Annotated in this window: 53 protein-coding genes, 1 pseudogene and 1 riboswitch (2 of these 55 running past the window's edge); of the genes and pseudogenes, 30 read left to right on the forward strand and 24 right to left on the reverse strand. The window is 71.5% G+C overall.

Features of this window, described 5'->3' with window-relative positions; translation table 11 throughout:
* The 4 genes from ACIGA3_RS27175 to ACIGA3_RS27190 form a co-directional block, all read left to right on the forward strand.
* Positions 1-771 carry the 3' portion of a tetratricopeptide repeat protein gene (locus ACIGA3_RS27175; RefSeq protein ID WP_399720636.1) on the forward strand. It extends 210 nt beyond the left edge of the window, so 771 of the gene's 981 nt are visible here — the last part of the coding sequence; its start codon lies beyond the left edge, outside the window; its stop codon occupies positions 769-771.
* Between the two features lie 152 nt (positions 772-923).
* The gene (gene def / locus ACIGA3_RS27180) at positions 924-1,574 is read left to right on the forward strand and encodes a peptide deformylase (RefSeq protein ID WP_399720639.1); all 651 of its coding nucleotides are present in this window, start codon (positions 924-926) and stop codon (positions 1,572-1,574) included.
* A gap of 256 nt (positions 1,575-1,830) precedes the next feature.
* The gene (gene cyc1 / locus ACIGA3_RS27185; RefSeq protein WP_399720642.1) at positions 1,831-2,913 is read left to right on the forward strand and encodes an epi-isozizaene synthase; all 1,083 of its coding nucleotides are present in this window, start codon (positions 1,831-1,833) and stop codon (positions 2,911-2,913) included.
* A complete protein-coding gene (locus ACIGA3_RS27190) occupies positions 2,910-4,280 on the forward strand; it encodes a cytochrome P450 (protein WP_399720645.1) in 1,371 nt (456 codons plus the stop codon). The genes cyc1 and ACIGA3_RS27190 overlap by 4 nt, the downstream gene beginning before the upstream one ends.
* A gap of 28 nt (positions 4,281-4,308) precedes the next feature.
* Here ACIGA3_RS27190 and ACIGA3_RS27195 read toward each other — a convergent pair whose 3' ends face one another.
* Positions 4,309-5,271, reverse strand: coding sequence for a GlxA family transcriptional regulator (locus ACIGA3_RS27195; protein WP_399720648.1), 963 nt, complete (start codon positions 5,269-5,271; stop codon positions 4,309-4,311).
* 92 nt (positions 5,272-5,363) lie between these two features.
* On the opposite strand from ACIGA3_RS27195, the gene ACIGA3_RS27200 reads away from it, so the two are divergent.
* Complete coding sequence (locus ACIGA3_RS27200) at positions 5,364-5,603, forward strand: hypothetical protein (protein WP_399720651.1); 240 nt, start codon at positions 5,364-5,366, stop codon at positions 5,601-5,603.
* Here ACIGA3_RS27200 and ACIGA3_RS27205 read toward each other — a convergent pair.
* The 5 genes from ACIGA3_RS27205 to ACIGA3_RS27225 all read right to left on the reverse strand — a co-directional run bounded on the left by ACIGA3_RS27205 (position 5,516) and on the right by ACIGA3_RS27225 (position 12,131).
* Complete coding sequence (locus ACIGA3_RS27205) at positions 5,516-6,523, reverse strand: ribonucleotide-diphosphate reductase subunit beta (protein ID WP_399720654.1); 1,008 nt, start codon at positions 6,521-6,523, stop codon at positions 5,516-5,518. The two genes, ACIGA3_RS27200 and ACIGA3_RS27205, sit on opposite strands and share 88 nt — an antisense overlap.
* Positions 6,523-8,907, reverse strand: coding sequence for a ribonucleoside-diphosphate reductase subunit alpha (locus tag ACIGA3_RS27210; protein ID WP_399720657.1), 2,385 nt, complete (start codon positions 8,905-8,907; stop codon positions 6,523-6,525). The genes ACIGA3_RS27205 and ACIGA3_RS27210 overlap by 1 nt, the downstream gene beginning before the upstream one ends.
* 127 nt (positions 8,908-9,034) lie before the next feature.
* A riboswitch (cobalamin riboswitch) is annotated at positions 9,035-9,184 on the reverse strand.
* A gap of 177 nt (positions 9,185-9,361) precedes the next feature.
* Entirely contained in the window at positions 9,362-10,972 is a 1,611-nt protein-coding gene (mctP, locus tag ACIGA3_RS27215) for a monocarboxylate uptake permease MctP (protein WP_399720660.1), read from the reverse strand.
* Positions 10,969-11,232 (reverse strand): DUF3311 domain-containing protein, encoded by a 264-nt coding sequence (locus ACIGA3_RS27220; RefSeq protein ID WP_399720662.1) that lies wholly within the window; start codon positions 11,230-11,232, stop codon positions 10,969-10,971. The genes mctP and ACIGA3_RS27220 overlap by 4 nt, the downstream gene beginning before the upstream one ends.
* 134 nt (positions 11,233-11,366) lie before the next feature.
* Positions 11,367-12,131: a GntR family transcriptional regulator gene (locus tag ACIGA3_RS27225; protein ID WP_399720665.1), complete on the reverse strand. Its 765-nt coding sequence runs from the start codon at positions 12,129-12,131 to the stop codon at positions 11,367-11,369.
* A 409-nt stretch (positions 12,132-12,540) separates the two neighbouring features.
* Between ACIGA3_RS27225 and ACIGA3_RS27230 the strand changes: the two genes are divergently transcribed.
* The 4 genes from ACIGA3_RS27230 to ACIGA3_RS27245 all read left to right on the forward strand — a co-directional run bounded on the left by ACIGA3_RS27230 (position 12,541) and on the right by ACIGA3_RS27245 (position 17,214).
* The gene (locus ACIGA3_RS27230) at positions 12,541-13,809 is read left to right on the forward strand and encodes an extracellular solute-binding protein (protein WP_399720668.1); all 1,269 of its coding nucleotides are present in this window, start codon (positions 12,541-12,543) and stop codon (positions 13,807-13,809) included.
* 85 nt (positions 13,810-13,894) lie between these two features.
* A complete protein-coding gene (locus ACIGA3_RS27235; protein ID WP_399720671.1) occupies positions 13,895-14,884 on the forward strand; it encodes a carbohydrate ABC transporter permease in 990 nt (329 codons plus the stop codon).
* A complete protein-coding gene (locus ACIGA3_RS27240) occupies positions 14,881-15,723 on the forward strand; it encodes a carbohydrate ABC transporter permease (protein ID WP_399720674.1) in 843 nt (280 codons plus the stop codon). Before ACIGA3_RS27235 ends, ACIGA3_RS27240 begins: the two co-directional genes overlap by 4 nt.
* 9 nt (positions 15,724-15,732) lie before the next feature.
* Complete coding sequence (locus ACIGA3_RS27245) at positions 15,733-17,214, forward strand: glycoside hydrolase family 3 protein (RefSeq protein WP_399720677.1); 1,482 nt, start codon at positions 15,733-15,735, stop codon at positions 17,212-17,214.
* 46 nt (positions 17,215-17,260) lie between these two features.
* On the opposite strand, the gene nagB is transcribed toward ACIGA3_RS27245, so the two are convergent.
* Positions 17,261-18,046: a glucosamine-6-phosphate deaminase gene (gene nagB, locus ACIGA3_RS27250; protein WP_399720679.1), complete on the reverse strand. Its 786-nt coding sequence runs from the start codon at positions 18,044-18,046 to the stop codon at positions 17,261-17,263.
* A 495-nt stretch (positions 18,047-18,541) separates the two neighbouring features.
* On the opposite strand from nagB, the gene ACIGA3_RS27255 reads away from it, so the two are divergent.
* Positions 18,542-20,008 (forward strand): sensor histidine kinase, encoded by a 1,467-nt coding sequence (locus ACIGA3_RS27255; protein WP_399720946.1) that lies wholly within the window; start codon positions 18,542-18,544, stop codon positions 20,006-20,008.
* 251 nt (positions 20,009-20,259) lie between these two features.
* Here ACIGA3_RS27255 and ACIGA3_RS27260 read toward each other — a convergent pair whose 3' ends face one another.
* A complete protein-coding gene (locus tag ACIGA3_RS27260; RefSeq protein WP_003992873.1) occupies positions 20,260-20,517 on the reverse strand; it encodes a WhiB family transcriptional regulator in 258 nt (85 codons plus the stop codon).
* A 318-nt stretch (positions 20,518-20,835) separates the two neighbouring features.
* On the reverse strand, positions 20,836-21,804 hold the full coding sequence (locus ACIGA3_RS27265) for a diacylglycerol/lipid kinase family protein (RefSeq protein WP_399720682.1): 969 nt from the start codon (positions 21,802-21,804) through the stop codon (positions 20,836-20,838).
* Positions 21,805-21,929: 125 nt separating this feature from the next.
* On the opposite strand from ACIGA3_RS27265, the gene ACIGA3_RS27270 reads away from it, so the two are divergent.
* Complete coding sequence (locus tag ACIGA3_RS27270; RefSeq protein WP_399720685.1) at positions 21,930-22,376, forward strand: hypothetical protein; 447 nt, start codon at positions 21,930-21,932, stop codon at positions 22,374-22,376.
* A 36-nt stretch (positions 22,377-22,412) separates the two neighbouring features.
* On the opposite strand, the gene ACIGA3_RS27275 is transcribed toward ACIGA3_RS27270, so the two are convergent.
* The 3 genes from ACIGA3_RS27275 to ACIGA3_RS27285 form a co-directional block, all read right to left on the reverse strand.
* Positions 22,413-23,501, reverse strand: coding sequence for an RNA polymerase sigma factor SigF (locus ACIGA3_RS27275; RefSeq protein ID WP_399720688.1), 1,089 nt, complete (start codon positions 23,499-23,501; stop codon positions 22,413-22,415).
* Positions 23,502-23,518: 17 nt separating this feature from the next.
* On the reverse strand, positions 23,519-23,935 hold the full coding sequence (locus tag ACIGA3_RS27280; protein WP_018544439.1) for an anti-sigma regulatory factor: 417 nt from the start codon (positions 23,933-23,935) through the stop codon (positions 23,519-23,521).
* A gap of 278 nt (positions 23,936-24,213) precedes the next feature.
* Complete coding sequence (locus ACIGA3_RS27285) at positions 24,214-24,474, reverse strand: UBP-type zinc finger domain-containing protein (RefSeq protein WP_399720692.1); 261 nt, start codon at positions 24,472-24,474, stop codon at positions 24,214-24,216.
* A 60-nt stretch (positions 24,475-24,534) separates the two neighbouring features.
* Here ACIGA3_RS27285 and ACIGA3_RS27290 point away from each other — a divergent pair, with 60 nt between their 5' ends.
* Positions 24,535-26,130, forward strand: a complete 1,596-nt coding sequence (locus ACIGA3_RS27290; RefSeq protein ID WP_399720695.1) for a Na+/H+ antiporter — start codon at positions 24,535-24,537, stop codon at positions 26,128-26,130.
* Here the strand turns inward: ACIGA3_RS27290 and ACIGA3_RS27295 are convergent.
* Both ACIGA3_RS27295 and ACIGA3_RS27300 read right to left on the reverse strand, forming a co-directional pair.
* A complete protein-coding gene (locus ACIGA3_RS27295) occupies positions 26,127-27,032 on the reverse strand; it encodes a 1-aminocyclopropane-1-carboxylate deaminase/D-cysteine desulfhydrase (protein WP_399720698.1) in 906 nt (301 codons plus the stop codon). The two genes, ACIGA3_RS27290 and ACIGA3_RS27295, sit on opposite strands and share 4 nt — an antisense overlap.
* Positions 27,033-27,128: 96 nt before the next feature.
* Positions 27,129-27,722, reverse strand: a complete 594-nt coding sequence (locus ACIGA3_RS27300) for an N-acetylmuramoyl-L-alanine amidase (protein ID WP_399720701.1) — start codon at positions 27,720-27,722, stop codon at positions 27,129-27,131.
* A 352-nt stretch (positions 27,723-28,074) separates the two neighbouring features.
* Between ACIGA3_RS27300 and ACIGA3_RS27305 the strand changes: the two genes are divergently transcribed.
* From ACIGA3_RS27305 to ACIGA3_RS27315, 3 genes are all read left to right on the forward strand, one after another.
* Positions 28,075-29,481 (forward strand): family 2B encapsulin nanocompartment shell protein, encoded by a 1,407-nt coding sequence (locus tag ACIGA3_RS27305; RefSeq protein WP_399720703.1) that lies wholly within the window; start codon positions 28,075-28,077, stop codon positions 29,479-29,481.
* Positions 29,482-29,572: 91 nt separating this feature from the next.
* The gene (locus ACIGA3_RS27310; RefSeq protein ID WP_399720706.1) at positions 29,573-30,736 is read left to right on the forward strand and encodes a family 2 encapsulin nanocompartment cargo protein polyprenyl transferase; all 1,164 of its coding nucleotides are present in this window, start codon (positions 29,573-29,575) and stop codon (positions 30,734-30,736) included.
* A 209-nt stretch (positions 30,737-30,945) separates the two neighbouring features.
* Positions 30,946-31,296 (forward strand): DUF952 domain-containing protein, encoded by a 351-nt coding sequence (locus tag ACIGA3_RS27315; RefSeq protein WP_399720708.1) that lies wholly within the window; start codon positions 30,946-30,948, stop codon positions 31,294-31,296.
* Here the strand turns inward: ACIGA3_RS27315 and ACIGA3_RS27320 are convergent.
* Both ACIGA3_RS27320 and ACIGA3_RS27325 read right to left on the reverse strand, forming a co-directional pair.
* Positions 31,281-31,514 carry a hypothetical protein gene (locus ACIGA3_RS27320; protein ID WP_399720711.1) on the reverse strand — a complete coding sequence of 78 codons (234 nt, stop codon included), beginning with the start codon at positions 31,512-31,514 and terminating at the stop codon, positions 31,281-31,283. The two genes, ACIGA3_RS27315 and ACIGA3_RS27320, sit on opposite strands and share 16 nt — an antisense overlap.
* Positions 31,515-31,838: 324 nt before the next feature.
* Complete coding sequence (locus ACIGA3_RS27325) at positions 31,839-32,054, reverse strand: DUF6243 family protein (RefSeq protein ID WP_399720714.1); 216 nt, start codon at positions 32,052-32,054, stop codon at positions 31,839-31,841.
* 389 nt (positions 32,055-32,443) lie between these two features.
* Between ACIGA3_RS27325 and ACIGA3_RS27330 the strand changes: the two are divergent.
* A pseudogene (locus ACIGA3_RS27330) lies at positions 32,444-32,725 on the forward strand (hypothetical protein); the annotation flags it as partial.
* Between the two features lie 21 nt (positions 32,726-32,746).
* Here ACIGA3_RS27330 and sodN read toward each other — a convergent pair.
* Positions 32,747-33,142 (reverse strand): superoxide dismutase, Ni, encoded by a 396-nt coding sequence (sodN, locus tag ACIGA3_RS27335; protein WP_399720717.1) that lies wholly within the window; start codon positions 33,140-33,142, stop codon positions 32,747-32,749.
* Positions 33,143-33,286: 144 nt separating this feature from the next.
* On the opposite strand from sodN, the gene sodX reads away from it, so the two are divergent.
* On the forward strand, positions 33,287-33,718 hold the full coding sequence (gene sodX / locus ACIGA3_RS27340; protein ID WP_399720719.1) for a nickel-type superoxide dismutase maturation protease: 432 nt from the start codon (positions 33,287-33,289) through the stop codon (positions 33,716-33,718).
* Here sodX and ACIGA3_RS27345 read toward each other — a convergent pair.
* The gene (locus tag ACIGA3_RS27345; RefSeq protein ID WP_399720722.1) at positions 33,604-34,251 is read right to left on the reverse strand and encodes a CGNR zinc finger domain-containing protein; all 648 of its coding nucleotides are present in this window, start codon (positions 34,249-34,251) and stop codon (positions 33,604-33,606) included. The two genes, sodX and ACIGA3_RS27345, sit on opposite strands and share 115 nt — an antisense overlap.
* Before the next feature lie 101 nt (positions 34,252-34,352).
* On the opposite strand from ACIGA3_RS27345, the gene ACIGA3_RS27350 reads away from it, so the two are divergent.
* Entirely contained in the window at positions 34,353-35,114 is a 762-nt protein-coding gene (locus ACIGA3_RS27350) for a class I SAM-dependent methyltransferase (protein WP_399720725.1), read from the forward strand.
* Between the two features lie 70 nt (positions 35,115-35,184).
* Here ACIGA3_RS27350 and ACIGA3_RS27355 read toward each other — a convergent pair whose 3' ends face one another.
* The 3 genes from ACIGA3_RS27355 to ACIGA3_RS27365 are packed head-to-tail and all read right to left on the reverse strand — an operon-like array spanning position 35,185 to position 37,908.
* Positions 35,185-35,937, reverse strand: a complete 753-nt coding sequence (locus ACIGA3_RS27355; protein ID WP_399720947.1) for an amino acid ABC transporter ATP-binding protein — start codon at positions 35,935-35,937, stop codon at positions 35,185-35,187.
* A 47-nt stretch (positions 35,938-35,984) separates the two neighbouring features.
* Positions 35,985-36,920 (reverse strand): amino acid ABC transporter permease, encoded by a 936-nt coding sequence (locus tag ACIGA3_RS27360; protein ID WP_399720728.1) that lies wholly within the window; start codon positions 36,918-36,920, stop codon positions 35,985-35,987.
* Between the two features lie 37 nt (positions 36,921-36,957).
* Positions 36,958-37,908: an ABC transporter substrate-binding protein gene (locus ACIGA3_RS27365; protein ID WP_399720731.1), complete on the reverse strand. Its 951-nt coding sequence runs from the start codon at positions 37,906-37,908 to the stop codon at positions 36,958-36,960.
* A gap of 597 nt (positions 37,909-38,505) precedes the next feature.
* On the opposite strand from ACIGA3_RS27365, the gene ACIGA3_RS27370 reads away from it, so the two are divergent.
* From ACIGA3_RS27370 to ACIGA3_RS27385, 4 genes are all read left to right on the forward strand, one after another.
* Positions 38,506-39,729 carry an NADP-dependent malic enzyme gene (locus ACIGA3_RS27370; RefSeq protein ID WP_399720734.1) on the forward strand — a complete coding sequence of 408 codons (1,224 nt, stop codon included), beginning with the start codon at positions 38,506-38,508 and terminating at the stop codon, positions 39,727-39,729.
* A 264-nt stretch (positions 39,730-39,993) separates the two neighbouring features.
* Positions 39,994-40,959 (forward strand): zinc-binding dehydrogenase, encoded by a 966-nt coding sequence (locus ACIGA3_RS27375; protein WP_399720737.1) that lies wholly within the window; start codon positions 39,994-39,996, stop codon positions 40,957-40,959.
* Between the two features lie 117 nt (positions 40,960-41,076).
* Positions 41,077-41,286: a helix-turn-helix domain-containing protein gene (locus ACIGA3_RS27380; RefSeq protein WP_030807538.1), complete on the forward strand. Its 210-nt coding sequence runs from the start codon at positions 41,077-41,079 to the stop codon at positions 41,284-41,286.
* Positions 41,286-41,849, forward strand: coding sequence for a Clp protease N-terminal domain-containing protein (locus tag ACIGA3_RS27385; RefSeq protein ID WP_399720740.1), 564 nt, complete (start codon positions 41,286-41,288; stop codon positions 41,847-41,849). The genes ACIGA3_RS27380 and ACIGA3_RS27385 overlap by 1 nt, the downstream gene beginning before the upstream one ends.
* Before the next feature lie 30 nt (positions 41,850-41,879).
* On the opposite strand, the gene ACIGA3_RS27390 is transcribed toward ACIGA3_RS27385, so the two are convergent.
* The 3 genes from ACIGA3_RS27390 to ACIGA3_RS27400 form a co-directional block, all read right to left on the reverse strand.
* Positions 41,880-42,923, reverse strand: coding sequence for a helix-turn-helix transcriptional regulator (locus tag ACIGA3_RS27390; protein ID WP_399720743.1), 1,044 nt, complete (start codon positions 42,921-42,923; stop codon positions 41,880-41,882).
* Between the two features lies 1 nt (position 42,924).
* Complete coding sequence (locus tag ACIGA3_RS27395; protein WP_399720746.1) at positions 42,925-43,815, reverse strand: DUF4097 family beta strand repeat-containing protein; 891 nt, start codon at positions 43,813-43,815, stop codon at positions 42,925-42,927.
* Positions 43,816-44,053: 238 nt separating this feature from the next.
* Positions 44,054-44,233: a DUF6104 family protein gene (locus tag ACIGA3_RS27400; RefSeq protein WP_046418474.1), complete on the reverse strand. Its 180-nt coding sequence runs from the start codon at positions 44,231-44,233 to the stop codon at positions 44,054-44,056.
* Between the two features lie 241 nt (positions 44,234-44,474).
* On the opposite strand from ACIGA3_RS27400, the gene ACIGA3_RS27405 reads away from it, so the two are divergent.
* The 8 genes from ACIGA3_RS27405 to fxsT all read left to right on the forward strand — a co-directional run.
* Entirely contained in the window at positions 44,475-45,104 is a 630-nt protein-coding gene (locus ACIGA3_RS27405) for a CU044_2847 family protein (protein WP_399720750.1), read from the forward strand.
* Complete coding sequence (locus ACIGA3_RS27410; protein ID WP_399720753.1) at positions 45,101-47,227, forward strand: trypsin-like peptidase domain-containing protein; 2,127 nt, start codon at positions 45,101-45,103, stop codon at positions 47,225-47,227. The genes ACIGA3_RS27405 and ACIGA3_RS27410 overlap by 4 nt, the downstream gene beginning before the upstream one ends.
* A 115-nt stretch (positions 47,228-47,342) precedes the next feature.
* On the forward strand, positions 47,343-48,383 hold the full coding sequence (locus tag ACIGA3_RS27415; RefSeq protein WP_399720756.1) for an AAA family ATPase: 1,041 nt from the start codon (positions 47,343-47,345) through the stop codon (positions 48,381-48,383).
* Positions 48,384-48,390: 7 nt separating this feature from the next.
* Positions 48,391-51,705: an SAV_2336 N-terminal domain-related protein gene (locus tag ACIGA3_RS27420; protein WP_399720759.1), complete on the forward strand. Its 3,315-nt coding sequence runs from the start codon at positions 48,391-48,393 to the stop codon at positions 51,703-51,705.
* Between the two features lie 36 nt (positions 51,706-51,741).
* Complete coding sequence (fxsA, locus tag ACIGA3_RS27425) at positions 51,742-51,927, forward strand: FxSxx-COOH cyclophane-containing RiPP peptide (RefSeq protein ID WP_399720763.1); 186 nt, start codon at positions 51,742-51,744, stop codon at positions 51,925-51,927.
* A gap of 139 nt (positions 51,928-52,066) precedes the next feature.
* Positions 52,067-53,242 carry an FxsB family cyclophane-forming radical SAM/SPASM peptide maturase gene (locus tag ACIGA3_RS27430; RefSeq protein ID WP_399720766.1) on the forward strand — a complete coding sequence of 392 codons (1,176 nt, stop codon included), beginning with the start codon at positions 52,067-52,069 and terminating at the stop codon, positions 53,240-53,242.
* The gene (locus tag ACIGA3_RS27435; protein WP_399720769.1) at positions 53,239-54,648 is read left to right on the forward strand and encodes an aKG-HExxH-type peptide beta-hydroxylase; all 1,410 of its coding nucleotides are present in this window, start codon (positions 53,239-53,241) and stop codon (positions 54,646-54,648) included. The genes ACIGA3_RS27430 and ACIGA3_RS27435 overlap by 4 nt, the downstream gene beginning before the upstream one ends.
* 130 nt (positions 54,649-54,778) lie before the next feature.
* Positions 54,779-55,699: the start of an FxSxx-COOH system tetratricopeptide repeat protein gene (gene fxsT / locus ACIGA3_RS27440; protein WP_399720772.1), read on the forward strand. 2,097 nt of this gene lie beyond the right edge of the window; 921 of the gene's 3,018 nt are visible here — the first part of the coding sequence; its start codon is at positions 54,779-54,781; its stop codon lies off the right edge, out of view.

Consider the following 55,699-nt stretch of genomic DNA (forward strand, 5'->3'; position numbering starts at 1 on the left):
GCCGGACTGCGCGCGGTGGCCCTGCTGGACCGGGAGACCGGCGCGCCCGACTGGTGGAACGTCGGCATCGCCGCCACCGCTCTCCAGGACTGGCCGCTGGCCCGCCGCGCCTGGCAGGCGTACGGGCTGAAGGTGCCCGGCGGCGCCACCGCGCTCGGTGAGCCGCTCGGCATGGAGCTGGGCAGCGCGGCCGTACGGCTCTCCCCCGAGGGCGAGGCCGAGGTGGTCTGGGGACGCAGGCTGGACCCGGCGCGGATCGAGGTGCTGTCCATCCCGCTGCCCTCCTCCGGGCGGCGCTGGGGCGAGGTCGTGCTGCACGACGGCGTCCCGCACGGCGAGCGCACCACCGCCACCGGGCACTCCTACCCGGTCTTCGACGAGATCGAGCTGTGGGCGCCCTCGCCCGTGCCGACCTGGGTCGTGCTGCTGGAGGCGGCCACCGAGGCGGACCGGGACGCGCTGGAGCAGCTGGCCGCGGACGCTGGTTTCGCGGCCGAGGACTGGTCCTCTTCGGTGCGGTTGCTGTGCCGGATGTGTTCGGAGTCGCGGATGCCGTCCGACGAGGGGGAGGGTGTGCATCTCGATCCCCACGATCACAGTGAGCCCGGTCATCCCGGTCCGCTGGGGCACCGGACCGATGGGCAGCTCTGGGTGCCTGAGCGGGAGTGCGGGATCGCCGCGCCGGCTTCGCTGGTCCGGGGGCTGCTGGACGGGTGGGTCGCCGACAGCCCTGACTCCCGGGCCTGGCGGGATCTCGAAGAGGTGTGCTGATCGGCGCTGCCCGGTGCTGGTCCGTTGTGGCTGGTCGCGCCCACGCGGCCAAGCCGCACAAAGGACACAGACCCGCGCCCCTTCGAGGCGCGTCCACGTACCCTGTATCCGCTAGTCCCCCATGTTTGTTTTGAGGAAGGCGTCACTCGGTCATGGCTCAGCAGGACACCGATCAGCAGCACGCGGGCGTGCTCCCCGTCGACGACGAGGGTTATGTCGTCGACACGGAGGGCTGCGAGGAGCGCGAGGCCGCCTGGCGCGAGCGCGGGACCTCGCGGCCGATCACGGTCGTCGGCAACCCGGTGCTGCACAAGGAGTGCGCGGACGTCACCGAGTTCGGCCCCGAGCTGGAGCAGCTGGTCGCGGACATGTTCGCCAGCCAGCGCACCGCCGAGGGCGTGGGTCTGGCCGCCAACCAGATCGGTGTGGGCCAGAAGGTCTTCGTCTACGACTGCCCGGACGACGACGGTGTGCGCCACACCGGTGTGATCTGCAACCCCAAGCTGGCCGAACTGCCCGCCGCCGCCCGCCGCCTGGACGACAGCAACGAGGGCTGCCTGTCCGTGCCCACGGCGTACGCGCCGCTCGCGCGCCCCGATTACGCCGAGGTGACCGGGCAGGACGAGAAGGGCAACCCCGTCAAGGTGCGCGGCACCGGCTACTTCGCCCGCTGCCTCCAGCACGAGACCGACCATCTGTACGGCTACCTGTACATCGACCGCCTCTCCAAGCGTGACCGCAAGGACGCGCTCCGGCAGATGGCCGAGAACGAACCACGCTACGACGTGGTCGCCAACGACTGACGGGAGCGCGCGGAACCAGCGCCACCGCACCGAACAGCCACGACGCCCGGCCGGGACCATCCCGGCCGGGCGTCGTGCGTCTGCTCGTTCATCTGTTCGCCGAAAGAATCCCGGCGACTTGGGGTAGTGAATGGAGCAAATCCGTTCCCCTAACGGTCAGTTGTAGTGCTGAATGGGGGTGCGGGGATACGCAACGGCGCACGCCCGGCACGGCAGGGAGGGGCGTGTGCTCCTGGCGGTCGAGAGGGGACAGTTCGTGCATGCTTTCTCACGCGGCACCACATCGGCGACAGCGGTCGCGGTACCACCGTCCCTCGCACTCCCGGTGATCGAGGACGCCTTTCCCCGGCAGCTGCACCCGTATTGGCCGAAGCTTCAGGAGAACACCCGGCAGTGGCTGCTGGAAAAACGGCTCATGTCCCCGGACAAGGTCCGTGAGTACGCCGACGACCTGTGCTACACGGACCTGATGGCCGGCTACTACCTGGGCGCCCCCGACGACGTCCTCCAGGCCATAGCCGACTACAGCGCGTGGTTCTTCGTCTGGGACGACCGGCACGACCGTGACATCGTCCACGGCCGGCCGGAGGACTGGCGGCGGCTGCGGCAGCGTCTCCATACGGCGCTCGACGCACCCGAGGACCATCTGCACCACCAGGACGCGCTGGTGGCCGCCTTCGCGGACAGCGTGCTGCGGCTCTACGCGTTCCTGCCGCCCACCTGGAACCAGCGGTTCGCCCGGCACTTCCACGAGGTGATCGAGGCGTACGACCGCGAGTTCCGCAACCGCGTCGAGGGCCGCGTACCCGGCGTCGAGGAGTACCTCGCGCTCAGGCGGCTCACCTTCGCGCACTGGATATGGACCGACCTCCTGGAACCGAGCGCCGGATGCCAACTCCCGGACCCGGTACGGAAGAACCCGGCCTTCCGGCGCGCGGCCCTGCTGAGCCAGGAATTCGCCGCCTGGTACAACGACCTGTGCTCGCTGCCGAAGGAGATAGCGGGCGACGAGGTGCACAATCTCGGAATAAGCCTCATCACCCATTCCGGGCTCACCCTCGAAGAAGCCGTCGCAGAACTGAGGCGGCGTATCGAGAAATGCATCGCTGAATTCATCGAAGCCGAGCGCGAGGCAATGGGGTTCGCCGACGAACTCGACGACGGCACCGTGCGCGGAAAGGAACTGAGCGCCGCCGTGCGGACCTGTGTCGGCAATATGCGGAACTGGTTCAGCACCGTCTACTGGTTCCACCACGAGTCCGGCCGCTACATGGTCGACAGCTGGGAGGACCGGTCCACACCCCCGTACGTCAACAACGAAGCGGCAGGTGAGAAATGACCGTCGACTCTGTCAATCCCGAGACGCGGGAAGTGGCCGAGCTGAAGGAGCCGCCCCTCGCGGGAGGCGCCGTCCCGGTGCTCGGACACGGCCTGAAACTGGCCAGTGACCCGCTCGCGTTCATGTCCCAACTGCGCGACCACGGCGAGGTGGTGCGCCTCAAGCTCGGTCCCAAGACGGTGTACGCCGTCACCGCGCCGGCGCTCACCGGCGCACTCGCGCTGAGCCCCGATTACAAGATCGACGGACCGGTGTGGGAGTCCCTGGAGGGGCTGCTCGGCAAGCAGGGCGTGGCCACCGCCAACGGCCCGCTGCACCGGCGGCAGCGGCGCACCATCCAGCCCGCGTTCCGGCTCGCCGCGATCCCCGCCTACGGGCCGATCATGGAGGAGGAGGCACACGCCCTCACCGAGCGCTGGCGGCCCGGCGTGCCCGTCGACGCCACCTCCGAGTCCTTCCGGGTCGCCGTGCGCATCGCGGCCCGCTGCCTGCTGCGCGGCCAGTACATGGACGAGCGCGCCGAACGGCTCAGCACCGACCTCGCCACCGTCTTCCGGGGCATGTACCGGCGCATGGTGCTGCCGCTCGGTCCGCTGTACCGGCTGCCGTTCCCGTCCAACCGCGAATTCAACCGGGCACTGGCCGATCTGCATCTGCTGGTGGACGAGATCGTCACCGAGCGGAGGGCGTCCGGTCAAAAGCCGGACGATTTGCTGACGGCTTTGCTGGAGGCGAAGGACGACAATGGCGATCCCATCAGCGAACAGGAGATCCACGACCAGGTCGTCGCCATACTCACCCCCGGAAGCGAGACAATCGCTTCCACGATCATGTGGCTCCTGGAGATCCTCGCGGACCATCCGGAGCACGCTGAGAAGGTGCGTGCGGAAGTTGAATCGGTAACCGGCGGTGCGCCGGTCGGATTCGAGCACGTACGCAAGCTCGGTCACACCAACAATGTCGTCGTCGAGGCCCTCCGACTGCGGCCCGCCGTATGGATATTGACGCGTCGCGCGCTCACCGACACCGCACTCGGTGCCTATCGCATTCCGGCCGGGGCGGACATCATCTACAGCCCCTACGCGATTGGCCGTGACAGCCGCTCCTACGCCCGCCACCTCGACTTCGACCCCGACCGGTGGCTGCCGGAACGGGCCGAGGAGGTGCCGAAGTACGCCATGAGCCCCTTCAGCGTCGGCAACCGCAAGTGCCCGAGCGACCACTTCTCCATGGCCCAGCTGAGCCTGATCGTCGCCGCGATCTCGGCGAAGTACCGGTTCCGTCAGGTCGAGGACTCGGACGCCACCACCCGCGTGGGCATCACCCTGCGCCCGCACCGGCTGCTGGTCGAGCCCGTGGAGTGGTGAGGAGTCACGCCGCCCGGCCGGCGCGCGTTCAGGCGGCCTCCGGGCCCCGGAACGCGCGCCGGTAGGCGTTCGGGGTGGTGCCGAGTGCCCGCACGAACTGGTGGCGCAGGGCGGCCGCGTTGCCGAACCCGGCCCGCCAGGCGATCGAGTCCACCGTCTCGTCGGTCCCCTCCAGCAACCGCTGGGCCAGCAGCACCCGTTGGCGCAGAATCCAGCGGTACGGGGTGGTGCCGGTCTCCTGCTGGAAGCGGCGGGCGAAAGTGCGCGGGGACATGTGGGCGCGGGCGGCGAGCTGCTCGACGGTGACCTCGTCGTCGAGGTGCTCCTCCATCCACACCAGCACCTCGCCCACGGTGTCGCAGGGGCCCTTGGGCAGCGGGCGCTCGATGTACTGGGCCTGGCCGCCGTCCCGGTGCGGGGGCACCACCATCCGGCGGGCGATCTTGTTGGCGACCTCCGGGCCCTGCTCCTTGCGGACCAGGTGCAGACAGGCGTCGATGCCGGCGGCGGTACCGGCGGAGGTGATCACCGGGTCCTCGTCCACGTAGAGGACGTCCGGTTCGACGGTGACGCGGGGGTGGCGCCGGCCCAGCTCGTCGGCGTGGTACCAGTGGGCCGCGCACCGGCGCCCGTCCAGCAGTCCGGCCTCGGCCAGCACGAACACCCCCGAGCACACGCTGAGCACCCGCGTACCGCGGGCCACGGCCCGGCGCAGGGCGTCCAGCAGTTCGGGGGGATAGCTGCGGGAGGTGTAGGTCTCGCCGGCCGGGACGGCGATCAGATCGGCCTCCTCCAGCCGCTCCAGACCGTGCGGGGTGGAGACGGTGAAGCCGCAGGGGGTGCCCAGAGTGGGGCCCTCCGCCGAGGCCACCGCGAAGTCGTAGACCGGCAGTCCGTCATCGCTGCGGTCGATGCCGAACACCTCGCACACCACCCCCAGCTCGAAGGGGTGCACCCCGTCCAGCAGGACCGCGACCACGTTCTTCAGCATGCTGCCAGTGTGCCTCGGCGCTGGCAGGAATTCGAGGGCCCACGGCAGTCCTGCCAGTGTTGGACAGGAGCGTTCAGCGCGAGGCTGATGACATGAACGGAAACCAGATCGAAGGTCTCATCGGAATGGTCGCCACCCTCGGCATCCTGGTCCTCCTGGTCCTGCCCTCGGTGTACGGCATCGTGCGCGACCGGCGCATCGACCGACAGCTCGGGCAGGCCCAGAAGGACCACGGAGAGGAGGCTCAGAAGTCTTCGTCGAGGTCCACGGTGCCCTCCACCGCGACCTGGTACGCCGACGGACGGCGCTCGAAGAAGTTCGTCAGCTCCTGAACACCCTGCAGCTCCATGAAGGAGAACGGGTTCTCCGAGCCGTACACCGGGGCGAAGCCGAGGCGCGTGAGGCGCTGGTCGGCGACGCACTCCAGGTACTGCCGCATCGACTCGGTGTTCATGCCGGGCAGGCCGTCACCGCACAGGTCGCGCGCGAACTGCAGCTCGGACTCGACGGCCTCCCGGAGCATGTCCTTGACCTGCTGCTCCAGCTGGTCGTCGAACAGCTCCGGCTCCTCCTTGCGGACGGTGTCGACCACGTCGAAGGCGAACGACATGTGCATCGTCTCGTCGCGGAACACCCAGTTGGTGCCGGTGGCCAGGCCGTGCAGCAGACCCCGGCTCCGGAACCAGTAGACGTACGCGAAGGCGCCGTAGAAGAACAGGCCCTCGATGCACGCGGCGAAGCAGATCAGGTTCAGCAGGAACTTGCGGCGGTCGGCCTGGGTCTCCAGCTGGTCCAGCCGGTCGACCGAGTCCATCCACTTGAAGCAGAACTCGGCCTTCTCCCGGATGGAGGGGATGTTCTCCACCGCCGCGAACGCGGCCGTGCGGTCCTCCGGGTCGGGCAGGTAGGTGTCGAGCAGCGTCAGATAGAACTGGACGTGCACGGCCTCCTCGAAGAGCTGACGGCTCAGGTAGAGCCGCGCCTCGGGGGAGTTGATGTGCTTGTACAGCGTCAGCACCAGGTTGTTCGCCACGATCGAGTCACCCGTGGCGAAGAACGCCACCAGGCGGCCGATCAGGTGCTGCTCCTCCGGCGACAGCTTCGCGAGGTCGGCGACGTCCGAGTGGAGGTCGACCTCCTCGACGGTCCAGGTGTTCTTGATGGCGTCCCGGTAGCGCTCGTAGAAGTCCGGGTAGCGCATCGGACGGAGGGTCAGCTCGAAGCCGGGGTCCAGAAGGTTCTTGTCGGTCATTACTGGCAGGCCTCGCAGGACTCGGGGTTTTCCAGGGAGCAGGCGACGGCGTCGGGGTCGGCCGCCTGCTGGACGGGGATGGTCTTGGCCTCCGGGGCGCGGCCCTGGGCGGCACGGGCGATCCGGGTCGCCGGGCGCGAACGCAGGTAGTACGTGGTCTTCAGACCCGACTTCCAGGCGTAGGAGTACATCGAGGAGAGCTTGCCGATGGTCGGCGTCTCCAGGAACAGGTTCAGCGACTGCGCCTGGTCGAGGAACGGGGTACGGGCGGCGGCCATGTCGATCAGACCGCGCTGCGGGATCTCCCACGCCGTGCGGTACAGCCGGCGCACGTCCTCGGGAATCCACGCGAAGCTCTGCACCGAGCCGTTGGCCTCGCGCAGCTCCTCACGGGTGCGCGCGTCCCACACGCCGAGGTCCTTCAGCTCCTGCACCAGGTACGCGTTGACCTGGAGGAACTCACCCGACAGCGTCTCGCGCTTGAACAGGTTGGACACCTGCGGCTCGATGCACTCGTACACGCCCGCGATGGAGGCGATGGTGGCCGTCGGCGCGATGGCCAGCAGCAGCGAGTTGCGCATGCCGACCTCGGCGATGCGGGCGCGCAGCGCGGCCCAGCGCTCGGGCCAGTTCAGCTCGACGCCGTAGTGGTCGGGGTGCAGCACGCCCCGCGCGGTACGGGTCTGCTCCCAGGCGGGGAGCGGGCCATTGCGCTTGGCGAGGTCGGCGGACGCCTCGTAGGAGGCCAGCATGATCCGCTCGGCGATCTTCGTCGACAGCGCCTTCGCCTCGGGGGAGTCGAAGGGGACGCGCAGCTTGAAGAAGACGTCCTGGAGACCCATCGCGCCGAGGCCCACCGGGCGCCACTTGGCGTTGGAACGGCCCGCCTGCTCGGTCGGGTAGAAGTTGATGTCCACGACCCGGTCGAGGAAGGTCACGGCCGTACGGACGGTCTCGTCCAGCCGCGCCCAGTCGATGTCACCGTCCACCACGAAGGCGCCCAGGTTCACCGAGCCGAGGTTGCAGACCGCGGTCTCCCCGTCGTCGGTGACCTCGAGGATCTCCGTGCACAGGTTGGAGGAGTGGACCACGTTGCCCGGCAGCGCCGTCTGGTTGGCGGTGCGGTTGGCGGCGTCCTTGAAGGTCATCCAGCCGTTGCCGGTCTGCGCGAGGGTGCGCATCATGCGGCCGTACAGCTCGCGGGCCGGCATGGACTTCTTCGCCAGGCCCGACGCCTCGGCCTTGCGGTAGGCGGCGTCGAACTCCTCGCCCCACAGGTCGACCAGCTCGGGCACGTCCGCCGGGGAGAACAGCGACCACTGCTCATCCGCGTTGACCCGGCGCATGAACTCGTCCGGAATCCAGTGCGCGAGGTTCAGATTGTGCGTACGGCGCGCGTCCTCACCGGTGTTGTCGCGCAGCTCCAGGAACTCCTCGATGTCGGAGTGCCAGGTCTCCAGGTACACCGCGGCCGCGCCCTTGCGCCGTCCGCCCTGGTTGACTGCGGCCACCGAGGCGTCCAGCGTCTTCAGGAACGGCACGATGCCGTTGGAGTGCCCGTTGGTGCCCCGGATCAGCGAACCCCGGCTGCGGATGCGGGAGTAGGACAGGCCGATACCGCCGGCGTGCTTGGAGAGGCGGGCGACCTGGTGGTAGCGGTCGTAGATCGAGTCCAGCTCGTCCAGCGGGGAGTCCAGCAGGTAGCAGGACGACATCTGGGGGTGCCGCGTACCGGAGTTGAACAGGGTGGGGGAGGACGGCAGGTAGTCCAGGCGGCTCATCAGGCCGTAGAGCGCGGCGACCTCGTCCACGGCGGGGGCGCTGTCGTTCTCCGCGAGACCGCTCGCCACGCGCAGCATGAAGTGCTGGGGCGTCTCGATCACCTTGCGGGTGATGGGGTGGCGCAGCAGGTAGCGGCTGTGCAGGGTGCGCAGGCCGAAGTAGCCGAAGCGGTCGTCGGCGCCGGTGTCGATCAGGGCGTCAAGACGGGCGGCGTGCAGCGTCACGAAGTCGGCGGTGCGGTCGGCGACCAGGCCCTCGCGGTGGCCCACGGTCACCGACTCGGTGAAGCACGTCACGCCCTGCGAGGCGGCCTCGGCGCGGATGGAGAGAGTGAGCAGCCGGGCGGCCAGCCGGGAGTACGCGGGGTCCTCCGAGATCAGACCGGCGGCGGACTCGGTGGCCAGCTCGCGCAGCTCCGCCTCGTCGGCGCGCGCCGACCGGCCGCGCAGCGCGGCGGCCGCGACCCGTCCGGGGTCCGCGTCGGGGAGGTCGGCGGTCAGCTCGGTCAGGGTCCGCAGCAGCGCGGCGCCGGGGCCGTCGTTCTCCACAGGGGCCTCGGTCGCCGGGGTGGCTGAAGCCGGATCGGCAGGCGCGATGGTCACGTGGGGCTCTCCCTCGCTGGGCACGGGGGCCTGGCGGAGGGCTTGGGGGAGGCACGAGCGCGCACGGCGTCGCGTCCACCGGCCCACTCCACGAGGCCCGGACGTCTTCGAGCACCCGGGCCGGACGGCCGGGCGCGCCGCTGTCGACAGGTCCTCGGACTGACTCTGGCGTGCACGAAGCACGCAAGTACACCGTTGCGGGACAGTTCCGGATTCGCACCGGATTCCCCTGCGACGACAGCGAGCACGAGCATACATCTAGTGCCGGGCTGTCGTGTCACCCCCAGATGTTGTGTCTGTTGTGTGTCGCGGTGGCTTCAGAGGGTCAACTCGTAAGCGAGCAGAGTGATGTCGGGCAGGGCCGGCAAGGGCTCCATGACCGCGAGTGTGTACGACGACGGGCCGCCGTAGCTCTCGCATTACGGCGGCCCGTGGCCGGGTGGAACCGGGACCCTTAGTGGGTGCTGCCCGCCGTCGCCGGGGGCAGTTCGGCCTCGACGCCGGGGTCGCCCGCGTCGGCCGTGTAGTCCCCGGGGCTGGTCTCGTCGATGCCGTCGGGGGCCTTCACGGCCTTCAGGACGAAGGTCCCGACCACCGTGACCACGACGTTCAGCACGAACGCCGTGAGGCCGATGTAGCCGATCTCACCGATGCCGGGGATCTCCTTGGCCGAGCCGCCGAAGTGCTTCTGGGTCGGCGAGGCGACCCCGTAGGCGGCGAGCGTGCCGTAGAGCATGCCGACCGCCCAGCCCGCCAGCAGCGCCCAGCGGTGGAACCAGCGGGTGAACAGGCCGCCGACCAGGGCCGGGAAGGTCTGGAGAATCCAGATGCCGCCCAGCAGCTGGAAGTTGATCGCCACCGTCTTGTCCATGGTGAGGACGAAGACCAGCGCGCCCACCTTCACCAGCAGCGAGACCAGCTTGGAGACCTTGGTCTCCTGCTCGGGCGTCGCGTCGGGCTTGATGAAGTCCTTGTAGATGTTGCGGGTGAACAGGTTCGCGGCCGCGATCGACATGATCGCCGCCGGGACCAGCGCGCCGATGCCGATCGCCGCGAAGGCCACGCCCGCGAACCAGTCCGGGAACATGTTCTCGAACAGCTGCGGGATCGCCAGCTGGCCGTTGGTGACCTTCACCCCGGCCGCGATCGCCATGAAGCCCAGCAGGGCCAGCAGGCCGAGCATCAGGGAGTACAGCGGCAGGATCGTGGTGTTGCGCCTGATCACGTCACGGCTCTTGGAGGAGAGGGTCGCGGTGATCGAGTGCGGGTACATGAACAGCGCGAGCGCCGAACCGAGGGCCAGCGTGGCGTACGTCCACTGGCCCGCCGGGGCCGGGACGATCCCGCCCGCGCCGGCGGCGGCGTACTTCTCGCCCGCCTTGGCGAAGATCTCGTCGAAGCCGCCCAGCTTGATCGGGATGTAGATGATCGCCACCGCGATGACGATGTAGATCAGCGTGTCCTTCACGAACGCGATCATCGCCGGGGCGCGCAGACCCGAGGAGTAGGTGTAGGCCGCCAGCACACCGAAGGCGATCAGCAGCGGCAGGTCCTTCACGAACCAGTTGGTGTCCTCACCGCCGCCCACGCCCATCACGTCCAGCACCGCCTGGATGCCGACGAGCTGGAGCGCGATGTACGGCATGGTCGCCAGGATGCCGGTGACCGCCACCGCCAGCGACAGCCCCTTGGAGCCGAACCGGCCGCGCACGAAGTCGGAGGTGGTGACATAGCCGTGCCGGTGCGAGACCGACCACAGCCGGGGCAGGAACGTGAAGATCAGCGGGTACACCAGGATCGTGTACGGCACCGCGAAGAACCCGGCCGCGCCGGCCGCGTAGATCGCCGCGGGCACCGCGACGAAGGTGTACGCGGTGTACAGGTCGCCGCCGAGCAGGAACCAGGTGATCCAGGTACCGAACGACCGGCCGCCCAGGCCCCATTCGTCCAGCGAGTGCTCGTTCTCGGCCTTGCGCCAGCGCGAGGCCAGGAAGCCCAGGACCGTGACGGCCAGGAAGAAGAAGACGAAGACGCCGAGCGCCACGCCGTTGACGCCGTCCTTCACTTCGACGCACCCCCGCTCCGGGTCTTGCGGGAGCGCTGGTCACGCTGCCACAGCTGGTAGGCGGTCACGGTGAGCGAGGTGGAGACCAGCACCCACAGCATCTGGTACCAGTAGAAGAACGGGATACCGATGAACGTCGGGTCCACCTTGGCGAACGAACCCACCCACAGCATCGCCACGAACGGCGCCACGAGGCACAGGCCGATGACCACACGGACCGGTGTCACCACCGGTGGCCTCACTTCGGAATCTTCGGGCATGCTGCGGCTCCGTCCCCTCGTTGATCACTGCGTAATGCGCACGCAATCTAGGTGACGGCACGGCGGAGCGGAAGCCCTCGTCCGGGTATCGATATGACGATGTGAGCTGGTGGGGGCGCCAGAGGCGGAGCCGGTCAGTCCTGCGGACGCCTGAGCCGCGCCACGAACTTGTAGCGGTCGCCCCGGTAGACCGAGCGCACCCACTCCACCGGCCGGCCCTCACGGTCCACGGAATGCCGGGACAGCAGCAGCATCGGCAGACCCACGTCGGTGCCGAGCAGGCTCGCCTCGCGCGGGGTGGCGAGCGAGGTCTCGATGGTCTCCTCGGCCTCGGCCAGATGCACGTCGTAGACCTCGGCGAGCGCGGTGTAGAGCGAGGTGTACTTCACCAGCGAACGGCGCAGCGCGGGAAAGCGCTTGGCGGAGAGGTGGGTGGTCTCTATGGCCATCGGCTCGCCGTTGGCCATGCGCAGCCGCTCGATACGCAGCACCCGGCCCCCGGCGCTTATGTCCAGCAGCCCGGCCAGCCGGTCGTCGGCCGTGATGTAGCCGATGTCCAGCAGCTGCGAGGTGGGTTCGAGACCCTGGGCGCGCATGTCCTCGGTGTAGGAGGTGAGTTGGAGCGTCTGGGCGACCTTGGGCTTGGCGACGAAGGTGCCCTTGCCCTGGATGCGTTCGAGCCGCCCTTCGACCACCAGCTCCTGGAGCGCCTGGCGGACCGTGGTGCGGGAGGTGTCGAACTCCGCGGCCAGCGTGCGCTCGGGCGGGACCGGCGTGCCCGGCGGAAGCGTCTCCGTCATCTCCTGGAGGTGCTTCTTCAGACGGTAGTACTTGGGCACGCGCGCGGTACGGACGGTCGCGCCGGCCTCGTTCTCCGCCCTGCTGACGTCGGTGCTCATGGCTGCCTTCCCGGCTCCGGATGCCGATGGCGACCGACATCGCCATCGGTCACGGCTCACATCGTGGCACGGCCGCGCGCGGCCGGGTCCGCCCGCACGCTCCGTGATCTCCCTGTATACCGCCGCACCCCCGGTTGGTCTAGTCCACCCGTCCGGAGCGGGCCAGTGGTCCACCGGAACTGGTCCGTCCGATCTGTCGGTTGCGCAATGAAAGGTCCCTGCATATCTCGGTCGCGTCACGGACGCCCGGACCCCACCTGAACACCCTTGACAGCCCTTTTGGTCTGGGCCAAGCTCCCCCTGCTGGTCTACACCATTGGTCCAGTCCCGGCTCCGAGGGCGGTTCGACGCGTAAGTGTGACACCGCGGGGAGGCAGGGGGGTTGTGGGCATCCCTTAAGGAGGATGGCGTGAAGCGCAGACTGATAGCCGCGATCGGTGTCGCGGGCATGGTCGTCTCCATCGCCGCGTGCGGCAGCGACGACGGCAAGGGGGGCGACAGCGACCAGTTGACCGTCTGGCTCACCGTCGACGCGCAGAACAACTGGCCCGACCTGGTCAAGGCCGCCGACGCCGCCGTGCAGAAGAAGCACCCGGACCTCAAGATCAAGCACGAGTACTACGGCTGGCCGGACAAGAACGCCAAGCTGGACGCCGTCCTCGCCACCGACAAGGCCCCCGACGTGGTCGAGATGGGCAACAGCGAGATGCTCGGCTACATGGTCAAGGGCGCCTTCGCCCCGGTCGACCCCGCCAAGTTCGCCGCCTCCGACGCCTGGCTCGACGGTCTGAAGACCTCGGTCACCTATGACGGCAAGACCTACGGCGTGCCGTACTACGCCGGTGGCCGTGTCGCCAACTGGCGCAAGGACGTGGCCGCTTCGGTCGGTGTCAAGACCCCGCCGAAGACCTACCCCGAGCTGACCGCCGCGCTGGACAAGATCCAGAAGAAGGAGGGGGACAAGTTCAACGCCTGGTACCAGCCCACCCGTGACTGGTACGCGGCCATGTCCTTCGTCTACGACGCGGGCGGCGCCATCGCCAAGGAGGAGGGCGGGCAGTGGAAGGGCACGCTGTCCTCGCCGGAGTCGGTCAAGGGCCTGACCGCGTTCAAGCAGGTCGTCGACAAGTACATGCACGGCGACAAGACCAAGGACGAGTCCGACCGTTACCTCGTCTACGGCCAGGGCAAGTCCGCCATGATCTTCGGCGCGGCCTGGGAGGGCGCGACCTCCGCCGACCCGAAGAACGACAAGACGGGCAAGCTCAAGGACAACCTCGAGAACTTCGTGATGCCCGGCCCGTCCGGCAAGAACATGCCGGTGTTCCTGGGCGGTTCCGACCTCGCCGTCCCGGTGAAGTCCCGCAACCAGGCCGTCGCCGCCGAGTGGATCAACGCCTTCACCGGTCCCGCGGGCCAGAAGGGCCTGATCGCCAAGGGCAACCTGCCCAACAACAAGACCGACCTCGCCACCCTGAAGAACGACCCGGCGACCGTCGTGCCGGCCACCGCGGCCGAGTCCAACTGGTTCGTGCCGATGGCCCCCGGCTGGGGACAGGTGGAGAAGGCGCAGGTCCTGCAGACCATGCTCCAGCAGATCGGCACCGGCAAGAAGTCGGTCCAGGACGCCGCCAAGGAGGCGGACGCCGCGATCGACAAGGTCATCAACACCAAGTGACCCGGATTCGCCGCGCGGGCTTCCCGGCTCGCGCGGCGACCGCCGTACCGCCTGCACAGAACTTCAGGGATCGCCGAGGAGCGCGATGAGTGCCGCAGACACGACCACGCCTGCCAAGGTGCCGCCGCCGCGGCAGGCGCCGCCGCCCGGCCCTCCGCCCCGGCGGCCCCGCCCGGCCTCCGCCAGGGGCGGCGCCGCCACCCCCTGGCTACTGCTCGCGCCCTGTCTGCTGATCCTCGCCGGTGTCATGGGCTACCCCCTGGTCCGGCTGGTCACCCTGTCGTTCCAGGAGTTCGGCCAGTCCCAGCTCTGGGGCTTCAAGGAGCCGGAGTCCGTCGGGTTCGGCAACTTCACCAAGGTGCTCGGCGACGGCGACTTCTGGCAGGTCGTGCTGCGCACCATCGTCTTCGCCGCCGGCGCGGTCGTCGTCACGATGGTCCTCGGCATGCTGATCGCCCTGCTGCTCCAGCGGGTCTCGGGCTGGGTGAAGACCCTCATCAACATCGCGCTGGTGGCGAGCTGGGGGATGCCCGTCATCGTCGCCACCACCGTCTTCAAGTGGCTCTTCGACGCCGACTACGGCATCCTCAACGCCCTGATCAGCAAGCTGCCCGGCGTCGACCTGATCGGCCACAACTGGTTCGCCAGCGGGCCCGAGGGCCTCGCGGTGATCATGCTGCTGGTGGTCTGGGGCGCGGTGCCCTTCGTGGTCATCACCCTCAGCGCCGGACTCACCCAGGTCCCCGCCGAGCTGGAGGAGGCCGCCCGGCTGGACGGCGCGGGCTCCTGGGGCGTCTTCCGGTACGTCACCCTGCCCGTGCTCAAGCCGGTGGTCGTCATGCTGACGACCCTCTCCGTCATCTGGGACATGGGCGTCTTCCCGCAGGTCTTCGTGATGCGCAACGGCCACCCCGAGGACGAGTTCCAGCTGCTGACCACCTACTCCTACGACCGCGCCTTCGTGGTCAACGACTACGCCCAGGGCTCCGCCATCGCCCTCATCACCGTGGTGCTGCTGCTCGGCGTCGTCGCCGTCTACATGCGCCAGATGCTCAAGATCGGAGAGGTCGAGTGACCAGCACGGCTTCCCCCGCCCGCCGGACCTCCAAGGCCGGCTGGAACCTCCTCGGCCTCCTCGTCTTCGCCACCGCGGGCTTCCCCGTCTACTGGATGCTCGACACCGCGATCAAGCCGGCCAAGGACGCCATCGACCCCGACCCCAGCCTGCTGCCCACCGGGTTCACCCTGGACAACTTCAGCCGGGCCTTCGACATCGCCGACTTCTGGGGGCCGGTCGGCCGCAGCCTGATCGTCTCGCTGTCCGTCGTCGCCATCGGTGTCGTCGTCGGCATGCTCGCCGCGCTCGCCATCTCCCGGTTCGCCTTCCGGGGCCGGAAGATCGTGATCGTCGGCATCCTCGCGGTCCAGATGATCCCGCTGGTCGCCATGATCATCCCGGTCTTCCTGCTGCTGAACGACCTGCATCAGTACGACAAGCTCACCGGGCTGATCATCACCTACCTGACCTTCATCCTGCCGTTCACGGTGTGGACCCTGCGCGGCTTCATCGTCAACATCCCGCGCGAGCTGGAGGAGGCGGCCATGGTCGACGGCTGCTCCCGCACCGGCGCCTTCGTCCGTGTCGTCTTCCCGCTGCTCGCCCCCGGCATGGTCGCCACCTCCGTCTACGCCTTCATCCAGGCGTGGAACGAGTACCTCTACGCCCTGATGCTGCTCAGCCAGGAGAACCAGACGGCCACCGTCTGGCTCGGCAACTTCACCACCAAGCACGGCACCGAATACGCCCCGATGATGGCCGGAGCCACCATGATGGCCGTGCCGATCGTCGTGCTGTTCCTCCTCGTCCAGCGCAAGATGGCCGCGGGGCTGACCGCGGGCGCCGTGAAGGGATAACGCCACCCGATGACGACAATCGCCCGCGGTACCGACACCCTGACGCGCGACGCGCTCACCGTCCTCCAGCCAGGCTTCACCGGCACCACCGCCCCCGACTGGCTGCTGCGCCGGCTCGGCGAGGGCCTCGCCTCGGTCGGCCTGTTCGGCCGCAACATCGTCTCGCCGGAACAACTGGCCGCGCTCACCGCACAGTTGCGTGCCGAACGCCCCGATGTGCTGGTGGCGATAGACGAGGAGGGCGGCGACGTCACCCGCCTGGAGGCCCGTACCGGCTCCTCCTTCCCCGGCAACCACGCCCTCGGCGCGGTGGACGACCTGGAGCTGACCCACGCCGTCGCCCGCGAACTCGGCCGCCGCCTCGCCGCCTGCGGGGTCCACCTCAACTGGGCGCCCTCCGCCGACGTCAACTCCAACCCCGACAACCCGGTCATCGGCGTCCGCTCCTTCGGCGCCGACACCGCCCTGGTCGCCCGGCACACCGCCGCCTATGTCACCGGCCTCCAGTCCGCCGGGGTCGCGGCCTGCACCAAGCACTTCCCCGGCCACGGCGACACCGCCGTCGACTCCCACCACGCGCTGCCCCGCATCGACGTACCCGCCGACGTGCTGCAGGCCCGCGAACTCGCCCCCTTCCGCGCCGCCCTCGCGGCGGGCACCCGCGCGGTGATGAGTGCCCACATCCTGGTCCCCGCCCTGGACCCGGACCGCCCCGCGACCCTCTCCCGGCCGGTCCTCACCGACCTGCTGCGCGGCGAACTCGGCTACCAGGGCCTCATCGTCACCGACGGCATGGAGATGCGCGCCGTCTCCGGCACCTACGGCATCGAGCACGGCAGCGTCCTCGCCGTCGCGGCCGGCGCCGACGCGATCTGCGTGGGCGGCGGCCTCGCCGACGACGAGACGGTACGGCGGCTGCGTGACGCCCTGGTGGCCGCCGTGCGCTCCGGCGAACTGCCCGAGGAACGCCTCGCGGACGCGGCCCGCCGGGTGCGCGAACTCGCCGCCTGGACCGTGAGCGGTACCACCGGGGACACCACCCCCGACCCCGAGGCCGGCCAGCGCGCGGCCCGCCGTGCCCTGACGGTGACCGGCGGCGAGTCCTTCACCCCGCTCACCGAGGCGCCCTACGTCGCCGCCTTCACCCCGGCCGCCAACATCGCGGTCGGCGACGACACCCCCTGGGGCGTGGCCGCCGAGCTGACGAAGCTGCTCCCGGGCACGTCGACCGGCAGCTTCACCGGCGACTCGGCCGGCTCCGACGCCCTCGCGGCGGCGGGGGAGCGCCGGGTGGTCGCGGTGGTCCGGGACGAACACCGGCACCCCTGGATGGCGAAGGCCCTGACCACGCTCATCGCGGCCCGCCCGGACACCGTGGTCGTCGAGATGGGCGTCCCGCAGTCCCCGCCCCGCGGGCAGCTCCACCTGGCGACCCACGGCGCGGCCCGCGTCTGCGGCCGGGCCGCGGCGGAGGTCATCGCGGGGGCGTGAGCCCGCGCTCGGTCCCCGTGGTGCGCCCACGGGGACCGAAGTGTTTCTACAGCCCCTGCCAGTCCGGCTTGTGGGCGTAGGTGTGGCGGAAGTAGTCCGCCAGCTTCAGCTTGGAGGCGGCGGCCTCGTCGGCGACCACCGTGGCGTGCGGGTGGAGCTGGAGGGCGGAGGCGGGGCAGACCGCCGCCACTGGGCCCTCGACCGTGGCCGCGAGCGCGTCCGCCTTGCCCTCGCCGGTGGCGAGCAGCACCAGGTGGCGGGCCTCCAGGATGGTGCCGATGCCCTGGGTGATCACGTGGTGCGGGACCTGGTCGATGTCGCCGTCGAAGAAGCGGGCGTTGTCGATCCGGGTCTGCTCGGTCAGCGTCTTGATCCGGGTCCGCGAGGCGAGCGAGGAGCACGGTTCGTTGAACCCGATGTGCCCGTCCGTGCCGATGCCGAGGAGCTGGAGATCCACGCCCCCGGCCGAGGCGAGCGCCCGGTCGTACTCCTCGCACGCCGCCTGGACGTCGGCGGCCGTGCCGTCCGGGCCCATGAACGCGTCCATGCCGATGCCGAGCGGCTCCAGCACCTCGCGGCGCAGCACCGAGCGGTAGGACTCGGGGTGGTCGGCGGGCAGCCCCACGTACTCGTCGAGCTGGGCGATCCTGGCCCGATGGGTGTCCGCGGCGCCGGAGCGCACCTTGGCCGCCAGGGCCTGGTAGACGGGCAGCGGGGTGGAGCCGGTGGCCACCCCGAGCAGGGCGTCGGGCTTGCGCAGCAGCAGCCGGGCCATGGCCTCGGCCACCAGCTCGCCGCCCGCCGCGGCGTCCGGGACGATGACAACTTCCACGCTGGGCCTGCCGATCTGGAAGAGGGCGGACGGTCGCTGGGGACCGGGGGAGCGTCGGTATGTGGTTTAGACCAATCTAGCAGAGCGGCCCCGGCCGTACGGGGCGGAAATCGCCAGGCCGACGGGGCCCCACGGTCGCCCCGGCCCGACTAGGCTTGCCAGTACGGTGCGGCCTCGCCGCCCCCGAGTTCGGGTCTCCTCCGACCATGGACATGCCCTCGTGGTCTAGTCCAGAATGCGGGGGAGGCAAACGCAGGACGACAAGCTGACAAGCCTCCGCCTTCCCCGCACAGGAGGGCGGATCGAGGAACCGGTGCTCTCTGCCCTGACTGCTCCGGCTCCTCGGCCTTCGGCCGACCGGGACCGCACACCCCACGGCCGATGATGCTCCGGGCTGCGGCGCGGGGAGGGCTGAGGGTCCCTCTCAGGCGCCGCGGCCCGCGGGTGTCTTTTCGGCCAGTGACGCGCCCCCGGTACGCTCGCAGCGTGCCCTCCATGAACGAACTCGTCCGCCAGCACACCGCCCTCGGCGACACCGACCTCGAGTGGCTCCATCTGCTGGTCTCGGAGTGGCAGCTGCTCTCCGACCTTTCCTTCGCCGACCTCGTCCTGTGGGTCCCCACCAGCGACGGCACCCGGTACGTCTCGGTCGCCCAGATGCGCCCGAACACCGGCCCGACCTCCTACCAGGACGACATGGTCGGCCACCTCGTCCCGCGCGGGCGCCGCCCCATGCTGGACGCGGCGCTGGACGAGGGCCGCATCGTGCGCGAGGGCGACCCGGAATGGCGCGAAGAGGTCCCCGTACGGGTCGAGTCCATCCCGGTACGGCGTGAGGGCCGCGTCCTCGGAGTGATCGCCCGCAACACCAACCTGCTGACCGTGCGCACCCCGAGCCGGCTGGAACTCACCTATCTCCAGAGCGCCTCGGACCTCGCGCAGATGATCGCGGCCGGTTCCTTCCCCTTCCCCGACCAGCAGGTCGACATGGACGCCTCCCCGCGCGCGGGCGACGGCCTGATCCGGCTGGACGCGGACGGCATCGTCCAGTACGCCTCCCCGAACGCGCTCTCCGCCTACCATCGCCTCGGCCTCGCCGCCGACCTGGTCGGCCATCACCTGGGCCGCACCACCGCCGAACTCGCCCCGACACGCGGTCCGGTGGACGAGGCGCTCGCCAAGGCGGCCAGCGGCTGGGCGCCCCGCGAGTTCGAGATCGAGGCCAAGGACGGGGTGATCCAGTTCCGCTCCATCCCGCTCAAACCCAAGGGCACCCGCATCGGTTCCCTGGTGCTCTGCCGGGACGTCACCGAACTCCGGCGCCGCGAACGTGAGTTGATCACCAAGGATGCCACCATCCGGGAGATCCACCACCGGGTGAAGAACAACCTCCAGACCGTGGCCGCCCTGCTCAGGCTCCAGGCCCGCCGCATCGACTCCGAGCGCGGCCGGGAGGCGCTGGAGGAGGCCGTGCGCCGGGTCGGCTCGATCGCCATCGTGCACGAGACGCTGTCTCAGAACCTGGACGAGCGGGTGGAGTTCGACGACATCGCCGACCGGGTGCTGGCGATGGTCGCGGAGATCTCGCCGGGCAAGGTGACCGGCCGGCGCAGCGGCCGCTTCGGCTGGCTGGACGCCGAGGTCGCCACCCCGCTGTCGATGGTGCTGACCGAAGTGCTCCAGAACGCCCTGGAGCACGGCTTCCGTGAGGGCGACACCGGCACGGTCGAGGTCTCGGCGGTCCGGGGCGGCACCACCAAGGAGGGCCGTCTGCTCGTCACCGTCCAGGACGACGGGGTCGGTCTGCCCGAGGGCTTCGACCCGCACACCGCGGGCAACCTCGGCCTCCAGATCGTCCGGACCCTGGTCGAGGGGGAATTGGGCGGCACCTTCGACATGGTCCCGGCGCCGGAGCGCGGCACCCGGGTCATCCTCGACATCCCGGTGCGCCCGCAGAAGTGAGGGCGGCCGGGCGGTGACGCTCGGCCCGGCCGGCGCGGGCAAGCGAAAAGCCTCGGACCGATAGCGGTCCGAGGCTGGTGCTCGTTGCTGAGCTGCTCCGCTGAGGCGGAGCCCCCCGGGCCCGGCGGGGCCGAGACCTGGGGAAAGCATCGGGGGTACTGCGCGCTGCGGCTCGGGGGCGGGAGAAGCGTGGTGCCCGGTACTTCGGGCCAACGCGCCGCCAAGCTCAGGCTGTCAGCAGGGGTGACTCATCAGGCAGAAGCCTGGCGAGCACGGTTGCGGGCGGCGCGGCGCTTCATTGCGCGACGCTCGTCCTCGCTCAGACCACCCCAGACGCCGGAGTCCTGACCGGACTCGAGCGCCCACTGCAGACACTGCTCGATCACCGGGCAGCGACGGCAGACGGCCTTGGCTTCCTCGATCTGCAGCAGCGCGGGACCGGTGTTGCCAATGGGGAAGAACAGCTCGGGGTCTTCCTCGCGGCAAACGGCGTTGTGACGCCAGTCCATGGCTGCTACCTCTCCTTGGTATTACATGCAGATTGCTTGTGAATGTGAACGCTTTCACGAGTCCTCAACAAGTGAAGGGCCGATCACCGGGTCTCCCCGGCGTGGTCCTGTGTTTTGAAGAGGGTTCTGGCGATCAATGGAAGCCGGTGTTGCGGGCCGTCCCGATCGCCATGTAGAGACTCGCAAACCTCGGCGACGGATACAACCCCTTCCGGAAGATTTTTTTTGATTCCTCGGTGTCGACTAGGTCACAGCCGTACTTCCATGGGGTGGACAGTGGCCTAAACGTTCGAGTGAAAGGACTTTGGCCCGTTCCGCTCACACAATCACACGCAGTGCACGGCGAACGCCTGTGAACGTCACGCTCGTCCGCAGCCCCAGGTGGTCACCGTCCATCTGAAGGGGTAGAGGGACCTTCGAATGCAAGGTGAACCGGTCCAGGTCGTGCAGCGAAATCGCGTGTCTCCCATGGGGTCCGCGCTCGGGGGACGAAGTGAGCAACTGGGTCGCATACCGGGCAACCGCAGCCGTGGAGAGCCGCTTCAGACCGAGCACGTCGATGCCGTTATCGAACGACGCCTTAGGCGATGTGTACATCGGGCGATTGCCGAGATACGTCCAGGGCGACGTGTTCGAGACTATGGCGACGGCGAGATCGGTCACCGGCTCCGCGTCCGGCCGTTCCAGGGTGATCGTGCCGTGTCTGCGATTCGGTTCACCCATGAACTGCCTTGCTACTTGGCGGACATAGAGCGCGTGCGTCGACTTCTTGCCGCGCTCCCGTTCCCTTTCCACCCTGCCCACAACGCCCGCGTCAAAGCCCAGTCCGGCATTGAAAGTGAACCAGCGCTCCGGCACCGCCTCGTCCGCCGTGCCCGGCGTACCCGAGGTCAGACCGAGGCCGACCACGCGTTCCCGGCGCTCGCGCAGCGCGTCCAGCAGGGCGCCGGTGGCCTCGACGGGATCGTTGGGCAGACCCAGCGCGCGGGCGAAGACATTGGTCGAACCACCGGGGACCACGGCGAGCCCGGGCAGCCGCTCCGGGTCGGGGCCGGCGTACAGCAGGCCGTTGACCACCTCGTTCACGGTGCCGTCACCGCCCAGGGCCACCACCATGTCGACGTCGTCACTCTCCGCAGCCGACCGCCCCAGATCGCGCGCGTGACCGCGGTACTCGGTGTGGACGACTTCCAGCTTCATCTCGCTGGCCAGCGCGTGGATCAGAACGTCGCGTCTGCGGGCGCTTGTGGTGGTTGCCGCCGGATTGACCACGAGAAGTGCACGCATGCATGGCAGCGTACCTACTGGGGGGTATCGAACCCAGGGCGAGTCGAGGATCGGGCGAGACCGAGGGGCGTGAGCCTCGCCACGCACCCTCCGGGCCGCGTCGGGCGCGGGGCTACCCTTCTCGGGTGAGCAGTGAGCAGACCCCCGCCCCGGAGACCGGCCCCGCCCCGGCCGGTGAGCGCCCGCGCCGCCTGACGTACGCCGCCGCGCTGGCCGCGCTGGAGGGGACCGCCCTCGTCGTGGCGGGCGTGTGCGTTCTCGCGCTCGGTCTCACCGGCGCCGGTGACGACCGGCAGCAGGCTGTCACCGGCGGGATCACCCTGCTGGTGCTCGCGCTGCTGCCACTGCTCGCCGCGCGCGGACTGTGGCTGACGCGCCGCTGGAGCCGGGGCCCCGCCGTGATCACCCAGATCCTCGCCCTGCCGGTCGCCTACAACCTGCTCCAGGCCGACAGCATCGCCATCCCGGCGGGCATCGGCCTCGCGGTGGTCGCCGTGGCCGCGCTGGTGCTGCTGGTCAGTCCGGCCACGACCCGCGCCCTCGGGATCACCGGGCCGGGTCGCGCCGAATAACGCGGGTCCTGTTACGGGGGTCCTGCTCCGGGCGGCCTACTCCTCCACCAGGAGCTTCTCCCGCAGCTGGGCCAGCGTGCGGGCCAGCAGCCGGGAGACGTGCATCTGCGAGATGCCGACCTCCTGCGCGATCTGCGACTGGGTCATGTTCCCGAAGAACCGCAGCAGCAGGATGCGCTTCTCGCGCGGCGGGAGGTCCTCCAGCAGCGGCTTGAGCGACTCCCGGTACTCCACCCCCTCCAGCGCCTCGTCCTCCGAGCCGAGGGTGTCGGCGACCGCCGGGGACTCGTCGTCGGTGTCGGGGACGTCCAGCGACAGCGTGGAGTACGCGTTCGCCGACTCCAGCCCCTCCAGCACCTCCTCCTCGGAGATGGCCAGCTTCTCCGCCAGCTCGTGCACCGTGGGGGAGCGGCCGTGCAGCTGGGACAGCTCGGCCGTCGCCGTGGTCAGCGCGAGCCGCAGCTCCTGGAGCCGGCGCGGCACCCGGACCGCCCAGCCCTTGTCACGGAAGTGCCGCTTGATCTCGCCGACGACCGTGGGAGTGGCGTACGTGGAGAACTCCACACCCCGCTCCGGGTCGAACCGGTCCACGGACTTGATCAGTCCGATCGTGGCGACCTGGGTGAGGTCGTCCAGCGGTTCGCCGCGGTTGCGGAAGCGGCGCGCCAGATGCTCGACGAGCGGCAGATGCATGCGGACCAGCCGGTTGCGCAGCTCCGCGTACTCCGGGCTGCCGTCCTGCAGGCCGCGCAGCTCCACGAAGAGCGCCCGCGCCCCGCTGCGGTCATGAGGGTCGTGCCGTTCCGCCCGCACGGCCTCCGCGCCCGGCGCGGTGCCCTCGGCGTATCGCTCGTGCTCGCTCATCGTCCCGCCCGTAGCCCTTCCCCGAGCCCTCGCCCCCGCGCGGTCGGCGGTCGCGTCCCCGCCGCGCTCCCCCTGGGGCGCGCTCCGTACGGCACCCTCGCCGCCGACCTGTGCGGAGTCGTCCTCCGGGTGGGGTCTGGCCTGCTCGGGGATGCCGTCGACGCCGTCGGCCATGTGCCGGGAGCCGTCCTGGGGGGCCGCCCGCAGGCTCTCGGCCTTCCCGGTCGGCAGTTCTCGCGCGCCGCGCTCTTCGTCCCGCACCGGACCGTCCCCGTTCCTCACGCCGGGCCGGGGCCCGCGCCGCGCTGTTTGTAGAGGCTGATCGACACGGTCCGGTCCTCGTCGACGGCGGACGACACCTTGCCCGCCAGGGCCGACAGCACGGTCCAGGCGAACGTGTCGCGCGACGGGGCGTGGCCGTCGGTGGTCGGAGCCGACACCGTGACCTCCAGCGAGTCGTCGACGAGCCGGAAGACGCAGCTGAGCACGGAGCCCGGCACGGCCTGCTGGAGCAGGATCGCGCAGGCTTCGTCGACCGCGATGCGCAGATCCTCGATCTCGTCCAAGGTGAAGTCCAAGCGGGCCGCCAGACCGGCCGTGGCCGTCCGCAGCACCGACAGGTAGGCACCCGCGGCCGGAAGCCGGACTTCCACGAAGTCCTGGTTCGCCGTGGGCTCGCCTGCGATCTGGGACACCCTCACCTCCATGGTGGTACAAGCTTCACGGGGCCGAGGGTCGCCCCCGGCGTAACGCGTACGTGGTTCCGCGGTGACGCTATCGCGCTCGGAACGTTCCTGTCCCCGCACCCCCGGCCCCCTGGCGTTACTCACAGTAAAGCTCCGTATACGCTCCGTGTCTAGGGGGTTGGGCGGATTCAAATGGGAAGAGCGCGCGCCGGGTTGACGTACCCAGGCATCGGGCGGTCGAACCACCGGAATCGCCGCCGCGCCGCCCGCCGCTGTGCCGTCCACTCTCACACGAGTACGTGGTCCACGAAACACCATCGCCAGTCGTCTCCGGGTTCGAACGTCCGCATCACCGGGTGACCCGAGTCCGCGTGGTGCTTCGTCGCGTGCCGGTTCGGCGAGGAGTCGCAGCACGCGACATGGCCGCAGGTGAGGCAGAGCCGCAGTTGCACCGGGTCCGTCCCGTCCGCGAGACACTCCAGGCACGTCTCGCTCAGCGGGCCGGGTTCCGGGAGCGGCAGCGCGTCGAGGTGCGTGCACTGTTTCATGATTGCCAGATTACGTCGGGTGCGCGGAGAGTCGCGCGGAGAACGAGGGTGGGCGAGGACATGGACGTGATGCCGCTCCTGCTGCTGATCGCGGGGAGCGCCGCCGTCGCGGGCGTGGCCCGGCGCGGGCCCGTACCCGCGCCGCTGCTGCTGGTCGCCGTCGGCCTCGCCGCGTCCTACCTGCCAGGGGTGCCCGACTACACCCTCGACCCCGAGGTCGTCCTCCCGCTGCTGCTGCCCCCGCTGCTGTACACCTCGGCCAGCGACAGCTCCTACCTCGACCTGCGCGCCCAGGTACGGCCGGTGGCACTGCTGTCGGTCGGCTACGTCCTCTTCGCCACCGTCGCGGTCGGCTGGGTCGCGCATCTGATCGTGCCCGGCCTGCCGCTGACCGCCGCGCTGGTGCTGGGCGCGGTGGTGGCACCGCCCGACGCGGTCGCCGCCACCGCGGTCGCCCGCCGGCTCGGACTGCCGTCCCGGATCACCACGATCCTCCAGGGCGAGTCCCTGCTGAACGACGCCACCGCCATCACCGCGTACAAGGTCGCCCTCGCCGCCGCCATCGGGGAGGGCGCCACCTGGGCGGGCGGCCTGCTCGAGTTCCTGATCGCCGCGGTCGGCGGTGTCGGTGTCGGCCTCGTCCTGATGGCGCCCCTGCACTGGCTGCGCACCCATCTGCGCGAGCCCCTGCTCCAGAACACCCTGTCCCTGCTCATCCCGTTCGTCGCCTACAGCGTCGCCGAGCAGTTCCACGCCTCCGGGGTGCTCGCGGTCGTGGTCGTCGCTCTCTATCTCGGGCACCGCGCGTGGGAGGTCGATTTCGCCACCCGGCTCCAGGAGGAGGCGGTGTGGAAGATGGTCGCCTTCGTACTGGAGTCCGCCGTCTTCGCCCTGATCGGCCTCCAGCTGCGCGTCGTCGTCGAGGGGCTCGGCGCGAACGAGGGCACCCGGGCCGTCGGATACGCCGCGATCCTCTTCGTGGTCGTCGTCCTGGCCCGGCTCGCCTGGGTCTACCCGGCCGCGTTCCTGCCCCGCCTGCTCTCCGCCCGCGTCCGGGAGCGGGAGGAGAACCCCACCTGGAGAGGCGTGCTGGTCACCGGCTGGGCCGGGATGCGCGGCGTGGTCTCCCTCGCCATCGCCTTCTCCATCCCGCTGACCGTGCACGGCGGCCACCCCTTCCCGCAGCGCAACCTGATCCTCTTCCTGACCTTCACCACCGTCATCGGCACCCTGGTCATCCAGGGCCTGAGCCTGCCCCCGCTGATCCGCGCCCTCCGCTTCCCGGAGCGCGACCCGCGCGCGGACACCCTCGCCGAGGCCAACGCGCAGGCCCAGGCGTCCCGCGCGGCCGAGGCGCGGCTGAACGAACTCCTCGCCGACGAGCGCAACGCCCTGCCCGCGCCGCTCGCCGACCGGCTGCGCGCGGTGATGGAGCGCCGCCGCGACTCCGTCTGGGAACGCCTCGGCCAGGCCAACCCGGTCACCGGCGAGTCCGTGGACGACACCTACCGCCGGCTGTCCCGCCAGATGATCAGCGCCGAACGCGATGTCTTCGTCCGCCTGCGCGACCACCGCTACATCGACGACGAGATGCTCCGCGACCTGCTGCGCCGGCTCGACCTGGAGGAGGCGGCCGCGTACCGGGAAGTGGCCTAAAACGTGCTGTCCGGGAAGGGGCGTCCCGTGACCACCGCGGCCACCGCGGTCCCGCGCGGGAAGGCGCCCTCCTCGGCCAGCGCGGCGAGCGCGTACAGCAACTTGGCGACATACAGCCGCTCCACGGGCACCCCGTGCCGGTCCTCGAAGTCCGCCGCGAAGGCGTCCAGCTCCGAAGTCGTACGGGCGTAGCCGCCGAAGTGGAACCGGTCCTCCAGTGACCAGTCGCCGGTGCGCGTGCCGAAGGCCCGCTCCTGAAGAGTGCGCACCTCGGCCTCCAGGAAGCCGCCCTTGAGCACGGACACGCCGAGCGCGCGCTGCCCGGGCGCCAGTCCGGCGGCCAGTCCGGCGAGCGTGCCACCGGTGCCGCAGGCCACCGCGACGACCTCCGCGCGGTCCCGCAGCTCCTCGCCCAGTGCCACGCAGCCGCGCACCGCCTCGGCGTTGCTGCCACCCTCCGGGACGACGTACGCGCCCTCCGCGCGGGCCGCGCGCAGGATCGCGGCCAGGGTCTTCGGCTCGCCCTTGCGCCGGTACGCCGCCCGGTCCGTGAAGTGCAGCCGCATGCCGTCGGCCGCACATCTGGCCAGCGAGGGGTTCAGCGGGCGGCCGACCAGTTCGTCACCGCGCACCACGCCGACCGTGGGCAGGCCGAGCAGCCGCCCGGCGGCCGCGGTGGCGCGCAGATGGTTGGAGTACGCGCCGCCGAAGGTGACCAGCGCCCGGCCCCGCGCCGCCTCGATGTTCGGCATGAGCTTGCGCCACTTGTTGCCGATCAGCTCCGGGTGGATCAGATCGTCCCGCTTGAGCAGCAGCCGCACGCCGTGCCGGGAGAAACGGTCGTCCCGCGCTTCCGCGAGGGGCGAGGGGAGTGCCGGGGAGAGGGGGTCGGCGCTGGTCATCCGCCCATTGTCGTCGCCCTGCCCCGGTTGTCGCCCTGCCCCGGTTGTCGGCCGGCCCCTGTCGGCCGGCCCTGTCGGCCCCGCCCTGGCGGGCGGCTATCCCTTCAGCCGCTCCTTGATGCGCGATCGCAGCGAGGCCATGGTGAACCCGCGCGGGTCCACCTTGCCCGGCTGCCATTCGCGGTGGCCGATGACTGAACGTTCCGTCCAGCCGTGGTGGCGGCAGATCGCGGCGGCGGCCCGCACGATCGCCTCCATCTGGGCCTCGGGCCAGGGGTCCTCGCCGTCGCCGAGGTTCTCGCACTCGAAGCCGTAGAAGTACCGGTTGCCGTCGGTGTTGGCCTCGTTGTCGGTCGGCAGCCCCTTCTCCGCGATGACCGCGCGCAGCACCTCGTCATCACCGAGACCGGCGTGGTTGGCGCGGCCGTAGCCGACCAGGTGCACCTTGCCGTCCTTGGTGATCACGCCGTGGCAGAGCGGGCCCGGAAGCTCCTCGTAGCCCTCGCGGCACAGCTCCACGGTGCGGGCGCTGCCGCTGGTCACCGTGTGATGGATCATGACACCGTGGACCGGGCCCCAGGGGCCCTTGTGGTTGCGGTTGTGGACCCGCCAGCCGGCGACCTCCACGACCTTGAGGCCCTCCGCCTTCAGCGCGCTCAGAAAACCGCTCGCGGACATGGGTGGGGACATGGCCGCCTCCTTCGTACCGTTCGGGAAGTTTCCGTACCGTGCGGGCCGGCCGCCCGCGGCGGCCCACCCGTCACGCTGCTTGTACCGAGGCCGGGCGGTCCGGAACACATCGTTCGCATGCTGTGCGAGCCGATCCGGCCATTTCCCGGCGGGAACATGCCGGGCGGCCGTCGACAAGGGGCGACAAGAGTCGACAAGCGGCGACAAGGTCCCCCAGTCTGCCCAGTAGTCCGATGATCCATTCCCCTCCTTTCGGGTAATGGTGCGAGCACGCTCCGTGATGAAAGGCTCAGCCATGAGACCGGTGCCCGGCGAGATTCGGCGCCGGGCATACATGGGAGGGCAATTCCTTATGTCGGTAGGCGAAGAGGTCCGCACGGAACAGGGCAAGCCGCAGCAGTCCCTCGGCACGGCGGCCGCGCGGAACCTGGCCACCACGACCAAGTCCGTACCCCAGATGCAGGAGATCAGCTCCCGCTGGCTGCTGCGCAACCTGCCCTGGGTGGACGTCCAGGGCGGCACGTACCGGGTGAACCGGAGGCTGACGTACGCCGTCGGCGACGGCCGCATCACCTTCGTGAAGACCGGGGACCAGGTCGAGGTCATCCCGGCCGAGCTGGGCGAACTGCCCGCCCTGCGCTCGTACGAGGACGAAGAGGCGCTGACCGAGCTGGCCCGGCGCTGCCGGCAGCGGGACATCGCCGCGGGCGAGGTGATCAGCTCCTTCGGCGCCCGCACCGAGGAGGTCTACCTCCTCGCCCACGGCCGCGTCGAGAAGATCGGCACGGGCCCGTACGGCGACGACGCGGTCCTCGAAGTCCTCGCCGACGGCGCCTACTTCGGCGAGCAGGCACTGCTGGACCCCGACGCCATCTGGGAGTACACCGCCCGCGCCGCCACCGCGTGCACGGTGCTCGTCCTCAGCCGCTCGGACTTCGAGCAGGTCGCCGAGCGCTCCGACTCCCTCGGCGAACACGTGGGCCGGCTGCGCGCGCTCCCGGAACAGCGCACCAACAAGTACGGAGAGCAGGAGGTCGAGCTGGCGGCCGGTCACTCCGGTGAGCCCGACATCCCGCACACCTTCGTCGACTACGAGGCACGTCCGCGCGAGTACGAACTCAGCATCGCCCAGACCGTGCTGCGCATCCACTCCCGCGTGGCCGACCTGTACAACCAGCCGATGAACCAGACCGAGCAGCAGCTGCGGCTCACGGTCGAGGCGCTGAAGGAGCGCCAGGAGCACGAGCTGGTCAACAACCGCGAGTTCGGCCTCCTGCACGCCTGCGAGTACGACCAGCGCCTCCAGCCGCACGACGGCGCCCCCGGCCCGGACGACCTGGACGAGCTGCTCAGCCGTCGCCGGGGCACCAAGTTCCTGCTCGCCCACCCGCGCGCCATCGCGGCGATCGGGCGCGAGCTGAACAAGCGCGGACTGGTCCCCGAGACCATCGACGTGGGCGGCAACCGCATCCCCACCTGGCGCGGGGTGCCGATCTACCCGTGCAACAAGATCCCGGTCAGCGAGGCCCGCACCACCTCGATCATCGCCCTGCGTACCGGCGAGGCCGACCAGGGCGTGATCGGCCTGAGGCAGTCCGGCCTGCCGGACGAGATCGAGCCCAGCCTGTCCGTCCGCTTCATGGGCATCAATGAGCAGGCCGTCATCAACTACCTGGTGACCGCCTACTACTCGGCCGCCGTGCTGGTGCCGGACGCGCTGGGCGTGCTGGAGAACGTGGAGATCGGCCGGTGGCGGTGACACCGTCCCCGCTTACGGCCGTGTTCCGCCCCGGCGGTCCTTGCCGCCGGGGCGGCGGCCCCACCGTTCCCGGAGATCGTGAGGGGGAGCCATGAGCGAGTCCATCGTGGAGACCGGAGGGCGCGCGCCCGTGCCGGCCGCCGCGTCCGACGCCGTACCGAGGCCGCGACAGGCGGCGGACGATGTGCCGGGGGACAGCGCTTCGGGGGGCGACGTCTCGGGGGACGGCCATGAGGCGATCGTCCTGCTGGAGCGCACACGGGGTGTCGTGGACCCCGAACTGCGCGCCGCCGTCGACTCGTTGCCGGGGCAGCTGCGCCGGATCGCGCTCTACCACTTCGGCTGGAGCCACGCGGACGGCACCCCGGCCGCGGGCAACGCGGGCAAGGCGATCCGGCCCGCCCTCGTCCTCGCGGCGGCCTCCGCGCTGGGCGGCACGGAGGCGCGGGCCGCAGCCGTGCGGGCCGCGGCGGCGGTCGAACTGGTCCACAACTTCACGCTGTTGCACGACGACGTGATGGACCGCGACACCACCCGCAGACACCGGCCCACGGCCTGGACCGTGTTCGGCGACCCCGACGCGATCCTCGCCGGGGACGCCCTCCAGGCCCTGGCCCTGCGGCTGCTCGCCGACGACCCGCATCCGGCCTCCGGCCGGGCGGCGGCCCGGCTCGCGGAGTGCGTCATCGAACTGTGCGCCGGACAGCAGACCGACACGGCCCTGGAGCAGCGCCCACCCGACGAGGTCGCCCTCGACGAGGTGCTCGCCATGGCCGAGGCGAAGACCGGCGCCCTGCTCGGCTGCGCCTGCGCCCTGGGCGCGCTGTACGCGGGCGCGGAGGACGAGGTCGTGGCGGCGCTGGACACCTTCGGCCGCCAGGCAGGGCTGGCGTTCCAGCTGATCGACGACGTGATCGGCATATGGGGCGACCCCCGGCGCACGGGCAAGCCGGCCGGCGCCGACCTCGCCGTCCGCAAGAAGTCCCTGCCTGTGGTCGCCGCGCTGACCTCCGGCACCCCGGCGGCAGCGGAACTGGCCACGCTGTACGCCCGCCCGCATACGGAGGGGGACACCGCCGAGATCGCCCGCGCGACGGTCGCCGTGGAGCAGGCGGGCGGCCGGGACTGGGCCCAGGCGGAGGCGGCGGACCGCATGGCGCGGGCGGTCCAGGAACTGGCCCGGGCGGTCCCGGCCCCGGAGGCCGCGGGCGGCCTGCTGGCCCTGGCGGAGTTCGTCACCCGGCGCAGTAGCTGAGGCGGGTGGGCCGGGCCCCGCGCATCCCCACGGTGCGCGGGGCCCGGCCGTTCTACGCTGGGGGTATGGACAGGGAAAGCCACGTCTGCCCCACCTGCGGACAGTCGGTCGACACGGTCGTCGGCCGCCACAAGACGCTGGGCGCGTGGGTCCCGGTATGGAAACCGGGACCATGCCACAACCCGGCCTGCGCCCGTACCGTGACCCCCATGTCTCAGCAGCCCGAGATCCTCCACCTCACCGAACGCGCCCTCTGGGACGCGGCCCGCGAAGACGGCACCTACGAGGTGTCCACCCGCGGCCGCACCCTCCGGGATGTCGGCTACATCCACTTCTCCACCCGCGCCCAACTCCCGCGCGTGGCAGCCTTCCTGTACGGCGACGACCCCGACCGGGACGACCTTGTGGTCCTGGTGGTGGACCCGGCGCTGCTGGACGCACCGGTTCGCTACGAGGCGATGCCACCGGCGGGTGAAGAGTTCCCGCATGTGTACGGGGCGGTGCCGGTGTCCGCGGTGGTGGATGTGGAGCCCTGGGGCGGAGCTCAGGCGCCGAGGTAGGTCGTCGCCCCGGCTACGGCCGTCCCGGCCACCAGTACGAGTACGGGCGGCACGCAGCGCGTGGACCAGCGGACTCCCTTGCCATCGGCGAGCCAGGTCCTGACGAGGGCGTGCGCGGAGAGACCCATGGTCAGAGGGATCAGCACCGTCTTGAACGCGTCCATGTCGAAGCGCGGGGTCCGGTCGGTGGCCCAGGCGCCGATGAGCACGCTGATCACGGGCGCCAGCTTGATCGGGTGTCTCGCGGACTGTGTGCGGACTGCCCGGGGCCAGCAGGACCGAAGCCGTTCCATAGAGCTGCCGGCTCCGTCATGAGCTCGGTGGTTCCACCGAATCAACAACCTCGGCAACGCGGTGCACCCGCCACCCTTCTTCGCAACGCCACATGTACACGTTCTCGGACGAGAAGAAGCTGCCCAGCCAGAGGGCGTGGATGTGGTCCGGTGAGCGGGACCGGTCACGCCCGGTACGGCAGCAGGGCCCGGACCGCGCGTCGCGGTCGGGGCCCTGCCCGTGCGGTGCCGCCCTGCGGCGGCGGTGCGTCAGCTCTGTGCGGGTTCGTCGCCCGCCTGCTCGGCGCCCTCAGCTGCGCCTGTCTTCTCGCGCATCTTGCGCACCAGCTCCGCCTTCTTGTCCGCTGCATTCTGGCGGTCGAGGTTGCGGTGCGGACCGTTGTTCTGCCGTTCGGCGCGGGACAGCTTCTTGCGCTTGCCGCCGCCCTGGCCAACGGGGTTGTTGATGTTCTTGCTGTCGGTCACGGGTTCTCCCGGTAATGATGTGAAAGATCTACGGATTCATCGATGGGGACGCGCGGCGACGTCGAAGAACGTCAGCAGAGGCCCATCACGCTCTCACTCGTGAATCGACGTCTGGAAGAACATGACAAAGACGTTACCCGGTTCCGTCGGCCCCGCACGCCAACTTTTTCGCCGCCCGGCGTCGGCCGGGCCTTCGGTGAGCGCCCGGGGTCAGCCGTTTCCTTCCGGGAATCTCAGCACCCGCCAGCACCCGCCAGCACCCGCCAGTGGTCGCCGCCCGCCCGGGGCAGGTCCAGATGGGCGTTACTGGGCCGCCTCGGACGCTGTCAGCGGTGGCGAGCACACTGACGGCAGGAGCCGGTCATCTCACTTGCGCCCCGCTGTTTCGGTGGCCGGGTGACGCCTCTGTCGCTTGGATCGACGACGACTTCACCGGCCTCGATCACGCCTGGGCCACAGAGCGCGATGCCCGTGGCATCGCCACGCTGCTGATTCAGCCCGACCCATACGTCGGGCTTCAGGATCACCATCTCGCTGTGACGCGAGCATGGGCTGCGCACCTGCGGTCCGGGGTACCCACTGTTGTCGGGGAGTCGGAACGGCCCGACCCTCCTGTCCGACGAAAAACGACCGCACCCAGACCCTCAGAGGGACCGGGTGCGGTCGAATAGCTCGAAGAGCTGACCCAGAGATCAAGCCTTCTTGGTCTCCCAGAAGATCTTGTCGATCTGGGCGATGTAGTCCAGGGCCTTCTGGCCCGTCGCCGGGTCCGTGGACGCCTTGGCGGTGGAGAGGGACTTGACGGCCTCGTTGAGCAGCGTGTGCAGCTCGGGGTAGCTGTCGAAGTGCGGCGGCTTGAAGTAGTCGCTCCAGAGCACGTCCAGGTGGTGCTTGGCGAGCTCGGCGCGCTGCTCCTTGATCACCGTGGCACGGATCTGGAAGTGCAGGTCGTCGTTGGCGGCCATCTTCTCCTGGATGGCCTTCACCGACTCCGCCTCGATGCGGGCCTGAGCCGGGTCGTACACACCGCAGGGCAGGTCGCAGTGGGCGCTGACCTTGACCTTGGGGGCAAACAGGCGGGAAAGCATGGAGCGTTCCTTCCTCGTGATCGTCTTCTCAGGTGGGACATTACTCCCTGAGGGACTGGTTTTCCCGAGTGCCCCCCAGGGCTTAGGACAAAAGTCCGGGGTCAGACTGAGACTGTGGAGGAACGGACCGGGGAGGTACCGGGCATGCCGGAGCTGTCGCAGGAGACCGAGCGGGGCAGAGCGCTGCCGCCCTTCGGTCTTGCCGAGGTCACGGGCCCCTCCATGGTGCCCACGCTGCACCACGGGGACCGCCTGCTGCTGCGGTACGGCAGCCCCGTCCGGCCGGGCGGGATCGTCGTCCTGCGTCATCCCTTCCAGCAGGACCTGCTGGTCGTCAAGCGGGCGGTGGAGCAGCGCGAGGGCGGCTGGTGGGTGCTCGGCGACAACCCGTACGCCGGTGGGGACAGCACGGACTACGGGGTCGTACCCGAGGAGCTGATCCTGGGGCGGGCGTGGCTGCGCTACCGCCCGCTCGCGGGCCGGCGTTCGCCGCTGGCGCTGGTGCGCTGGGCGTTCTCCGCGGCCAGGCCGCTGCTGTCGGACCGGTCGGCGGCCAGGCGTTTCCGGGCGCGGTAGGCGGCGACGTTGGCGCGGGTCGCGCAGCGGTCGGAGCAGTAGCGGCGGGAGCGGTTGGTGGAGGTGTCCAGGTAGGCGTTGCGGCAGGGGGCCGCCTGGCACAGGCCCAGGCGGTCGACGCCGTACTCGGTCAGATGGAACGCCAGGCCCATCGCGGCGATGGCCGCGTAGCCGGCGGTGGCGTTCGACGGGTGGTCGGCCAGGTGCATGTGCCACAGCGGGCGGCCGTCGTCGTCACGGAAGTCGTGGCCGGAGATCTGCGGGCTGACCGGGAACTCCAGCAGCAGGGAGTTCAGCAGGTCCACGGCCAGCGTCTCGTCCCCCTCGTCCGCCGCCTCGAACACTCCGCGCAGCCTGCCGCGGACCGAGCGGAAGCGGGTGACATCGGCGTCGGTGGCGCGGCGGGCCGCCGACGCGTTCGCGCCGAAGAGGTCGCGTACGGCCTCCACCGAGGTCAGGGAGTCCTTGCCCTGGCCCGGCTCCTCGCTGTTGACGAGACGTACGGCGTAATCCGAGTAATGGGCCAGTTCCACTTGTAGTCCTTACGGGGGCGCTCTATGGTCGTGTCTGCGGTCGGGTAACAGCCGGGCGTGGTTCCAGGGTATTACGCGTGCACCGAAGGGGATGGGGAATCGTGACCACCATAGGGACGGGAACGGACTGGGCGGCCTGGCAGGAAAGCTGGGACCGGCAGCAGGAGTGGTACATGCCCGACCGCGAGGAGCGGTTCCGGGTCATGCTCGACATGGTCGAGGCGTTCGTCGGCACCGCCCCGCGCGTGCTCGACCTCGCGTGCGGCACCGGCACGATCACCGCGCGGCTGCTGGCGCGTTTCCCGGAGGCCGTCAGCACCGGGGTGGACCTCGACCCGGCCCTGCTCGCCATCGCGCGCGGCACCTTCGCGGGCGACGACCGGGTCACCTTCGTCGAGGCCGACCTCAAGGACCCTCAGTGGACGACGGCGCTGCCGTACGCCGACTACGACGCCGTCCTCACGGCCACCGCGCTCCACTGGCTGCACACCGAACCCCTCGCGGCGCTCTACGGGCAGCTCGCCGGGCTGGTGCGGGAGGGCGGGGTCTTCATGAACGCGGACCACATGACCGACGAGTCCACGCCCCGGATCAACGCCGCCGAGCGGGCTCAGCGGCATGCCCAGATGGACCGGGCCAAGCGGGACGGCGCCCTCGACTGGGCGCAGTGGTGGCAGGTCGCCGCCCAGGACCCGGTCCTCGCCGGCCCTACCGCCCGCCGCTTCGAGATCTACGGCGAACACGCCGACGGCGACACCCCCTCCGCGGCGTCGCACGCGGCCGCCCTGCGCGAGAAGGGGTTCGCGGAGGCGCGGCCGGTGTGGTGCTCGCCGTCGGACACGCTGCTGCTCGCGCTGAGGTGACGCACGGACGAGGGGCGGTACGGGGTGACCCGTACCGCCCCTCGATCTGTCCGCCTACAGCACCTTCGGCCTACAGCACCTTCGACAGGAACGACTGGGTGCGTTCGTGCTGGGGGTTGGTCAGGACGTCGCGGGGGTGGCCGGACTCGACGACCACTCCGCCGTCCATGAAGACCAGGCTGTCGCCCACCTCGCGGGCGAAGCCCATCTCGTGGGTGACGACGACCATCGTCATGCCGGACTCGGCGAGGTCGCGCATGACGTCGAGGACGTCACCGACCAGCTCCGGGTCGAGCGCCGACGTCGGCTCGTCGAACAGCATCAGCTTGGGCTCCATGGCGAGCGCCCGCGCGATCGCCACGCGCTGCTGCTGGCCGCCGGAGAGCTGGGAGGGGTAGTTGCCCGCCTTGTCGCCGAGGCCCACCCGCTCCAGGAGCTGCATCGCCTGCTCCCGCGCCGCCCGCCGGGAGACGCCCTTGACCTGCACGGGTGCCTCGGCGACGTTCTCCGCGGCCGTCATGTGCGGGAAGAGGTTGAAGCGCTGGAAGACCATGCCGATGTTCCGGCGCTTCAGCGCGACCTCGCTGTCCCGCAGCTCGTACAGCTTGTCGCCCTTCTGGCGGTAGCCGACCAGCTCGCCGTCGACGTACAGACGGCCGGAGTTGACCTGCTCCAGGTGGTTGATGCACCTGAGGAACGTCGACTTGCCGGAACCGGAGGGGCCGATGAGGCAGAACACCTCGCCCGGCTTCACCTCCAGGTCGATGCCCTTGAGGACCTCCACCGAGCCGAAGGACTTGTGCACGCCCTCGGACTTCACCATCGGAACGCTCCCCTGCGGCGGGGTGTCGTTCTTGCTCAGCTTGTCGCTCATGCCGCGCCTCCCTTCGGACGGCCCAGGGAGAACATGTTCGCCCGCACCTTCTGCCATGGAGTGTCAGGCAGTTGACGGCTGGAGCCTCGGGCGTAGTAGCGCTCGATGTAGTACTGACCCACGCTCAGGACCGAGGTCATGATCAGGTACCAGGCGGCGGCGAGGAAGTACATCTCCACCGGTGCGCCGGAGTTCTGACCGATGTCCTGGGCGTAGCGGAACAGTTCGGGATACTGGACGGCCGCCACGAGCGAGGTCGTCTTCAGCATGTTGATCACTTCGTTGCCCGTGGGCGGCACGATCACGCGCATCGCCTGCGGGATGACGACCCGGCGCAGCGTCTTGGCGTGGCTCATGCCCAGCGCGTGGGACGCCTCGGTCTGGCCCTCGTCCACCGCGAGCAGGCCGGCGCGGCAGATCTCCGCCATGTACGCGGCCTCGTTGAGGCCGAGGCCGAGCAGCGCCGTCAGCAGCGGCGTCATGAAGTCCGACCAGTAGTTCTTGTAGATCGGGCCCAGGTTGATGTACTCGAAGACGAGTCCCAGGTTGAACCACAGGAACAGCTGCACCAGCACCGGGGTGCCGCGGAAGAACCAGATGTAGAACCAGGCGATCGACGAGGTCACCGGGTTCTTCGACAGCCGCATCACCGCGAGGACGATGCCGCCGACGATGCCGATCACCATCGACAGGACCGTCAGCAGCAGGGTCTTGCCGACGCCGGTCAGGATGCGGTCGTCGAAGAAGTAGTCGGGGATCGCATGCCAGTTGATCTTGCCCTGGCTGAAGGCGTACACGATCGCCGCGAGCAGGGCGATGGCGATGACGGCGGACACGTAACGTCCGTAGTGCTTGACCGGGATGGCCTTGATGGCCTCCGGCGCGGCCGGGGGAGTGTCCTTGCCCCCGGCCGTCTTCTCGATGTCAGTCACAGGTAGTGCCTCTCGGTGGCCGCTGAGGTTCCGCGGATCACTTGCCGCCGTTGATCACGGCTTCCTTGACGGCGCCGTCCTGCGCGCCCCACGTCTTGAGGATCTTCGCGTACTCGCCGTTCTTGATGATCGCGTTCAGCGCGGCCTTAAGGGCGTCGCGCAGCTGCGTGTCCTTCTTGGCGACGGCGATGCCGTACGGGGCCGCCTCGACCTGGTCACCCACGACCTCGAAGTCCTTGCCGCCGCCGGAGGTCTTCACCGCGTAGGCGGCGACCGGGAAGTCGGAGGAGGCGGCGTCCACACCGCCGGAGCGCAGCCGGGTCTGGGACTGCTGGTCGTCGTCGAACGGCTCGATGCTGATCTTCTTGCCGGCCGGGCACTTCTTGGTCTCCTGCTTGGCCAGGTCCTCCGAGACCGTGCCGCGCTGGACGGCGAGCTTCTTGCCGCACAGGTCCGACCAGCCGGTGATGCCCTTGGTGTCGCCCTTGCGCGTGTAGATGGAGACACCCGCCGTCAGGTAGTCGACGAAGTCGACGCCCTCGCCGACCTTCTTGCCCGTGTCGGCGTCGACGCCCTCCTGACGGTTCTTGTTGTCCGTCATCGCGGACATGGCGATGTTGAAGCGGCCGGAGCGCAGGCCGGTGAGCAGACCGTCGAACGTGCCGTCGTCGAAGGTGAACTTGACGCCGAGCTGGTCGCCGAGGGCGGTGGCGAGGTCCGGGTCGATGCCGACGACCTTGCCCGAGGAGTCCTTGAACTCGACCGGGGCGTAGTGGATGTCGGAGCCGACCTTGATCTCGCCCTTGTCCCGGATCGAGGCGGGAAGCAGGTCGGCGAGGGGGGCGCTGCTGTCGGAGGCGCTGCCGGAGTCCTTGCCCTTGGTCTGGTCACCGCAGCCGGTGAGGAGCAGGGAGCCCGCGACCGCGATCGCACCGATCGCTGCGATCCGGGACCGAGCGGCCGTACGACGGGTGGAGCTTGCGGTCATCGTGGTTCCTCCGGCGGATGGGAAGAGAAGACGTACCGATGGGTCGACGAGAACACACACCTTCGGGTGCCGCGACCTCGTGGGTTTACGGCATCTTGCCATTCGGACTACGCCATTCAGGCCCGTCACAATGTCAAAATCGGATAACGGGTGATCGAGAACCGCACCAGGTCGGTACATCCGCGCTCCATTCACACCGGATGATCTGCGGAAATAGACTTTTCACACCGGAAGATCTTGCGCGGGTCTCATGATGCGGACGGGCGTTGTGCGGGGTTTCGGGGGGTTCGCGGGGCGCTTGAGGTTCCTCTGAGGTGCGCCCGCGGGCCCTCCGTGCGAGGGGAGCGGGGAGGGCCGGGAGGGCCGGGTGGCATTCCGGGGCGACATGTGACCTTGCGCCTAATGGACTCGTGGTCCGCTCGTCCGTCCGGTATGAAGGTTCTTTACACCCCTCATCCGGGGCTCAGGGCGCGTGTGCGGCGCGCCCGTCGCGTATGTGCTCGTACGTATCCCTCAATCGAGCCGTGCGCGGTGCCCGCCCACTCCCCACCCGGAGTGGTCAACCCTCAACCATGCATAGCTAAGGGGTAAGACAAAGTGGCAGCGGAGATCGTCAATCCTCGCAGCGACAGCGGCGCCGGACCGGAGGGCGGGGCCGAGCCCCTGGACTCCTTCGACCCCGCGTTCGCGCTGCACCGCGGCGGCAAGATGGCCGTGCAGGCCACCGTGCCGGTCCGGGACACGGAAGACCTTTCCCTCGCGTACACCCCCGGCGTCGCGCGCGTGTGCACCGCGATCGCGGAACAGCCGGAGCTGGTCAACGACTACACCTGGAAGTCCTCGGTCGTCGCCGTCGTCACCGACGGCACGGCCGTGCTCGGTCTCGGGGACATCGGTCCCGAGGCGTCCCTCCCCGTGATGGAGGGCAAGGCGATCCTGTTCAAGCAGTTCGGCGGCGTCGACGCGGTGCCGATCGCCCTCGCCTGCACCGGAGTCGACGAGATCGTGGAGACCGTCGTCCGGCTCGCCCCGTCCTTCGGCGGTGTGAACCTGGAGGACATCTCCGCGCCGCGCTGCTTCGAGATCGAGCGGCGCCTACAGGAGCGGCTGGACATCCCGGTCTTCCACGACGACCAGCACGGCACCGCCGTCGTCACGCTGGCGGCGCTGCGCAACGCGGCCCGGCTCAGCGGGCGCGAGATCGGGCAGCTGCGCGTCGTCATCTCCGGGGCCGGGGCGGCCGGTGTCGCCATCGCCCGGATGCTGATCGAGGCCGGCATCGGGGACGTGGCGGTCGCCGACCGCAAGGGCGTCGTCTCCGCGGACCGGACCGATCTGACCGACGTCAAGCGGGAGTTGGCCTCCTTCACCAACAAGGCCGGGCTCACCGGCACGCTGGAGGACGCGCTGGCCGGCGCCGACGTGTTCATCGGCGTCTCCGGCGGCACGGTCGCGGAGGAGGCGGTCGCCTCCATGGCGAAGGGCGCCTTCGTCTTCGCCATGGCCAACCCGAACCCCGAGGTGCACCCGGAGGTCGCGCACAAGTACGCGGCCGTCGTCGCCACCGGGCGCTCCGACTTCCCGAACCAGATCAACAACGTGCTCGCCTTCCCCGGCATCTTCGCCGGTGCGCTCCAGGTGCGGGCCTCCCGGATCACCGAGGGCATGAAGATCGCCGCGGCCGAGGCGCTCGCCGCCGTCGTCGGCGACGACCTAGCCGCCGACTACGTGATCCCCTCGCCGTTCGACGAGCGGGTCGCCCCGGCGGTCACGGCCGCCGTCGCGGCCGCCGCCCGTGCGGAGGGTGTCGCCCGGCGCTGACGGTGCGCGCAGGCGCTTGAGCGGAACGGCCTCGCCCGGCAGGGCGGGGCCGTTCGTGCGTCCGGCGGGCCGAGTTGCGCACTGACGGGTCCGGCCGTGGTGCTGGTGCGGCGGGTCGGCGGGTCGGCTGGGTGGGGGTGCGTGCAGGGTGCCGCCGGGTGGTCCGCCGTGTCGCCCGCCGGGCGGGTGCCGTCGCGCAAGAGGGCGTGTGTCACACCGCCTGCCGGTTCCGCCGAGGGCGGGCCGGAACCTATCGTCGAGGCCATGTTCGCCGCCTACGCCGCCCGGATCGACCGCGACCAGCCGCTCTCCGGCCTCGAGTTGGGGGAGCGCCCGGCCCCCGGGGCCCGGCCCGGCTGGAGCACCGTCACCGTCCGCGCCGCCTCCCTCAACCACCATGACCTCTGGTCCCTGCGGGGTGTCGGGCTCCCCGAGGACCGGCTGCCGATGATCCTCGGCTGCGACGCCGCCGGGATCGACGAGGACGGCAACGAGGTCGTCCTGCACTCCGTCATCGGCCAGAGCGGCCACGGTGTCGGCCCCCGTGAGCCCCGCTCCATCCTTACCGAGCGCTACCAGGGCACCTTCGCCGAGCAGGTCGCCGTGCCCACCTGGAACGTGCTGCCCAAGCCCAGGGAACTGTCCTTCGCCGAGGCCGCCTGCCTGCCCACCGCCTGGCTGACGGCGTACCGGATGCTGTTCACCAACGCCGGGGTACGGCCCGGCGACTCGGTCCTCGTACAGGGAGCGGGCGGGGGTGTCGCCACGGCCGCCATCGTGCTCGGCCGGGCGGCCGGGCTGCGGGTCTTCGCCACCAGCCGGGACGAGGCCAAGCGGAAGCGGGCGCTGGAACTGGGCGCCGTCGAGGCCGTGGAGCCGGGGGCGCGGCTGCCGCAGCGGGTGGACGCCGTCATCGAGACCGTGGGCGCCGCGACCTGGTCGCACTCCATCAAGTCGCTGCGGCCCGGCGGCACGGTAGTGATCTCCGGTGCCACCAGCGGTGACCGGCCCTCGCACGCCGAACTGACCCGGATCTTCTTCCTGGAACTCAAGGTCGTCGGCTCCACCATGGGAACCAAGGACGAGCTGGAGGACCTGCTCGCCTTCTGCGCCACGACCGGCGTGCGCCCCGTCATCGACGAGGTGCTCCCGCTGGACCGCGCCCGCGAGGGCTTCGAACGGCTGGAGTCCGGCGAGCACTTCGGGAAGATCGTGTTCAGCAACTCCTGAACTCCCTTACGGAGAGGGCGGGTACGGAGGCGGGTCCGGGGTGTCGGGCCCGCCTTTTCGCGGCCCTCCTTGTCAACATGGGTTGACAAGGAGAGGGTGTCAACCTAGGTTGACATCATGACGGATGCAACGGATCTCGCCCAGCGGGCCGGTGACCGCGATCCGCGGGTCGGGCTGCGGGCCGTGGCCGCGCTGCGCAGGCTGCTGGAGCAGCTGGAGGCGGTACAGGTGCGTGGTGCGCGCAATCAGGGCTGGTCGTGGCAGGAGATCGCCGCCGAGCTGGGTGTCAGCAGGCAGGCCGTGCACAAGAAATACGGGAGGCAGTGATGTTCGAACGCTTCACCAAGGACGCCCGTCAAGTCGTCCAGGGCGCGGTCGCCCACGCGGAACGCGCGGGCGTGCGGTCCATCGGCGCCGAACATCTGCTGCTCGCCCTCCTCGACCGTGAGGGCAGCAGGGCCTCCTTCGCGCTCGCCGCACTCGGCCTCGCCGAACGCAGGGAGTCCCTGCGCCAGGCGCTGACCGAGGCGCGGCGCCGGGCGGGTCTGACCCGAGCGGACGCGGACGCCCTCGCCGGACTCGGGATCGACGTCACGGAGATCGTCTCCAGGGTCGAGGAGGCGCACGGCGCCGGGGCGCTGTCCGGCGACCGCCGCGACACGGACGGCTGGTCCGGCCGCCGGACCTTCGACCAGGACGCCAAGGAGGTGCTGGAGGGGGCGCTGCGCGCCGCCATCGGCCACCGCGACCGGCGCATCGGCGACGAGCACCTCCTGCTCGCCCTGACGGTGCGGCCCGGAGTGCCCGCCGAGGTGCTCGCCGACCATGGAGTGACCGATGAGTCGCTGCGGCGGGTCCTGTACGGCGAGGGAACGGCACAGGCGGGCTGACGCCGGACCCTCGGCGCCCCCTGGGGAGGGTCAGACCTTGGGGCCGTTGAGTATCGCGCCGATGTGGGCCGCCGCCGTCGACAGCCGGTGGCGGACGTCGCGCAGCTGGTCCTCGGTGACGCCGTGGTCGCGGGCCGCGTCCCGGACGTCGTCCCGGAAACGGTCCAGCAGTCGGTCCAGGTCGCGGGCCGGGTCGCCGGTGGGGGGCTCATGGGTCCAGGCGGGCTCGTACTCCATCGGGAAGTCCGGTGGGGTGGTGGAGTACTCCGGGGCGGGCCCGGCCTTGACGCCGCCCGCACCGGTCCCTCCCGCGCCGGTGCGCTTGCCGTGCTCCTTGCCGAAGTCGCCGAACTCCCGCGCGAGTTCGGCCAGGCCCTCGCGCACGCCCGTCGGCCAGTCGCCGCGCGTGAAGTGGTCCTGAACCCGCTCCTGGACCCGGCCGGCGAGGCGGCGCATCTCCTCCTGGGCCTGGGCGTTGGCCCGCGACTGTGCCTCCTGGGCCTGGCGCCGGGCCTGCTGGGCCTCCTCGCGGGCACGGCGGCTCTCGTCCTTGGCGCGCCGGGCCTGCTCCTTCCACTCCTGCTTGGCGCGGCGCATCTCCTCCTTGGCGGTCCGCCACGCCTCGGAGTCACCCTGGCCGGCCGGCTCGTCGGAGGCCCCCGGACGGGCCGCGCCCACCCTGCTGCTGCGGGTCCGGGAGGCCGCCGCGCGCATCTCGCGCCGCAGGTCGCCCGCGGCGCCCCGCACATCGGCCTTGATCTCGGCGGCGAGTTCCGCGACCGACTCGCGGATCTCCAGCTCCAGGTCGACCAGTTCACCGCTGCGGTCGGCCAGCTCGGCGCGGCCCGCGTCGGTGATGGAGTACACCTTGCGGCCGCCCTCGGTGGTGTGGGTGACCAGGCCCTCGGTCTCCAGCTTGGCCAGGCGCGGGTAGACGGTGCCCGCCGAGGGGGCGTACAGCCCCTGGAAGCGTTCTTCGAGGAGCCTGATCACCTCGTAGCCGTGGCGCGGGGCCTCGTCGAGCAGCTTGAGGAGGTACAGGCGGAGGCGGCCGTGGGCGAAGACGGGGGGCATGTCAGAGCACCTTCTTGTCGGTCGTGCCGTCCGCGGGGGAGGCGGAGGCGGGGCCGGGACCGGTCTCCCAGGCGGTGTCGTCGTCCTCCTCGGCCGGGCGGCGCAGCAGGGCGATGGAGCCGGAGACCGTGGTGGCCCGGAGCTTGCCGCTGCCCGAGCCGAGGCGGCCGGTGATCTTGTGGGCGCCCCACTGGCCCTGCACGCGCAGGCCGTCGAAGGCGTTGGAGATCGAGCCGCTGGCGGTGTTCGCCTCCACGTCGGTGTCCGCCGGGTGCGGGAGCCGTATGGCGATCTCGCCGGAGACGCTGGTCAGGCGTACGTCGGTGGGGCCTTCCGGGTCCAGGTCGATGATCATGGAGCCGCTGACCGAGTCGGCCCGGACGGAGGGGCCCGCCCCTTCGACCACCGTCAGATCGCCGGACACCGACTTGAACCGCAGGTCGCCGCTGACGGCCTGGGCCTCCACATTGCCCGAGACGGTGTCCGCGCGGACCGGGCCGGAGACGCCGACGAGGGTGGTGTCACCGGTGACGCCCTTGACCGCGGAGGGGCCGCGCACCCCGGAGACGACCGCCGAGGCGCCGACCACTCCCACCTCCACGCGGGTGCCCGCCGGGACGGCGAGGGAGACGACGGCGCTGCGCCGCCAGCCCTCGCGGTCCAGCCACTTCAGGAAGCCCTTCCACGGCAGGTCCTCGTACGCCACCGTCAGGATGCCGTGCCGGTGCGTGACGATCAGGGGTGGGCCCTCGATGTCCGAGACCTCCAGGCGGGCGGAACTCTCCTCGGTGCCCACCACGTTCACCGTGCCGTTGACGACGCGGACGTTCAGCTCGCTCACGGGGGCGTCGAAGCTCAGCTTCTCGGGTTCGGCGACGGTCCACTCGGACACGGGTCCTCCTCGGGCGTGACGCGGACAAGAGGGCGGAGCGGGGCGATGCGCGGTGGGCGGGCATGCCGACCCGTCACGCCATATCGCGTCTCCTGGTAATCACGATATATCGCGGCTGTCGGAAGTCAAGACACCCGTTCGGGGGACGAGGGCCGCTGCCGGAGGGGCGGTGTGCGGGCATGACTGTGCGGGCCCTGCCCGGATGAGGCGGGCCCGCGGGGCAAGCGGGAGAGGCGGGCTACTCGTCGTCCTCGTCGTCCAGGCGGGCCAGCCAGGTGGCCAGGCGTTCCACCGGTACCTCGAAGTCGGGGTTCAGGTCGACGAACGTACGCAGTTGCTCGGCGAGCCACTCGAAGGTGACCTCTTGCTCGCCGCGCCGCTTCTCCAGTTCTTCGATGCCTCGGTCGGTGAAGTACATGGATGACGCTCCGTCGGTCGATGCAGGGGTAGGTCCGGTCCTGGGCGGGAAGAACCCTCATTCGCGGAGGTGACCGCGAGGGGAGAGGGCGCCGCCTGTTCCGGCTGGGGAGCCGGGAGAGGACAGGAAAATCATAGGCAGCCGCCGGGCCCGGTGGGCAGCCGGTGCCGGGCGGGTGGTGACGGGGCGCCGGGCGCGGTACGGGACGGGGGACGAGCGGGGGAGAGGACGGGGAAGTCCGATGAACGGGGAATCGACGCGGGTAGCGCGGATCGAGCTGCCGGACGGTACGCCGGTGTGGGCCCGGATCTCGGGGGCGGAGGAGCTGTCGTACACCGACACCGGCTTCCATGACCGGGTGGAGGCGAGCGTGGAGAGCCTGCACTCGCTGATCACCGGGGTCGCGCGGTCGCTGTCCGGCCCGCTGAGCGCGGTGCGGCCGGACGAGGTCAGCGTGGAGTTCGGCATCGAGCTGACCGCGAAGGCCGGCAAGGTGGTCGGCCTCCTCGCGGACGGCGAGGCCAAGGCCGCTCTCACGGTCACCCTGACCTGGAACGGAGGCCCACCGGAGACGGGTCCTGTGCCGGGGGCGGGTCCCGTGCCGGGGGCCGCGCCGGACACGGGTGGGCCAGGGGCCGTGCCGGGGGCCGGGCCCTCGCCGGGCGGAGCCGGGCCGGGCGCCGGTCCCGTGCCGGGCGGTCCTGCGCCGGGAGCGCCGGTGCCGGGCACGCCCGCACCCGGTCTCACGGCGGACCCGGACCACGTACCGGGCGCGGGACAGGCCCCCGAGCCGTACTCCTTGCCCCGACCCCACCCCACTCCAACCCCCCGACCTGAAGCGTTGCTCGGCGTGTGGGGGCATCCGGGATGAGCGTGGGGTACGGCGGGGGCGCACCCGAGGGGGACGGTGCTGCGGAGCTTGCGCTGCGTGACCTCGTTCTGGCGGCGACCGTACGCATTCATCGCGCGGGGGCCGGGTATGCCCACGACGAGCCCGTCAGCTTCCTCGGCAGCGGCTTCTTCGTCGCGCCGAACTGGGTTCTGACCTGCGCACACGTGGTTCACGCCGGGGAGGGGGGCGAGGTCACCGTGGTGTACCGCACCAGCCCCTACGACGACCCGCGCGCCGTGCCCGGACGCGTGGCCGCGATGCTCCCGGAGCAGACCGGGCGTCCTGTGCCGGGCAGCTGGCCCGCGCCCGACCTCGCCCTGGTCCGGCTGCGCGAGCCCGTCGGCCACACCTGCGCGTACATGTCCGAGCGGCCCAACCCCCACTTCGGCGGGACCAGGGTGTTCTACGCGGGCTGGACCGCGCCCCGGGGCCGGCTGCAGATCCTGGACGGCCAGCTCACCGTGCAGGGCACCATCAGCGCCTGGTCGCCCGAGGAGCAGGTCCGGCTCGGCCAGAACGACCTGCCCTCCGGCGTCTCCGGCGGCCCTGTGGTCGACCCGGTGCGCGGTGAGGTCGTCGGCGTGCTCAAGTCCCGCGCGGACCACGGCGGCGGCGGCACCTCCATCGGCGTCGAGCGCCTGCGCACGCTGCGGCTCCCCGCGGACGGCGACGACGTCTACCAGTCCGTCTTCCACGCCCACGACCGCTATCACCGCGACCGCCAGCGGAACGCCGACTCGCCCGACCCCACCTGGGCCGACATCCAGGGAGAGCTGGGCGCCCGCCCCGGCCGCACCCTCAGCCCGCAGCAGCGGAGCGAACTGCTCGGACTGCTCGCCGACCTGCCCCCGCCCGTCAGCACCCGCGGACTGCTCGACGTACTCCGCTCGCTGCCCGGCTTCCGCGTGCCGTCCCTCGTGCCCGCCCCGCGCGGCTGGCGGGACGGGCTCGGACTGCTCTACGAACACGCCCGCCAGGACGGCGCCCTGAAGCTGGTGCTCGACTACGCGATGGGCGTGCTGTCTGCCGGACGCCCGCCCGCCCCCAGCGCGCTCGCCGCCGAACGCGCCCTGTGGGAGTGGGTGCGGCACGCGGCGGCCGGGCTGGACAGCGGTTACCGGCACACCCTCGCCCAGCGGCGGGCGGAGCTGCTCGGCCGTACCCGAGCGGCCCACCGGCAGGCCGCGTTCGGGACGCGCGGCAGAGACACGGCGCTACTCGAGCCCACCCTCACCAAGGCCCCCGCCCCGCTCGCCCCCGCCGTGCTGCTGGTGGTGCTGCGCCGGGGCTGGGAGCCGGACCACTGCGACTGGTCGGTCTCCGTGGGCGGCGGCCCCGACCAGGAGCCGACCCGGCTGTACGAGGGCGAACGCGCCCCGCTGGACGGCCTCGTCGACCATGTGGCCGCGCCCCTGGCCGAGGCGTTCCGGCACTGCGACGAACCCGGCCGGCCCGCCACCCTGTACGCGGCCCTGCCCCATCTGCACCTGGGCCTGCCCGTGGACGACTGGCGGCTCGGACCCGACGGCGTCCCCCTCGGCACCGAACGGCCGGTCCTGGTCCGCTGCTCGGACCGCGACCAGCTCCCCGACGAGGAACCGGTGGGCCGCCAAAGGTCCGCGCCCTGGGAGGCGTACGACGACGAGGACCCGGACGCCGAGCGCCGGGACCGCTGGCGCCGGCTGCATCTGCGGCAGGCGCAGGCCGAGGTGCTGGACTGCGACGACGGCGTGCGCAGACCCATACCGGACGCGGCGGCGCTGCGCGGGCTCGCGCCGCACACCGTGCCGGTGCTGTGCCGCCCCGGCGACCCGCGCTTCTCGGACGACCCCGCCGCGCTCGGCCGGGTGCTGCGGGCCGGGTTCGGGGTGGTGCTGTGGCGGCGGCGACCGGGAGCGGTGTGCGGGGAGTTCCACCGGGGTGTGAAGACAGCCGTGGACGACGGCGACGGCGCCCTGTTCCTGCCCGACGCGGTGCACGGGCTGCGCGGACGGGTCGGCGCCGAGGACACCGAGTCCTACTGGGTCCACGGAACAGCGCTGCTGTACGACGATCCGCACCGCCCCCTGCCCGGCACCGGAGACCTGCTGGAGGCCCCGTGATCCGGGGCCCCGGTTCCTCCCTGATCCCCTTACCAGGCGTCCGGCGGATCGATACCGTGAGGACGTCCCCAGGCTGCCCCCGGCGACGAGCGACGAGCGACGACGAGGACCGGACATGACCGAATCCAGTGAGTGGCTCATCTACCGAGGTGCCGGGGAACCCCACGACGGGATGAGCCGGCTGCCCCCGCCCCCGCCCTGGCGCGACTTCTCCGGACGCGGCGCGGACACCGCCGACGACCCGGCCGAGGACGGCGACGGCTCCCGCGACAGAAGGCTCGGCGCGCACCGGCACCTGGCCGAGCTGCACCGGCCCGGTGCCGAGGAGCTGGAGATGATCAACGCGGCGCTCTATCTGCGCCGCCCGCTCCTCGTCACCGGCAGCCCCGGCGCGGGCAAGAGCACGCTCGCCCACTCGGTGGCGTACGAGCTGGGGCTCGGTGAGGTGCTGCGCTGGTCCATCGTCAGCCGCTCGACCCTCCAGGACGGGCTCTACCACTACGACGCCATCGCCCGCCTCCAGGACGTGCAGATCGCGGCGCAGGGCGGCTACGGCAGCGCGGCCGGGAGCCCCGGGTCCGTCGAGGCCATCGGCGGCTACATCCGGCTCGGCCCGCTCGGCACTGCCCTGCTGCCCTCGGACACCCCGCGCGTGCTGCTCATCGACGAACTCGACAAGAGCGACATCGACCTGCCCAACGACCTGCTGAACGTGCTGGAGGAGGGCGAGTTCGAGATACCCGAGCTGCGGCGCCTCGCCGACCGGCTGCCCGACGGCGAGGCCGAGGTGCTCACCGCCGACGGCACCAAGGTGCGGGTGCGCGACGGCCGGGTGCGCTGCACCTCCTTCCCGTTCGTGGTCCTCACCAGCAACGGCGAACGGGACTTCCCGGCCCCGCTGATGCGCCGCTGCATCCACCTGGAGCTGGGCCGCCCCGACCACAACCGGCTCGCCACCTTCGTCCGCGCCCACCTCGGGGACGAGGCCGCGCGGGCCGGTGACGATCTGATCGCCCGCTTCCTGGAGCGCTCGCGCAGCGAACTCCTCGCCACCGACCAGCTGTTGAACGCGATCTACCTCACCGACGCGGCCGCCCCGCCGAGCCGTGAGCGCCTGGCCGACCTGCTCATCCAGCGACTAGACCGCCCGAGGTGAGGAGCCGATGCCCGACGCACCGGCACGACACGGCCCCGACACCCCCGACCCGCTCGCCGAACTCGTGCTCCAGCTGCGGGGAGCCGGCCTCGAACCGGACGTGGAAGGGCTGAGCGACGCCCTGTGGCTGGCCCGCTGGACTGGCGAACGGCGGCCGGCCGATCCGGTCGAGCGGCCCCGTGAGGCCCGGCCGCCCACACCCGCGCCCGCCTCCCCGTCCGCACCCCGACTCCCCGCCCCGCGAAGGGAATCCGGGCTGCTGTCCGCAGGCCCCGACCGGAGCGTCCCCCTCTACCCGGCGCCCCGTGAAAGCCACCCCCGCGCCGGGACCGCCGCGCGGCTCACCGCACTCCCGGTCGGCGTACCCGCCGCCCCCGCGCTGCCCTCCGCGCTCGAACTCCAGCGCGCCTTGCGGCCGTTGCAGGCGTACCGCAGTGCCGCGCCTCCGCTGCGCCGGGAGCTGGACGAGACGGCGACCGCCGAACTCAGCGCACAGGCGGGCGGGTTGATCCTCCCCGTGTACCGCGAGGTGCGGCGCGGGGACACCCGGCTCCAGCTGGTGCTGGATGCCGCGCCCTCGATGCGGGTGTGGGACCGGCTCTTCGTCGAACTCCAGGACGTGTTCGCCCAGTTGGGCGCCTTCGGGGACATCCGGATCGCCCATCTGCACACCGGGCCCGACGGCGAGGCCACGGTCAGCGCGAGCGCCGATCCGCGCGGGGCGCCCCAGCACACCGTCGACCGGCTCAGCGACCCCACCGGGCGCCGGATCACCCTCCTGGTCAGCGACTGCGCGGGCCCGCTGTGGCGCTCCGGCCGCGCGCACCGGCTGCTGCACCGGCTGGCCCGGCTCGCCCCCGTCGCCGTGCTCCAGCCGCTCCCGCAGCGCCTGTGGAGCCGCACCCGGCTGCCGGTCACCTACGGCGAACTGACCCGGGGCGACACCCCCGGCGGCACCGCGCTGCGCGTACGCACCCCGGACGGCGCTCCCCTCGTCCCCCCGCCGGGCGTGCTGCCCGTGCCGGTGCTGCCGCCCGAACCGGTGGCGCTCGGGGCGTGGGCGCGGCTGCTCGCCGGGGCCGGTGCCGGGCCCGTGCCCGGCGCGGTGGGCTGGGTGCGCGCCGACCAGCCGCCCGCACCGCGGGCACGCGGCGGACGCGGGCCGACCCCGGTGGAGCGGGTCAGCCGGTTCCGCTCCGCCGCGTCACCGGCCGCCGGCCGCCTCGCCGTCTACCTGGCCGCCGCCCCGCTCTGCCTGCCGGTGATGCGGCTGGTGCAGCGCACCATGCTGCCCGGCTCCGGCCCCGCCGAACTCGCCGAGGTGCTGCTCGGCGGCCTCGTCCGCAGGGCGGGGGAGGACCACGGGCCGGACGCGGGGCAGTGGTACGAGATGGAGCCGGAGGTGCGGGAGGCGCTGCTGTCCACCCTCGGCCGGGACGAGGCCCTGCTCGTCCTCAAGCACTGCTCCGAGTACATCGAGCAGCGCTTCGGCAAGGGCGGCGCCAACTTCCCGGCCCTCGCCCTCGCCCAGCTCGGCGGCACCGGGCTGCCGGGGCGCGGCGAGGACGCGGGGCCCGGCTCCCGCCCGTACGGCGCGTATCCCGGGGACGGCGACAACGGCGACGCCACCCTCGTGCCCCAGCCCTTCGCCGAGGTCGCCGCGCGTGTGCTGGAGCGTTTCATGCCGCTCCCGGAGCAGTTCCGGCTCTACGGCACCCGCCCCGGCACCGCCACCGGACCCAGGCCGGCGCACCCGGCGGTGGTCCGGGCCCGCACCCTGCTCGCCCGGTTCGACGCCGACGGCATGGTGCAGGACGTGATCGACGCCGTACAACTGCTGCGTGGCGCCACCGAGAACGAGCGGCCCGCCGGGGACGACCCCGGACTGTGGGCCGAGTACGCGCACGCCAGCTTGCGGCTGTGGGAGGTGCAGGGCGGCTCCGCGCTGCTGGCCGAGGCGGAGGCCGCCGCCGAGCGGGCCGTGGCCCACCCGCACGCCCAGCGGGAGCGGGCCGCGCTGGCCCGGGTGCTGCGCGCGGCCGCCACCGACCGCAGACGGCGCGGCGACCGGCCCGCCGCGCTGGACCTGCTGCGCCGCGCCGACCGGGAGTACGCCGTGGCCTGCGCCGCCCCCGACCTGGAGCCCGCTCAGGCGCTGCGGCTGACGCTGGAACGGGTCGGCGCGCTGGAGGCGCAGTGGCGGCTCGGCGGGGACAGCGCGCTGCTCCAGGGCGCGGTCGGCATGCTGGAGGCGTTCGCCGACAGCTGGCCCGACCGCAGGCACCGCCCGCCCGAGCTTCCCCTCGCACACGGCAGACTCCTGCTGCGTCTCGCCGATGCCACCAACGACCCGGTACAGGCGCGGGGTTACGCCGCGCAGGCCGCCGGTTCGCTGCGCGACGCGCTGGCGGCCGGGCCGACGGGGAACACGGCGGCCGGTGACGACGGCGCGCTGACACGGCTCGACCTGGTCGACGCCCTGCTCCGCTCCGGCGGCGACCTCGCCGAGGCCCAGGAACGCGTCGACGCCGCGCTCGCCGTCACCACAGGACGAGCCCTGCGCGCCCAACTCCACGTCAGAGCGGGCCGGATCGGAGTCGCCCGGTACGCCGAGACGGGCGACCCGCGCGAACTCCGTGATGCCGCAGAGGCGTTCGCCCGCGCCGCCGCCGACACCTCCAGGGAAGCCGCCGGTTACCCCGGTGTGCTCGCCGAGTGGGGCGAGGTGCTGCTGCGGCGGGCGGACGCCGAGGCCGGGGAGCGGGCCTGGGAGGCGCTGGCCCACGCGATCCGGGTACTGCGGGACTGCCGCCGCGAGACCCACACCGGCAGCCCGCACACCGCGCACCGCCTGCTGATGCTGGGCCGCGCCCTGATCCGGCGCTACCGGCTGCGCGGCGACCGGGTGGACCTGCGGGAGGCGGAGCATCTCTTCGGGCTCGCGGCGGCCGAGGCGAACGACCCGCTGCCGGCCGCGCGCTGCTTCCTGGAGCTGGGACAGGCGCAGTACGAGGCGTACCGGAGCCTGGCCCGGCCGGCCCGGCTGGACGAGGCCGTGGACGCCTTCCGCGCGGCGGCCGAGTCGGCGCGGGAGGCCGAGGCGGCGGCCGAGTCCGACCGCGACCGCCGGATCGCCGTGGAACTGGGCGCGCAGGCGCACCACTGGCGGGGTATGTCCTATGAGGCGGCGTCCCGGCCGCGCGCGGCCCGCGAGGCGTACCGCGCGGCCCGCGCCGAGTGGGCGCGCCTGCCCGAGGACAGCCTCGGCACCGGCGCCCCGACGGCCGAGGACACCGCCGACCGGCTGGCCGGACTCGGCTGACCGGCACCGCACCGAGGACCACCACGGGAGGCAGCGATGACGAGCGCGGGCGACGAGACGGCCGTACCGGAGCACGACGAGCCGCTACCGGACCTGCTGACACTGGACCTGGAGGAACTGCGCACCATGGACCACCCCGTCCTGCGCGAGGTCCTGGACACCCTCACCGAACGCGCGAGAAAGCCCGCCGAGATGCTCTGGGGCTTCAACAACTGCCTCTGATCCGCTCGCTACTGGTCACCGGACGGCGGAAACCGGCAAGTTCCGCCGCGTTTGCGTTTGGGTCCGGGCCGCGGCCGGGAATGCGCCCGCACACACGGGCGAACGAGCCGCGCCCGCGTCACGGGTACGGGGGTGCTGGATGTCCGGGACGACCGCCGCCCCGACGCGGGCGGAACCGCGCCCCTTCCGTCAGTTCATCGTCAAGGCGCACGGCCGCTGCAACCTCGCCTGCCGCTACTGCTACCTCTACGAGGGACCCGACCGCACCTGGCGCGCCCGCCCCGCCACCGCCCCCGCAGAGGTACTCGACCGCACCGCCGACCGCATCGCCCGGCACGCCCGCGACCACGCCCTGACCGCGCTCTCCCTCGTCCTGCACGGCGGCGAACCCCTGCTGGCCGGAGCCGACACCCTGGCCGCGTTCACCGACACCGTCCGCGCCCGCGTGCCGGAGGACTGTGCCGTCCACGCCACCGTGCAGACCAACGCCACCCTGCTCACCCACGACCGGGTGGCCCTCCTCGCCCGGCACGGCATCCGCGTCGGCATCAGCCTCGACGGCGGGAGCGCCGCGCTCAACGCCCGCCGCGTCGACCACGCCGGCCGCCCCTCCTGGCCCGCCGCCGCGCGCGGCGCCCGCCTGGTCGCCGACCGCTTCCCCGAGGCGTACGCGGGCGTCCTCACCGTCGTCGACCCCACCACCGACCCCGTCGGGACCTACGAGTCGCTGCTCACGCTCCGCCCGCCCGCGATCGACCTGCTGCTGCCGCACGGCAACTGGTCAGCCCCGCCCCCGCATTGGGGCGAGGAGCGGTACGCCGACTGGCTGTGCCGGGTCTTCGACCGCTGGTGGTCGGCCGGGCGGCGCGAGACACGGGTGCGGCTCTTCGAGGAGTGTGTGGCCCTGCTGCTCGGCCTGCCCGCCGCCACCGAGTCGCTGGGCCTCGCCCCCTTCGACGCCGTCGTCATCGAGACCGACGGCTCCATCGAACAGGTCGACTCGCTGAAATCGGCGTACGACGGCGCCGCCGAGACCGGGCTCGACGTCTTCCGGCACGACTTCGACCAGGCCCTCGCCCACCCCGGCGTCGCCGCCCGGCAGGCCGGACTCGCGGGCCTCGCCGGGCGCTGCCGGGCCTGCCCGCTGGTCACGGTGTGCGGGGGCGGCCACTACGCCCACCGGTACCGCGCCGGACACGGCTTCCGTAACCCGTCGGTGTACTGCGCCGACCTCCAGCGCTTCATCCGGCACGTGGCCGCGCGGCTCGCCGAGGAAAGCAGGCGCCCGGCCACCGACGAAGGGGGCACCCCGTGACGGCTCCCGCGGCCCTGGACCGCGCCCTCGCCGAACTCAGCCGCACCGAGGGCGGCCCCGACACCCTCGCCCTCCTCGTCCGCGACCAGGACACCCGGCGCATGCTGCTGCTGCGCGCCGTCCTCGACGCCGCCGAGGCGGCCGGCCCCGCCGACTGCCCGCCCGCCGCCAAGCGGCGGCTGCGTGAGGACTGGGCCCTGCTGGCGGCGGCCGACCGCGCCACCGACGGCCCCCACTCACCCGCGCGGACCCGGCTCACCCACCCGCTCACCGGCCCCTGGGCCCGCCGCTGCCTGACCGCGCTGACCACCCCCGATGGCACCGGCACACACGAACTCCAGCTGGACCTCGCCTACTTCAGCGCCCTCGCGGTGGCCGCCGCCGCCCGCGCGGGCCTGCCCTTCACCACCGGACTCACCGCCCGCGACGGCGTACTCTGCCTGCCCTCCCTCGGCGCCCTGCGCTTGGCGCGGACGGGCGGCGCCGAGGTCGAGGTACGGCACAAGAACGGACGCCTGACCCTGCGCCGGCGCGGCGCCTTCGACGTCCACGTCCGGCTGGAGCAGGGCGTCGGCGCCTGGTCCGGCGCCCCCGCCTGGACCCCCGCCCACGCCCTGCCCGGCCTGCTGCCCGGCGCCGCCCCCGTACCGCTGGACGACCTCGACCCGTACCGCACCCCGCCCCGCGACCCCGGACGGTTCGCGTTCAGCGGGCCCGGCGGACCCGACCACGCCGAACGCAAACGCTGGCTGCAAGCCTGGTCCGGCACGGCTGCGGCGCTGCGCACCGGCGGCGAACAGCGGCTCACCGAGACCGTCGCCCTGCTGCGCTGCCTCGTCCCGCTCGCGCCCCCGCCCGGCGCCGACGGCCGGGGCAGCTCCAGCGGCACCCGCCGCGAGGCGTTCGGCGCGCTGCTCAGCACCACCCCCGCCACCCCGACCGCCTTCGCCGCGACCCTCGTCCACGAGATGCAGCACACCAAACTCGCCGCGCTCGGCGAGCTGGTGGAACTGCACCGGGCCGGACCCGAGGCCCGCTACTTCGCCCCCTGGCGCCCCGACCCCCGGCCCTACGACGGACTGCTGCACGGCACCTACGCGCATCTCGCGCTGGCCGGCCACTTCCAGCGCACCGCCCTCGCCGAACCCGCCCGCCGCGAGGCCGCCTGGGCCGAACACGCCCGCTACCACGCCCAGGTCGCCGCCGCCCTGCCCGCGCTGGTCGCCTCACCCGACCTCACCCCGGCCGGCCGCCGGTTCGTCGACGGCATGGCCGCCGCCCACGAACGGCTCTCCGCCCGCCCCGCACCACGAGGGCACACGGCGCGCGCGCAGGCGTACGTCAAGGCGGTGCGCACCCTGTGGGCGCAGCGACAGCCCCCCACGCCGCCGATCCCGAACAGGTGAAATGCCGACTTCGCACCCCCGGCTGCGCGAAGATCGGCGCAGCGCGGCGCTCGTTCCGGCGGTCGCCGGACTCTCCCCAGAGCCGCGTTGAGGTTCTAGGATTTCCTGTCTACGTGCTGGAGGCCGCCGCATGTCTGAAGCTCGTACGCCGGTCGGGTCGACGGCGCCGAACGGGAACGGCGCCGCGAGGCAGACCGTCACGATCAGCTTCGCCGGGTTCAACCGGGCCTGGGCGGCCTGGATCGGGGACCGGCTGGAGCGGCGCGGCCTCAGAGTGGTCTACCTGCGCTGGGACGCCCCGCCGGACCAGTCGCTCACCGACCTGCTGCGCGACCTCACCCTCGCCGAGGGCCGCACCCTGATCGTGGTCAGCGAGTGGTACTTCCAGCTCGGCCCGCGCGGCCACGACGAGTGGAACGCGGCCCTGCGCGAAGTGGTCGGCGCCGACCCGGGCCGGTTCGCCGCCGTCTCCGTCACCAACGCCTCCGTGCCCTCCGCCGTCGCCGCCCTCGCCCCCGTGGACCTCACCAACATGGGCGCCGACGAGGCCGAACGCCGCCTCATGGACCGCCTCGACCTGCCCTCCGACACCCGCCCGGACGACGACCCGGCCCGCCCCGCGCCCCGCTTCCCGGCCGCCATGCCCGACGTGTGGGGCGGTGTGCCGCGCCGCAACACCCGCTTCACCGGCCGCGAGCCGCTGCTCAACGACGCCTACCACCTGCTCCAGGGCAGCGAGCCCGGCGCGGGCGTCCTCACCCTGCACGGCATGTCCGGCGTCGGCAAGACCCAGCTGGCCGCCGAGTACGTCTACCGCTTCGGCTCCGAGTACGACGTGGTGTGGTGGGTCAACGCCGAGAAACGCGTCAGCTACCGCCGCCTCCTGGCCGAACTCGCCCCCAAACTCCAGCTGTCCACCGGCGCCGAGTACGGCGAGCGACTGCGCGCCGTCCGCGACGCGCTGCGCCGGGGCACCCCGTACTCCCGCTGGCTGCTGGTCCTGGACGGCGCCGACGAACCCGACCAGATCTGGGACCTCGTCCCCACCGGC

It is taken from the genome of Streptomyces sp. NPDC085596, assembly GCF_044541565.1.
Classification (GTDB): domain Bacteria; phylum Actinomycetota; class Actinomycetes; order Streptomycetales; family Streptomycetaceae; genus Streptomyces.

Coding starts and splice junctions, on each gene's coding strand:
- sodX (WP_399720719.1), top strand. CDS start 33,287: ATGCCGGAGCTGTCGCAGGAGACCGAGCGGGGCAGAGCGCTGCCGCCC.
- ACIGA3_RS27365 (WP_399720731.1), bottom strand. CDS start 37,908: ATGACCGCAAGCTCCACCCGTCGTACGGCCGCTCGGTCCCGGATCGCA.
- ACIGA3_RS27355 (WP_399720947.1), bottom strand. CDS start 35,937: ATGGTGAAGTCCGAGGGCGTGCACAAGTCCTTCGGCTCGGTGGAGGTC.
- ACIGA3_RS27260 (WP_003992873.1), bottom strand. CDS start 20,517: ATGGACTGGCGTCACAACGCCGTTTGCCGCGAGGAAGACCCCGAGCTG.
- ACIGA3_RS27410 (WP_399720753.1), top strand. CDS start 45,101: ATGAGCGTGGGGTACGGCGGGGGCGCACCCGAGGGGGACGGTGCTGCG.
- ACIGA3_RS27420 (WP_399720759.1), top strand. CDS start 48,391: ATGCCCGACGCACCGGCACGACACGGCCCCGACACCCCCGACCCGCTC.
- fxsA (WP_399720763.1), top strand. CDS start 51,742: ATGACGAGCGCGGGCGACGAGACGGCCGTACCGGAGCACGACGAGCCG.
- ACIGA3_RS27375 (WP_399720737.1), top strand. CDS start 39,994: ATGTTCGCCGCCTACGCCGCCCGGATCGACCGCGACCAGCCGCTCTCC.
- ACIGA3_RS27245 (WP_399720677.1), top strand. CDS start 15,733: ATGACGACAATCGCCCGCGGTACCGACACCCTGACGCGCGACGCGCTC.
- ACIGA3_RS27235 (WP_399720671.1), top strand. CDS start 13,895: ATGAGTGCCGCAGACACGACCACGCCTGCCAAGGTGCCGCCGCCGCGG.
- ACIGA3_RS27190 (WP_399720645.1), top strand. CDS start 2,910: ATGACCGTCGACTCTGTCAATCCCGAGACGCGGGAAGTGGCCGAGCTG.
- ACIGA3_RS27300 (WP_399720701.1), bottom strand. CDS start 27,722: ATGTCCCCACCCATGTCCGCGAGCGGTTTTCTGAGCGCGCTGAAGGCG.
- sodN (WP_399720717.1), bottom strand. CDS start 33,142: ATGCTTTCCCGCCTGTTTGCCCCCAAGGTCAAGGTCAGCGCCCACTGC.
- def (WP_399720639.1), top strand. CDS start 924: ATGGCTCAGCAGGACACCGATCAGCAGCACGCGGGCGTGCTCCCCGTC.
- ACIGA3_RS27195 (WP_399720648.1), bottom strand. CDS start 5,271: ATGCTGAAGAACGTGGTCGCGGTCCTGCTGGACGGGGTGCACCCCTTC.
- ACIGA3_RS27415 (WP_399720756.1), top strand. CDS start 47,343: ATGACCGAATCCAGTGAGTGGCTCATCTACCGAGGTGCCGGGGAACCC.
- ACIGA3_RS27430 (WP_399720766.1), top strand. CDS start 52,067: ATGTCCGGGACGACCGCCGCCCCGACGCGGGCGGAACCGCGCCCCTTC.
- ACIGA3_RS27390 (WP_399720743.1), bottom strand. CDS start 42,923: ATGCCCCCCGTCTTCGCCCACGGCCGCCTCCGCCTGTACCTCCTCAAG.
- ACIGA3_RS27405 (WP_399720750.1), top strand. CDS start 44,475: ATGAACGGGGAATCGACGCGGGTAGCGCGGATCGAGCTGCCGGACGGT.
- ACIGA3_RS27255 (WP_399720946.1), top strand. CDS start 18,542: ATGAACGAACTCGTCCGCCAGCACACCGCCCTCGGCGACACCGACCTC.
- ACIGA3_RS27285 (WP_399720692.1), bottom strand. CDS start 24,474: ATGAAACAGTGCACGCACCTCGACGCGCTGCCGCTCCCGGAACCCGGC.
- ACIGA3_RS27310 (WP_399720706.1), top strand. CDS start 29,573: ATGAGCGAGTCCATCGTGGAGACCGGAGGGCGCGCGCCCGTGCCGGCC.
- ACIGA3_RS27295 (WP_399720698.1), bottom strand. CDS start 27,032: ATGACCAGCGCCGACCCCCTCTCCCCGGCACTCCCCTCGCCCCTCGCG.
- ACIGA3_RS27225 (WP_399720665.1), bottom strand. CDS start 12,131: ATGAGCACCGACGTCAGCAGGGCGGAGAACGAGGCCGGCGCGACCGTC.
- ACIGA3_RS27200 (WP_399720651.1), top strand. CDS start 5,364: ATGAACGGAAACCAGATCGAAGGTCTCATCGGAATGGTCGCCACCCTC.
- ACIGA3_RS27305 (WP_399720703.1), top strand. CDS start 28,075: ATGTCGGTAGGCGAAGAGGTCCGCACGGAACAGGGCAAGCCGCAGCAG.
- ACIGA3_RS27400 (WP_046418474.1), bottom strand. CDS start 44,233: ATGTACTTCACCGACCGAGGCATCGAAGAACTGGAGAAGCGGCGCGGC.
- ACIGA3_RS27220 (WP_399720662.1), bottom strand. CDS start 11,232: ATGCCCGAAGATTCCGAAGTGAGGCCACCGGTGGTGACACCGGTCCGT.
- ACIGA3_RS27205 (WP_399720654.1), bottom strand. CDS start 6,523: ATGACCGACAAGAACCTTCTGGACCCCGGCTTCGAGCTGACCCTCCGT.
- ACIGA3_RS27315 (WP_399720708.1), top strand. CDS start 30,946: ATGTCTCAGCAGCCCGAGATCCTCCACCTCACCGAACGCGCCCTCTGG.
- ACIGA3_RS27380 (WP_030807538.1), top strand. CDS start 41,077: ATGACGGATGCAACGGATCTCGCCCAGCGGGCCGGTGACCGCGATCCG.
- ACIGA3_RS27265 (WP_399720682.1), bottom strand. CDS start 21,804: ATGCGTGCACTTCTCGTGGTCAATCCGGCGGCAACCACCACAAGCGCC.
- ACIGA3_RS27385 (WP_399720740.1), top strand. CDS start 41,286: ATGTTCGAACGCTTCACCAAGGACGCCCGTCAAGTCGTCCAGGGCGCG.
- ACIGA3_RS27290 (WP_399720695.1), top strand. CDS start 24,535: ATGGACGTGATGCCGCTCCTGCTGCTGATCGCGGGGAGCGCCGCCGTC.